This window comes from Rhodococcus triatomae, assembly GCF_014217785.1.
Lineage (GTDB): Bacteria > Actinomycetota > Actinomycetes > Mycobacteriales > Mycobacteriaceae > Rhodococcus_F > Rhodococcus_F triatomae.
In genome coordinates this window covers 1,312,990-1,369,426 of record NZ_CP048814.1, presented here as the reverse complement: position 1 = coordinate 1,369,426, position 56,437 = coordinate 1,312,990, and the positions used below count along the sequence as shown (strand labels likewise).

General features: G+C 68.6%; 51 protein-coding genes, 4 tRNA genes, 1 pseudogene and 2 riboswitches (1 of these 58 cut by a window edge). Of the genes and pseudogenes, 24 read left to right on the top strand and 32 right to left on the bottom strand.

Going from position 1 to position 56,437, the window contains the following annotated elements:
• The 5 genes from mshD to pstB all read left to right on the top strand — a co-directional run.
• Positions 1-547, top strand: the 3' portion of a protein-coding gene (mshD, locus tag G4H71_RS06440) for a mycothiol synthase (protein WP_072736130.1). 386 nt of this gene lie to the left of the window's left edge; 547 of the gene's 933 nt are visible here — the last part of the coding sequence; its start codon lies off the left edge, out of view; the stop codon is at positions 545-547.
• A 210-nt stretch (positions 548-757) separates the two neighbouring features.
• On the top strand, positions 758-1,876 hold the full coding sequence (gene pstS / locus G4H71_RS06435) for a phosphate ABC transporter substrate-binding protein PstS (RefSeq protein ID WP_072736129.1): 1,119 nt from the start codon (positions 758-760) through the stop codon (positions 1,874-1,876).
• 67 nt (positions 1,877-1,943) lie between these two features.
• On the top strand, positions 1,944-3,068 hold the full coding sequence (pstC, locus tag G4H71_RS06430; protein ID WP_072736128.1) for a phosphate ABC transporter permease subunit PstC: 1,125 nt from the start codon (positions 1,944-1,946) through the stop codon (positions 3,066-3,068).
• Between the two features lie 3 nt (positions 3,069-3,071).
• Entirely contained in the window at positions 3,072-3,980 is a 909-nt protein-coding gene (gene pstA, locus G4H71_RS06425; RefSeq protein ID WP_072736127.1) for a phosphate ABC transporter permease PstA, read from the top strand.
• Positions 3,981-4,044: 64 nt separating this feature from the next.
• A complete protein-coding gene (pstB, locus tag G4H71_RS06420; protein WP_072736126.1) occupies positions 4,045-4,821 on the top strand; it encodes a phosphate ABC transporter ATP-binding protein PstB in 777 nt (258 codons plus the stop codon).
• A 196-nt stretch (positions 4,822-5,017) separates the two neighbouring features.
• On the opposite strand, the gene phoU is transcribed toward pstB, so the two are convergent.
• The 4 genes from phoU to G4H71_RS06400 form a co-directional block, all read right to left on the bottom strand.
• Positions 5,018-5,716, bottom strand: a complete 699-nt coding sequence (gene phoU / locus G4H71_RS06415) for a phosphate signaling complex protein PhoU (protein WP_072736125.1) — start codon at positions 5,714-5,716, stop codon at positions 5,018-5,020.
• An 82-nt stretch (positions 5,717-5,798) separates the two neighbouring features.
• Positions 5,799-7,733: an LCP family protein gene (locus tag G4H71_RS06410; RefSeq protein WP_072736124.1), complete on the bottom strand. Its 1,935-nt coding sequence runs from the start codon at positions 7,731-7,733 to the stop codon at positions 5,799-5,801.
• 120 nt (positions 7,734-7,853) lie between these two features.
• On the bottom strand, positions 7,854-8,996 hold the full coding sequence (dusB, locus tag G4H71_RS06405) for a tRNA dihydrouridine synthase DusB (protein ID WP_072736123.1): 1,143 nt from the start codon (positions 8,994-8,996) through the stop codon (positions 7,854-7,856).
• A 124-nt stretch (positions 8,997-9,120) separates the two neighbouring features.
• Positions 9,121-10,086 (bottom strand): acyl-ACP desaturase, encoded by a 966-nt coding sequence (locus G4H71_RS06400; protein WP_072736122.1) that lies wholly within the window; start codon positions 10,084-10,086, stop codon positions 9,121-9,123.
• Positions 10,087-10,369: 283 nt separating this feature from the next.
• Here G4H71_RS06400 and G4H71_RS06395 point away from each other — a divergent pair, with 283 nt between their 5' ends.
• Positions 10,370-10,942, top strand: a complete 573-nt coding sequence (locus G4H71_RS06395; RefSeq protein WP_072736121.1) for a hypothetical protein — start codon at positions 10,370-10,372, stop codon at positions 10,940-10,942.
• A 147-nt stretch (positions 10,943-11,089) separates the two neighbouring features.
• Here the strand turns inward: G4H71_RS06395 and G4H71_RS06390 are convergent.
• Positions 11,090-11,165 (bottom strand) — tRNA-Lys (locus G4H71_RS06390).
• 299 nt (positions 11,166-11,464) lie between these two features.
• On the opposite strand from G4H71_RS06390, the pseudogene G4H71_RS06385 reads away from it, so the two are divergent.
• The 4 genes and pseudogenes from G4H71_RS06385 (at position 11,465) to G4H71_RS06370 (ending at position 12,624) form a co-directional block, all read left to right on the top strand.
• Positions 11,465-12,119 (top strand): annotated as a pseudogene (locus G4H71_RS06385) (TetR family transcriptional regulator).
• A gap of 156 nt (positions 12,120-12,275) precedes the next feature.
• Positions 12,276-12,348 (top strand) — tRNA-Glu (locus G4H71_RS06380).
• 73 nt (positions 12,349-12,421) lie between these two features.
• A tRNA-Asp gene (locus G4H71_RS06375) sits at positions 12,422-12,495 on the top strand.
• 52 nt (positions 12,496-12,547) lie between these two features.
• Positions 12,548-12,624: transfer RNA gene (locus G4H71_RS06370), tRNA-Phe, on the top strand.
• Between the two features lie 75 nt (positions 12,625-12,699).
• Here the strand turns inward: G4H71_RS06370 and G4H71_RS06365 are convergent.
• The 3 genes from G4H71_RS06365 to G4H71_RS22780 all read right to left on the bottom strand — a co-directional run bounded on the left by G4H71_RS06365 (position 12,700) and on the right by G4H71_RS22780 (position 15,870).
• Positions 12,700-13,578 (bottom strand): phosphosulfolactate synthase, encoded by an 879-nt coding sequence (locus tag G4H71_RS06365; RefSeq protein WP_246442518.1) that lies wholly within the window; start codon positions 13,576-13,578, stop codon positions 12,700-12,702.
• Positions 13,579-13,634: 56 nt separating this feature from the next.
• Complete coding sequence (locus tag G4H71_RS06360; protein ID WP_072736119.1) at positions 13,635-15,035, bottom strand: MmgE/PrpD family protein; 1,401 nt, start codon at positions 15,033-15,035, stop codon at positions 13,635-13,637.
• 211 nt (positions 15,036-15,246) lie between these two features.
• Positions 15,247-15,870, bottom strand: coding sequence for a TetR/AcrR family transcriptional regulator (locus G4H71_RS22780; RefSeq protein WP_072736118.1), 624 nt, complete (start codon positions 15,868-15,870; stop codon positions 15,247-15,249).
• A 166-nt stretch (positions 15,871-16,036) separates the two neighbouring features.
• Between G4H71_RS22780 and G4H71_RS06350 the strand changes: the two genes are divergently transcribed.
• Positions 16,037-18,193 (top strand): MMPL family transporter, encoded by a 2,157-nt coding sequence (locus G4H71_RS06350; RefSeq protein WP_072736117.1) that lies wholly within the window; start codon positions 16,037-16,039, stop codon positions 18,191-18,193.
• Positions 18,194-18,215: 22 nt separating this feature from the next.
• Positions 18,216-18,872 (top strand): TetR family transcriptional regulator, encoded by a 657-nt coding sequence (locus G4H71_RS06345; protein ID WP_072736116.1) that lies wholly within the window; start codon positions 18,216-18,218, stop codon positions 18,870-18,872.
• Between the two features lie 22 nt (positions 18,873-18,894).
• On the opposite strand, the gene G4H71_RS06340 is transcribed toward G4H71_RS06345, so the two are convergent.
• From G4H71_RS06340 to G4H71_RS06325, 4 genes are read right to left on the bottom strand one after another with little or no spacing between them, the layout of a single operon-like run.
• Positions 18,895-19,986 (bottom strand): lysylphosphatidylglycerol synthase transmembrane domain-containing protein, encoded by a 1,092-nt coding sequence (locus G4H71_RS06340; RefSeq protein ID WP_072736340.1) that lies wholly within the window; start codon positions 19,984-19,986, stop codon positions 18,895-18,897.
• 55 nt (positions 19,987-20,041) lie between these two features.
• Positions 20,042-20,932: a universal stress protein gene (locus G4H71_RS06335; RefSeq protein ID WP_072736115.1), complete on the bottom strand. Its 891-nt coding sequence runs from the start codon at positions 20,930-20,932 to the stop codon at positions 20,042-20,044.
• Positions 20,933-20,973: 41 nt separating this feature from the next.
• Entirely contained in the window at positions 20,974-22,518 is a 1,545-nt protein-coding gene (locus G4H71_RS06330) for a CYTH and CHAD domain-containing protein (RefSeq protein WP_072736114.1), read from the bottom strand.
• A 48-nt stretch (positions 22,519-22,566) separates the two neighbouring features.
• Positions 22,567-23,490, bottom strand: a complete 924-nt coding sequence (locus G4H71_RS06325) for a pseudouridine synthase (protein ID WP_072736113.1) — start codon at positions 23,488-23,490, stop codon at positions 22,567-22,569.
• Between the two features lie 171 nt (positions 23,491-23,661).
• On the opposite strand from G4H71_RS06325, the gene G4H71_RS06320 reads away from it, so the two are divergent.
• From G4H71_RS06320 to G4H71_RS06305, 4 genes are all read left to right on the top strand, one after another.
• On the top strand, positions 23,662-24,645 hold the full coding sequence (locus G4H71_RS06320; protein WP_072736112.1) for an alpha/beta hydrolase: 984 nt from the start codon (positions 23,662-23,664) through the stop codon (positions 24,643-24,645).
• Between the two features lie 40 nt (positions 24,646-24,685).
• The gene (locus G4H71_RS06315) at positions 24,686-25,564 is read left to right on the top strand and encodes an oxidoreductase (RefSeq protein ID WP_072736111.1); all 879 of its coding nucleotides are present in this window, start codon (positions 24,686-24,688) and stop codon (positions 25,562-25,564) included.
• Between the two features lie 30 nt (positions 25,565-25,594).
• Positions 25,595-25,690: riboswitch (TPP riboswitch) on the top strand.
• 62 nt (positions 25,691-25,752) lie between these two features.
• A complete protein-coding gene (locus G4H71_RS06310) occupies positions 25,753-26,517 on the top strand; it encodes a 3-oxoacyl-ACP reductase (protein ID WP_072736110.1) in 765 nt (254 codons plus the stop codon).
• 1 nt (position 26,518) lies between these two features.
• On the top strand, positions 26,519-27,799 hold the full coding sequence (locus G4H71_RS06305) for an LLM class flavin-dependent oxidoreductase (RefSeq protein WP_072736109.1): 1,281 nt from the start codon (positions 26,519-26,521) through the stop codon (positions 27,797-27,799).
• 90 nt (positions 27,800-27,889) lie between these two features.
• Here the strand turns inward: G4H71_RS06305 and G4H71_RS06300 are convergent, their stop codons facing one another.
• Together G4H71_RS06300 and G4H71_RS06295 are read right to left on the bottom strand one after the other, a co-directional pair.
• Positions 27,890-28,312, bottom strand: coding sequence for an organic hydroperoxide resistance protein (locus G4H71_RS06300; RefSeq protein WP_072736108.1), 423 nt, complete (start codon positions 28,310-28,312; stop codon positions 27,890-27,892).
• Positions 28,309-28,776, bottom strand: coding sequence for a MarR family winged helix-turn-helix transcriptional regulator (locus tag G4H71_RS06295; RefSeq protein ID WP_072736339.1), 468 nt, complete (start codon positions 28,774-28,776; stop codon positions 28,309-28,311). Before G4H71_RS06295 ends, G4H71_RS06300 begins: the two co-directional genes overlap by 4 nt.
• Positions 28,777-28,864: 88 nt before the next feature.
• Between G4H71_RS06295 and G4H71_RS06290 the strand changes: the two genes are divergently transcribed.
• Complete coding sequence (locus tag G4H71_RS06290; RefSeq protein ID WP_072736338.1) at positions 28,865-29,476, top strand: TMEM175 family protein; 612 nt, start codon at positions 28,865-28,867, stop codon at positions 29,474-29,476.
• 3 nt (positions 29,477-29,479) lie between these two features.
• Here the strand turns inward: G4H71_RS06290 and G4H71_RS06285 are convergent, their stop codons facing one another.
• From G4H71_RS06285 to G4H71_RS06275, 3 genes are all read right to left on the bottom strand, one after another.
• Positions 29,480-30,346, bottom strand: a complete 867-nt coding sequence (locus G4H71_RS06285) for an RNA polymerase sigma-70 factor (protein ID WP_072736107.1) — start codon at positions 30,344-30,346, stop codon at positions 29,480-29,482.
• The gene (locus G4H71_RS06280; protein WP_072736106.1) at positions 30,343-30,921 is read right to left on the bottom strand and encodes a carboxymuconolactone decarboxylase family protein; all 579 of its coding nucleotides are present in this window, start codon (positions 30,919-30,921) and stop codon (positions 30,343-30,345) included. Before G4H71_RS06280 ends, G4H71_RS06285 begins: the two co-directional genes overlap by 4 nt.
• 82 nt (positions 30,922-31,003) lie before the next feature.
• Positions 31,004-32,041, bottom strand: a complete 1,038-nt coding sequence (locus G4H71_RS06275; RefSeq protein WP_072736105.1) for a beta-ketoacyl-ACP synthase III — start codon at positions 32,039-32,041, stop codon at positions 31,004-31,006.
• Positions 32,042-32,127: 86 nt separating this feature from the next.
• Here G4H71_RS06275 and G4H71_RS06270 point away from each other — a divergent pair, with 86 nt between their 5' ends.
• Both G4H71_RS06270 and G4H71_RS06265 read left to right on the top strand, forming a co-directional pair.
• On the top strand, positions 32,128-32,706 hold the full coding sequence (locus G4H71_RS06270; protein ID WP_083342809.1) for a TetR/AcrR family transcriptional regulator: 579 nt from the start codon (positions 32,128-32,130) through the stop codon (positions 32,704-32,706).
• Between the two features lie 167 nt (positions 32,707-32,873).
• A complete protein-coding gene (locus tag G4H71_RS06265) occupies positions 32,874-35,303 on the top strand; it encodes an ATP-dependent Clp protease ATP-binding subunit (protein ID WP_072736103.1) in 2,430 nt (809 codons plus the stop codon).
• Positions 35,304-35,505: 202 nt separating this feature from the next.
• Here the strand turns inward: G4H71_RS06265 and metE are convergent, their stop codons facing one another.
• The 5 genes from metE to G4H71_RS06240 all read right to left on the bottom strand — a co-directional run bounded on the left by metE (position 35,506) and on the right by G4H71_RS06240 (position 41,683).
• A complete protein-coding gene (gene metE / locus G4H71_RS06260) occupies positions 35,506-37,770 on the bottom strand; it encodes a 5-methyltetrahydropteroyltriglutamate--homocysteine S-methyltransferase (protein WP_072736337.1) in 2,265 nt (754 codons plus the stop codon).
• A 126-nt stretch (positions 37,771-37,896) separates the two neighbouring features.
• Positions 37,897-38,107, bottom strand: a riboswitch (cobalamin riboswitch).
• 96 nt (positions 38,108-38,203) lie between these two features.
• On the bottom strand, positions 38,204-38,968 hold the full coding sequence (locus tag G4H71_RS06255; protein WP_072736102.1) for an ABC transporter ATP-binding protein: 765 nt from the start codon (positions 38,966-38,968) through the stop codon (positions 38,204-38,206).
• Positions 38,965-39,954 carry a FecCD family ABC transporter permease gene (locus G4H71_RS06250; RefSeq protein ID WP_072736101.1) on the bottom strand — a complete coding sequence of 330 codons (990 nt, stop codon included), beginning with the start codon at positions 39,952-39,954 and terminating at the stop codon, positions 38,965-38,967. The genes G4H71_RS06255 and G4H71_RS06250 overlap by 4 nt, the downstream gene beginning before the upstream one ends.
• Positions 39,955-40,019: 65 nt before the next feature.
• Positions 40,020-41,063 (bottom strand): ABC transporter substrate-binding protein, encoded by a 1,044-nt coding sequence (locus G4H71_RS06245; RefSeq protein WP_072736100.1) that lies wholly within the window; start codon positions 41,061-41,063, stop codon positions 40,020-40,022.
• A 209-nt stretch (positions 41,064-41,272) separates the two neighbouring features.
• Positions 41,273-41,683: a VOC family protein gene (locus G4H71_RS06240; protein WP_072736099.1), complete on the bottom strand. Its 411-nt coding sequence runs from the start codon at positions 41,681-41,683 to the stop codon at positions 41,273-41,275.
• Positions 41,684-41,991: 308 nt separating this feature from the next.
• On the opposite strand from G4H71_RS06240, the gene G4H71_RS06235 reads away from it, so the two are divergent.
• Complete coding sequence (locus G4H71_RS06235; RefSeq protein ID WP_072736098.1) at positions 41,992-43,089, top strand: 3-deoxy-7-phosphoheptulonate synthase; 1,098 nt, start codon at positions 41,992-41,994, stop codon at positions 43,087-43,089.
• Positions 43,090-43,463: 374 nt separating this feature from the next.
• Complete coding sequence (locus tag G4H71_RS06230; protein WP_217631287.1) at positions 43,464-44,507, top strand: purine-nucleoside phosphorylase; 1,044 nt, start codon at positions 43,464-43,466, stop codon at positions 44,505-44,507.
• 43 nt (positions 44,508-44,550) lie between these two features.
• On the opposite strand, the gene G4H71_RS06225 is transcribed toward G4H71_RS06230, so the two are convergent.
• The 5 genes from G4H71_RS06225 to thpD all read right to left on the bottom strand — a co-directional run bounded on the left by G4H71_RS06225 (position 44,551) and on the right by thpD (position 48,708).
• The gene (locus G4H71_RS06225) at positions 44,551-45,795 is read right to left on the bottom strand and encodes a Dyp-type peroxidase (RefSeq protein WP_072736097.1); all 1,245 of its coding nucleotides are present in this window, start codon (positions 45,793-45,795) and stop codon (positions 44,551-44,553) included.
• Positions 45,785-46,300, bottom strand: coding sequence for a copper chaperone PCu(A)C (locus tag G4H71_RS06220; protein WP_072736096.1), 516 nt, complete (start codon positions 46,298-46,300; stop codon positions 45,785-45,787). The genes G4H71_RS06225 and G4H71_RS06220 overlap by 11 nt, the downstream gene beginning before the upstream one ends.
• Before the next feature lie 89 nt (positions 46,301-46,389).
• Complete coding sequence (locus tag G4H71_RS06215) at positions 46,390-46,935, bottom strand: hypothetical protein (RefSeq protein WP_072736095.1); 546 nt, start codon at positions 46,933-46,935, stop codon at positions 46,390-46,392.
• A gap of 42 nt (positions 46,936-46,977) precedes the next feature.
• Positions 46,978-47,607: an alpha-ketoglutarate-dependent dioxygenase AlkB gene (locus G4H71_RS06210; protein WP_072736094.1), complete on the bottom strand. Its 630-nt coding sequence runs from the start codon at positions 47,605-47,607 to the stop codon at positions 46,978-46,980.
• A gap of 207 nt (positions 47,608-47,814) precedes the next feature.
• Complete coding sequence (gene thpD / locus G4H71_RS06205) at positions 47,815-48,708, bottom strand: ectoine hydroxylase (RefSeq protein ID WP_371842120.1); 894 nt, start codon at positions 48,706-48,708, stop codon at positions 47,815-47,817.
• 332 nt (positions 48,709-49,040) lie between these two features.
• Between thpD and G4H71_RS06200 the strand changes: the two genes are divergently transcribed.
• On the top strand, positions 49,041-49,670 hold the full coding sequence (locus G4H71_RS06200; protein WP_072736092.1) for a LysE family translocator: 630 nt from the start codon (positions 49,041-49,043) through the stop codon (positions 49,668-49,670).
• Between the two features lie 93 nt (positions 49,671-49,763).
• Here G4H71_RS06200 and G4H71_RS06195 read toward each other — a convergent pair whose 3' ends face one another.
• Both G4H71_RS06195 and G4H71_RS06190 read right to left on the bottom strand, forming a co-directional pair.
• Positions 49,764-51,200 (bottom strand): PepSY-associated TM helix domain-containing protein, encoded by a 1,437-nt coding sequence (locus tag G4H71_RS06195; protein ID WP_072736091.1) that lies wholly within the window; start codon positions 51,198-51,200, stop codon positions 49,764-49,766.
• A gap of 91 nt (positions 51,201-51,291) precedes the next feature.
• Positions 51,292-51,906, bottom strand: coding sequence for a hypothetical protein (locus G4H71_RS06190; protein WP_083342806.1), 615 nt, complete (start codon positions 51,904-51,906; stop codon positions 51,292-51,294).
• 115 nt (positions 51,907-52,021) lie between these two features.
• Between G4H71_RS06190 and G4H71_RS06185 the strand changes: the two genes are divergently transcribed.
• The gene (locus tag G4H71_RS06185; protein ID WP_072736090.1) at positions 52,022-52,447 is read left to right on the top strand and encodes a VOC family protein; all 426 of its coding nucleotides are present in this window, start codon (positions 52,022-52,024) and stop codon (positions 52,445-52,447) included.
• 56 nt (positions 52,448-52,503) lie between these two features.
• On the opposite strand, the gene G4H71_RS06180 is transcribed toward G4H71_RS06185, so the two are convergent.
• Together G4H71_RS06180 and G4H71_RS06175 are read right to left on the bottom strand one after the other, a co-directional pair.
• Entirely contained in the window at positions 52,504-53,514 is a 1,011-nt protein-coding gene (locus G4H71_RS06180) for an AraC family transcriptional regulator (protein ID WP_072736089.1), read from the bottom strand.
• Positions 53,511-54,701, bottom strand: a complete 1,191-nt coding sequence (locus G4H71_RS06175) for a pyridoxal phosphate-dependent aminotransferase (RefSeq protein WP_072736088.1) — start codon at positions 54,699-54,701, stop codon at positions 53,511-53,513. The genes G4H71_RS06180 and G4H71_RS06175 overlap by 4 nt, the downstream gene beginning before the upstream one ends.
• A 117-nt stretch (positions 54,702-54,818) precedes the next feature.
• Here G4H71_RS06175 and G4H71_RS06170 point away from each other — a divergent pair, with 117 nt between their 5' ends.
• Positions 54,819-55,439: a carboxymuconolactone decarboxylase family protein gene (locus G4H71_RS06170; RefSeq protein WP_072736334.1), complete on the top strand. Its 621-nt coding sequence runs from the start codon at positions 54,819-54,821 to the stop codon at positions 55,437-55,439.
• Here G4H71_RS06170 and G4H71_RS06165 read toward each other — a convergent pair.
• Complete coding sequence (locus G4H71_RS06165) at positions 55,415-56,350, bottom strand: sigma-70 family RNA polymerase sigma factor (protein WP_072736333.1); 936 nt, start codon at positions 56,348-56,350, stop codon at positions 55,415-55,417. The two genes, G4H71_RS06170 and G4H71_RS06165, sit on opposite strands and share 25 nt — an antisense overlap.
• Between the last annotated feature and the right edge of the window lie 87 nt (positions 56,351-56,437).

The window sequence follows — 56,437 nt, the reverse complement described above, 5'->3', positions numbered from 1 at the left end:
CGGCCTCGCCGGCCTGCGGGAACTGCTGCAACTACGCCGGACGGCGGATCGCGGGCGGCTACCGGATCTGGTGGTCCCGGACGACATCTCGCTCGGCGCCTATCGAGGGCCCGAGGACGACGCCGAGATCCTTGCCGTCAACGCTGCGGCGTTCTCCTGGCACCCGGAGCAGGGCTCCTGGACCGAGCGGGACATCGCCGAACGCCGCGGGGAACCGTGGTTCGACCCGGCCGGGCTGTTCCTCGCCCGCGCCGGTGAGGCCCCGCACGAGTTGCTGGGGTTCCACTGGACCAAGGTGCATCCGCCGCAGGGTTCCGAACCCGCGATGGGCGAGGTGTACGTGGTGGGCGTGTCTCCGAGCGCGCAGGGGCGCGGGCTCGGACGGGTACTCACCCTGGCCGGACTGCATCATCTGCACGAGCGTGGCCTCGACACCGTGCTGCTGTACGTCGAGGGTGACAACACCGCGGCACTGCACACCTACGAGCGCCTCGGATTCACCCGGTTCCACTCCGACATCGCGTACGGGGCGCCCGCGAACCGGTGAGATCGCGCACACCCGGCCGCCGGAACCAGGTGGTGAGCGACCAGTGTTCCGTCTGTTCACCCTCCGTTCACCATTCGTCGTGAATCTGGACATGCCGGACTCCTACGTTCTCCCTGGGCGCCAGGTGGTTGCCCGGTGCGGGGAGTCCTCCGCACCTCGTGTCGCCGCCCGAGACGGGGCCGCGTCGGTAGCGATTTCCGGAGGATTTAGGTGAATCTCAAGCGCAACGGGGCCCTGCTGGGAGCCTTGGCCGTAGGGGCCATGACCTTGGCGGCGTGTGGCAGCGACGACAACTCGGCCTCGGGTGGGGCCGACACCTCCGATTCGACCGCGACGTGCGAGGGCAAGGAGCGGCTCTCCGGCGCCGGCTCCTCGGCGCAGAAGAACGCGATGGACCAGTTCGTCGCCACCTACATCAGCGTCTGTCAGCAGCAGGGCACGAACGTGAACGTGGCCTACAACCCGACCGGGTCGGGCGACGGCCGGACGCAGTTCGTCGCCGGCCAGGTCGATTTCGCCGGCTCGGATTCCGCCATCACGGGTGAGCAGGCCGAGGAGGCCAAGACCCGCTGCGTCGGCGGCGAGGCATGGAACCTGCCGCTCGTCTTCGGGCCGGTGTCCATTGCCTACAACCTCGACGGTGTCGACGATCTCGTCCTCGACGCCCCCACCATCGCCAAGATCTTCAACGGCGGGATCAACCGCTGGAACGATCCGGCGATCGCGGCCCTCAACGAGGGGACGGACCTCCCCGACTCGGCGATCACCCCCATCTTCCGTTCGGACTCGTCGGGCACCACCGACAACGTCCAGCAGTACCTCGGTGTCGCGGCGCCGCAGGACTGGACGACGGGTGCCGGCTCGGACTTCACCGGCGGTGTCGGTGAAGGCGCGCGGGGATCGGCGGGCGTGGCCCAGGCCGTCGCCGGTTCCGCGGGAACCGTCACCTACGTCGAGAAGTCCTTCGCGGACCAGCAGGGCCTGAACTCGGCACGCATCGACACCGGTTCCGGCCCGGTCGAGCTGACCGAGGAGACCGCAGCCAAGGTGATCGACGGAGCCGAGTTCGTCGGCGAGGGTGTGGGTGACCTCACGCTGGATCTCACCTCGATCTTCGGTACCACCGAGGAGGATGCCTACCCGCTGGTGCTCGCCACCTACGAGATCGTCTGCTCGGCCGGGTACGACGCCGACACCAGCGCTGCGGTGAAGTCCTTCCTGACCAGCGCCGCGAACGAGGGACAGCAGGGCCTGACCGAACAGGGCTACGTCCCGCTGCCCGAGAGTTTCAAGGAAAAGCTGACCGCGTCTGTCGAAGCGATCAGCTGATCGCTTCCGATTCGTTCGGAACGCTACTGCCTCTATATTCGGAATCAGCAGGAGATAGCGAGCGCACATGAGCGACGCGCCCACCCGATCCACACCTCGCACCACCGGCCCCGCGCAGAGCGGGGCCGGGGTGGGCGGTCCGAACGGCACCTCGGAGGCCGACTTGAGTTCCACACAGGCCGACACGACGGCCGGAGCCGGTGACGACGCCGGAGCCGGCCCCGGCCCCGACGGCAACGACACCACCCCGAAGATCCCCGGACGGTCCAAGGTTCGCCCGGGAGACCGGATCTTCCAGAGCCTGTCCTCGGGCTCGGCGGTGTTCATCTCCATCCTCATCGCGGCGATCGGCGTGTTCCTGGTGTGGCGCGCCGTTCCCGCGCTCTCGCGGAACGAGGCCAACTTCCTCACCAGCCGCGAGTGGGTGACCGTCGACATCGAGCACATGTCGTTCGGCGTGCTCGACCTGCTCCAGGTGACGATCCTGGTCTCGCTGTTCGCCCTCGTGCTGGCGATGCCGGTCGCCCTGGGCATCGCGATCTTCCTCACCGAATACGCGCCGAGCTGGCTCAAGCGTCCACTCGCCTACGTCATCGACCTGCTCGCCGCCGTCCCCTCCGTCGTCTACGGCCTGTGGGGCCTGCTGGTGTTCGCACCGGCGATCCGGCCGTTCGCGTTGTGGCTCAACGAGAATCTGGGCTGGTTCCCGCTCTTCGCCACCGGAAGCGGCTCCATCATCGGCGGTGGCACGATCTTCACGGCAGGCATCGTCCTGGGCGTGATGATCCTCCCGGTGATCACGGCCGTCACCCGGGAAGTCTTCGTCCAGACCCCGACGGCGCAGATCGAGGCGGCACTCGCGCTCGGCGCCACCCGCTGGGAGGTGGTGCGCACCACCGTCATCCCGTTCGGCAAGTCCGGATACATCAGCGGTTCCATGCTGGGCCTGGGCCGTGCCCTCGGCGAGACGATGGCGCTGTATCTGATCCTGCGCACCACGTCCGAGGCGTTCTCGTGGTCGCTGTTCGACGGCGGCGCCACCATCGCGTCGAAGATCGCACTCGGTTACGCCGAGTTCAACAACAACATCCAGGCCGGCGCCTACATCGCGGCCGGACTCGTACTCTTCGTGCTCACCTTCGTGGTCAACGCCGCGGCTCGCATGGTGATCGCGGGCAAGACGAAGGACTGACCCATGGCGACACTCCTCGACAAGCCCGTCAAGGCGCCCACCTTCCAGGGCGTCAGCGCCCGGCGGCGGTTCACGGATCTCACGGCGACCGTCCTGGTGACCCTGGCGGTGCTGATCGCCCTCGTCCCCCTGGTCTGGGTGCTCGTCACCGTGGTGGCCAGGGGCCTGCCGGCGGTCACGAACTCCACCTGGTTCACCCACTCCCTGAGTGGACTCACCGCGTCCTCCGAGGGCGGCGGCGTCTACCACGCGATCATCGGAACGGTCCTGCAGGGCCTGGTGTGTGCGGTGCTGTCCGTCCCACTCGGAATCTTCGTCGCGATCTATCTGGTCGAGTACGCGGACCGGCGTTCGAAGCTCGCCCGCGTGACTACCTTCATGGTGGACATCCTCTCCGGCGTCCCCTCGATCGTGGCTGCACTGTTCATCTTCGCGCTGTGGATCGCCACCTTCGGCTTCCCCAAGTCCGGATTCGCGGTGGCGCTGGCCCTCGTCCTGCTGATGGTGCCCGTGGTGGTGCGCAGCACCGAGGAGATGCTCCGGATCGTCCCGCAGGATCTGCGCGAGGCGTCCTACGCCCTCGGTGTCCCGAAGTGGAAGACCATCGCGCGGATCGTCCTGCCTACCGCGGCCCCCGGTGTCATCACCGGCATCATGCTCGCGCTGGCTCGGGTGATGGGCGAGACGGCCCCGCTGCTGATCCTCGTGGGCTACGCACCCTTCATCAACTTCAACCTCTTCGGCGGCGAGATGGGCACCCTGCCCGGCGTCATGGTCGCCGAGATGAACAACCCCACCGATGCGGGCAGCATGCGCATCTGGGGCGCGGCGCTCACGCTGATCCTGCTCATCGCCATCCTCAACATCGGGGCCAAGGTCATCGGCCACTTCTCACAGGTCCGCACCAAGTGACTCCACTCCTCGGTGCTCACGAACACGTTCACGAACCGTCAGAACAATCAGTAGGGAGCCGGTAATGGCCAAGCGTCTGGATCTCAAGGACGTCAACATCTTCTACGGCAAGTTCCACGCCGTCGCCGATGTCGGTCTGTCCGTGCCCCCGCGGAACGTGACCGCCTTCATCGGGCCGTCCGGCTGCGGCAAGTCGACCGTCCTGCGGGCGCTGAACCGGATGCACGAGGTCACCCCGGGTGCCCGTGTCGAAGGTTCCATCCTGCTCGACGGCGAGGACATCTACGGCAGCGGCGTCGACCCGGTCGGGGTCCGCAAGACCATCGGCATGGTCTTCCAGCGGCCCAACCCGTTCCCCACCATGTCGATCCGCGACAACGTCGTGGCCGGCCTGAAGCTGCAGGGCGAGCGGAACAAGAAGAAGCTCGACGAGGTCGCCGAGCAGTCGTTGCGCGGTGCCAACCTCTGGACCGAGGTCAAGGACCGCCTCGACAAGCCCGGTGGCGGGCTGTCCGGTGGCCAGCAGCAGCGTCTGTGCATCGCGCGGGCGATCGCGGTGTCCCCGGACGTGCTGCTCATGGACGAGCCGTGTTCGGCACTCGACCCGATCTCCACTCTCGCGATCGAGGACCTGATCACCCAGCTGAAGAAGGACTTCACGATCGTCATCGTGACGCACAACATGCAGCAGGCCGCTCGGGTGAGCGACCAGACGGCGTTCTTCAATCTCGAGGCCACCGGGAAGCCCGGCAAGCTCGTCGAGATCGACGACACCGAGAAGATCTTCTCCAACCCGACGCAGAAGGCCACCGAGGACTACATCTCCGGCCGCTTCGGGTAGGCGGCCGGGGGCCTCGCCCCCATACCGAGCCCCCGCACACGGATGAATGGCACTTTCATCGCCTCAGAGGCGATGAAAGTGCCATTCATCTTTCGGGATCAGGGGAGCGCGCGCAGGGCGGGGGAGCAGCAGGGCCGGGGATGTACGAGGAGCCGGGGCCTGAGGCCCCGGCTCCCGACCGCGCTGGTCCGGCCGATCAGTCTTCCGGGTAGGTGGTGAGCTTGTCGGCCGTGGGCAGTGCCGCGTCGTTGTCCTCGGGGAGCCTGCCGGTGACGAGGAAGACGACCCGTCGGCCGACCTCGACGGCGTGGTCGGCGAATCGCTCGTAGAAGCGCCCGAGGAGGGTGACGTCGACGGCCGCCGCGACGCCGTGCTTCCATTCCCGATCCATGAGAACCGTGAAGAGGTGCCGGTGCAGGTCGTCCATCGCCTCGTCCTCCTCACGCAGCCGGGCGGCGCGCTCGGGGTCGCGGGTTTCCAGGACTTCCCTGGCGGCTGCGCCGATGGAGACCGCGATCCGGCCCATCTCGGCGAAGTAGCCGTTGACCTCCTCCGGAAGGACGTGGTTGGGATGGCGCCTGCGGGCGATCTTGGCGACGTGGAGGGCGAGGGCACCCATCCGGTCGATGTCGGCGACGATCTGGATGCCGCTCACGACGGAACGCAGGTCCCCGGCCACCGGTGCCTGCAGGGCCAGGAGCGCGAACGCGCGCTCCTCGGCGACCGCGCTGAGCTCGGTGATCCGATCGTGTTCGCTGATCACCTGCTCCGCGAGGGAGAGGTCGGCCTGGAGCAGGGCCTGCGTGGCCTTCTCCATGGCCATACCGGCCAATCCGGCCATCTCGCCGAGCATGTCTGCCAGCTCGGTCATCTGTTCGTTGTAAGCGACGCGCATGAGAACTCAGCCTACGGCGTGCTGGGGTACAAGTCACCATCGGAGCGTGAACGCGAGGTGAACGACTTCCCAGCTCAGCGCGCTATTCGCAGGTCGCGTCGCCGGCGTTGACGACCGCGAGGTCCGACGGGATCTCCACCGGCTCGGACTTTCCGATCCGGGCGGGTGTCGCATCGAGCGGAGCGCCCGGGTCGGCGGGTGCCACCACCGTGGTCGCCGTGCGTGAACCGATCACCACCTCGACGATGGCGCCCAGGCCGGACGTCTCCTCCAGGACGGCGCCCGGGATCGCCGAGGCGACGGTCGCGGCCTCGGCACCGTATCCGGGGCCGAAGCGGACCAGTGTGTCGGAGCTCGTCTCCGTGTAGTTGCCGACACTGTAGATCTGGAAGCCATAGGTGGAGAGGTTGTCCGCCGTGGTCGCGGCGGCACCCGAGATCCCGGAGGCGTTGGACACCTGCACCGACGCCTCGGACGGTGGGAGGGCGTCGACCATCGTGCTCTCCGACGGTTCGGTCGGCTCCGGGGCGCTCCCCGGTGCCGGAGTACTGCGCTCCTCACCGGGAAGTGGATCGTCGTCGATGATGGCGCGGAAGATCGAGGTGATGTCGTCGGTCCGGGGGATCTCGTTGCCCCACTCGTTCGTGCCCGCGGTGGGCACGGTGAGGAAGGTGACCGCGCCCGCGTCGACGTTCTGCATCGAGCGGCCGAGGGTCATCAGCGACTTGGTGTCGATGTTCTCGACGAACGTCTCCCGGGTGAACGCGTTGATGAAACCGTTGAGCTTGCCCGGGTTGAGGAGGACGTCGCCGGACAGTGCTCCGCGCAACAGGGCCGAGAGGAACTTCTGCTGCCTGGTGATCCGGCCGTAGTCGCCGTTGCCTTCGGAATCGACGTGGCGCGCGCGCACGTAGTTCAGCGCGGTCCGTCCGTCGAGATTGTGGTTGCCCGCCGCAGGGAGCACGGTGCCGAGGATGCCGTCCTCGAGTGGTCCGGTGGTGCAGATGTTCACCCCGCCGATCTCGTTGACCATGCTCTCGAAGCCGGCGAAGTCCATTCCCACGAAGTACCCGATCTTCAGACCGGACATCTTCTGAATGACCTTGACCAGGCATTTGGGGCCACCCAGGGCATAGGTGGCGTTGAGCTTGTCCCCGTAGGCCGACGGGTAGGTCTCGTCCGAGTAGGTGCCGGTGTCGTTGTCCCACGCCTCGCACTCGGGGCGTTCGACGTCGAGGTCGCGGGGAAAGGACACGGCGACGACGCGGCTGCGGTCGGCGGGAATGTTGACGAGCATGACGGTGTCGGCACGGGCGCCCTCGGCGTCGTCGATGGTGCCGGCACCGATCTCGCCACTCGCGCCGACCCGGGTGTCCGTTCCCACGATGAGGTAGGTCTCGTCACCGAGCTGCCCGTGGGCGTCGATGATGTCGTCGGATTCGATGTCCAGCGCGGCGATCTGCGAGAACTTGCCTTCGGTGGTGCGCAGGTAGCCCCAGACGAGACCTGTCGCGCCGAGGGCGACGACCGAGACGAGAGCGACGAGCGAGCGAGCCGCGATCCGCAGTCGCTTGCGGCGGCGATTGCGGCTCAGCGCGAGACGAGTGAGGGTTCCTGTTCCCACTGCCTGGGGGACGGCCGCGGTTTCGATCGTCTCGGCGGCCCAGTCCACCGCGGCCGGATCGGGGCGACCGGGCGGCGGGAGAGATGGCGGGGGAGCCGGATTGTCGGGGGGAACAGTGCCGCTGGGGGGAACAGAGCCGCCGGGCCGGGGAGCGTCGTCGGTGATCGGCGCGATGACCTCGGTGCGGTCCGGGTCGTAGGGCACGGGATCCTGCGGTTCGTCCTCGTCGGCGACCTTCTTGACGAGGTCCGCGACGGACAGCCCCTCGGTGGGGGGCTGTGCGCGTCGGCCGAGTCGGCCGGACGAGTGACTTTCGCGGTACCGGCGGTCGGCGAGCGCTCGCTCCCACGGCGGTAGGGGGCCGGGAGCGGGGGGATCGTGGTCGTCACCCACCGGCTCACCCCGCTCTCTCTCCGTCGACTGGCTACCCGCCTGTGGTGCGGGCTGCAGCCATAGTACTGATCGGTGGACGACGGACCACGTCTGCCGCGCGGGCGCCGACCACCGGGAACGTCATCCGCCGGAGTGCATCAGGTCCGCTCCGGCAGGAACGACCGGATCGTCGGGATCGTCGAGCCACCCGTCCGGAAGTGCGACCTTTCCGGGCGAGCCCTGGCGCCCACGGGGGCCTTCGGCGTCCTTCGGGAAGGGGATGGTCGGGTCCAGTTTCGTCAGCAGGTCGTCGAGTTCGGTGAGATTGCTCACCAGTGCCATGGCGACGCGGAGTTCCGACCCGGCCGGGAACCCCCGCAGATACCAGGAGACGTGCTTGCGGAGTTCACGCAGGCCCTTGTCCTCGCCGTGGTGCGCGGCGAGGAGTTCCGCATGGCGACGAATGATGGAGGCGACCTCGCCGAGCGTCGGCGGGGTCGGCTGTTCACGCCCATTCAGCGCGGCGCTGAGCTCGGCGAACAGCCACGGTCTCCCCAGGCAGCCACGCCCGACGACGACCCCGTCGCACCCGGTGTCCGCCATCATCCGGGCGGCGTCCTCGGCGGCGAAGATGTCGCCGTTGCCGAGGACCGGCACGTCGGTGACATGCTCCTTGAGTCGGGCGATCTCGCCCCAGTCCGCGGTACCGGAGTAGCGCTGGGAGGCGGTGCGTGCATGCAGGGCGACGGCTGCGGCCCCCTCCGCGGCGGCGATCCGGCCCGCATCCAGGTGGGTGTGGTGGTCCTCGTCGATCCCCACCCGGAACTTCACGGTGACCGGGATGTCGGTGCCTGCCGTGGCCTTGACGGCGGCCGCGACGATCCGCCCGAACAGGGTGCGCTTGTAGGGCAGGGCGGCACCGCCGCCCTTGCGGGTGACCTTCGGTACCGGGCAGCCGAAGTTCATGTCGATGTGGTCGGCGAGGTTCTCGTCGACGATCATCTTGGCGGCCGCATAGGTGGTGTCCGGATCGACCGTGTAGAGCTGCAGCGAGCGCGGTGTCTCGTCCGGACCGAAGGTCGTCATGTGCATGGTGGCGGGCTGCCGCTCCACCAGTGCCCGCGCGGTCACCATCTCGCAGACGTACAGACCCGAGGTGCTCCCGGCCCGCTCGATCTCGAGTTCCCTGCACAGGGTGCGGAACGCCACGTTCGTGATGCCCGCCATCGGCGCGAGGACGACGGGGCTCTTCAGTTCGAGCGAGCCGATGCGGAGGGGCGACACGACGGTGGACCTGCTGCTTTCTTCGAGAACGGGAAAAGACTGTGCCCGGTACCGAGGATCCGGTACCGGGCACAGGATATCTGTGGAACGGGGTGCGGCGCCGGTTCCGGTGCCGCGGGCTACCTCAGGAGGCGCGCTGTTCGCGCTTCTTGGCCTCGCGGGCGAGCATCCGGTCGCGCTGCTCCTCGAACTTCGTGGCCTGACCTTCGAGGTTCTCGAGGAAGGCTCCGAGGCTCTCCCGCACCGCTTCACCGCGCGCGGTGAAGTCGGTGCGCTCGAAGATGTTCCACTTGCGCAGAACGGGCATGACGACCTCTTCGAGGTGCTGGCGCAGGTCGTAGATGCCGTGCTTGGCCATGAGAACGCCGTTGCGGCGGAAGTTCGGCATGCCGGCGCCGGGCATCTGGAAGTTCTGGACGATGTTGTTGATCGCCTCGAGGGTCTGATCGGGCGCCAGGTCGAGCGCGGCACCGCACATGTTGCGGTAGAAGATCATGTGCAGGTTCTCGTCGGCCGCGATGCGCTGGAGCATCTTGTCCGCGATCGGATCCTTGCAAGCCTTGCCGGTGTTGCGGTGGCTCACGCGAGTGGCGAGCTCCTGGAACGTGACGTACGAGACCGAGTGCAGGAAGCCGGCACCGGACTCGTTGATCTCGTCCGGCGTCGCGAAGCCGTTGGTCATGTGTTCCATGCGGGCCCGCTCGAGCTCGACGGGGTCCACCGCGCGGGTCACGACCAGGTAGTCGCGCATCACGATGCCGTGGCGGTTCTCCTCCGCGGTCCACCGACCGACCCAGGTGCCCCAGGCGCCGTCGCGGGAGAAGTTCTCCGCGATCTCACGGTGGTAGGAGGGCAGGTTGTCCTCGGTGAGAAGGTTGGTGATCATCGCTGCCCGGGCGACCTCGTCCAACTGGGACTGCTCGATGTCCCAGTCCACCCCGCCCATCGCGGCGAAGTTGCGGCCTTCGTCCCACGGGACGTAGTCGTGCGGGTGCCATTCCTTGGCCATGGAGATGTGGCGGTTGACGTTCTCCTCGGCCACCGGCGCCAGCTCTTGCAGGAGCTCGAGTTGGGTCAGGTCCCTCGCCATCAAACATGCCTCCGTGTACGCGAATTGACTGTGGCCCACCCTACGGCACCGTAGGTGGTTGGTAAACGCCTTGTCGGCGGCGGGCCCAGGCGGGCTACTCGACCGTAACCTCCGTGCCCGAACCTCCGTGCCGGGACTACGTCGTCGAGACGCGGTGGCCCGTTACACAGTGTACTGGCCATATGTGACGTGGTCTGGTTTCCGCACCGCGCCGTCGTATTCCGGGGGACAATATTGGCCGGCCTCACAAACCTGCCACCGATTCGTTGGATGGAGTCAGTGAATGACCACACCGGAGAGTGCTCCACCACAGGAAGCGTCGACGCGAGCGGGAATGCCGCCCTGGCTGAAGAAGACGATCTGGATCGCGGTCCTGGTCGTCGTGCTCGTCATCACCTATTTCGTCCTGTCCGCATTTCTGCCGCGGTGGTGGGCGCAGCGTATGGGTGGACTCGCTTCGGCGAGCATGGGGCGGGGGGTCCTGTGGGGCCTGTTGTTCGGCACCCTCTGCACCTTCACGCCTCTGGTGATGTTCTGGTTCGCGTGGCGGATGCGCAGACGCCGCAAGGTCCGATGGCTGGCGATCACCGTCGCGGTACTCGGTCTCGTCGCGGCGATCCCGAACCTGCTCACGCTCACCGTCGTCCTGGGCGGTGGAAGTGGGGCGCACGCGGGGGAGCGGATCATGGACGTCGATGCGCCGGGATTCCGTGGCGCGAGTCTGGTCGGCGCGATCGCCGGGGCAGTGCTGTTCGCCGTCGTGGTCGCCTTGAACGTGATGTACCGGCGACGGGGGCGCGAGGTCGACGAACTGCGCACCGAGCGGCTGGCCGAGGGGCCGACGGATCCGGTGTGAGTAGCGCCCGAGTCCTGCGGGCGCCGGGGGTCGTGCCGCATCGGTGCGGAACACTCGACCAGGCCCACCAACCTCGACGGCCGGGCGGCGAGACACCTCGCCCGAGCTGCTCGTCGAGGGGAGGTGCCGGTGTGACAGGCAATGTTCTGGTGCCCCCACCAGGGCTCGAACCTGGGACCTGCGGATTAAAAGTCCGTAGCTCTACCAACTGAGCTATAGGGGCGCGGAGCCAGAGTCTAATGGGCGGTGCGGCCGAACGCGTAACCGTGTCCGAACCCCGGCCCGGGTGCGGGTGAGCTCGGGTGCGCACCCCCTGAGGCGCACCCGAGCCGATCGAAATTATACCACTTGGTGTGTTTTCAGCGAGTCGAGCGATTTCCCTGCGGGGCGCTGATCGCCGTGATAAAGGCCGTCGACGACGGACTGCTCACGGAGGGTGCCCTGTGGTAGTGAATACTGGGTGTCGAGGGTCTTCGGCCTACCAGGCGGAGGACTCGACACCCTGCTGGAGGGATCGACCGCATGGCACGTCAACAGGAGCGCGCGAAACGCACCCGTGCGGCGCTGGTGGAATCGGCGGCAGTCGAGTTCGCCAAACGCGGGTACGCGGCTGCGTCCGTGAACACGATCCTCGAGGGTTCGAACGCGACCAAGGGCGCGATGTACTTCCACTTCCAGTCGAAGGAAGACCTCGCCAAGGCCGTTCTCGCGGCGGGGGGTCGGCCGGTTCTCCGAACTCACCCGGCGCTGGACCGAGCGCACCGATGTCGGCGCGCTCGAGGCGCTGCACGGACTCGTCGTGGATCTGGCGAATCTCTTCCGGTCGAGTGTGATCGTGCGCGCCGAGTTCCGTCTCATCGTCGAGCCTGAGTTCTACCCCGACGTCCAGGAGGGCGGATCGAAGGTGTGGGGCGGCGCGGCGTACCAGCTGGCGATGCGCGCGGCGGACGAGGGCACGCTGCGGCCTGGAGCCACGCCGGAACGATTCATGCGAGTGCTGTCGTCGAGCCTGGCCGGGCAGCGGTTCCTGACGGACTTCACCAAGGAGGACGATCTGCTGGCGGAGCGGTTCGAGGAGGCGCTCGAAGTGATCCTCGAAGGAATCGCGGCGCCGGAGTGGCTCGAGAAGTTCCATCGCGACGGCTGGCCGCCGATCGTGTCCGAGGTGGTGGGGTAGCCGCGTTCGGAGTGGGCGTCCCGGGGTGCGGGCAATGCCTCGACCTGCCGCTCAGGGTCGTCGACCTGCTGATTTGGGAATTTCCTTCGCGGTGTCCTAAGCTATCGGAGCTCCCAACGGAAGCCGTTGAGAAACAGGTTCGGAGAGATCCGGCGGGCCCCCTTCGTCTAGCGGCCTAGGACGCCGCCCTTTCAAGGCGGTAGCGCGGGTTCGAATCCCGTAGGGGGTACGTTCGACTGTGTCGAGCGTGCAGTAAAGTGTGACGAGCAAGAATGTGACAAGCAGGAACGCAGTACAAGCAAGGCCCTGTGGCGCAGTTGGTTAGCGCGCCGCCCTGTCACGGCGGAGGTCGCGGGTTCGAGTCCCGTCAGGGTCGCAAGGACGTCGGAAACGGCGTCGTGCGTAGGCATTCGGTTCGGGTGCCGTCCGGCCAGGTAGCTCAGTTGGTACGAGCGTCCGCCTGAAAAGCGGAAGGTCGCCGGTTCGATCCCGGCCCTGGCCACCATTCGGTACACAACTTCACACGAATTCGCGGCCCTTCCCTGGTGGGAGGGCCGCGAACTCGTGTCACGGGTCGTGCTCAGTCACCGAACACCGGGTTGACGATGCGGCCCCACGTGCTCTTGTTGCCCCAGATGTTCTGGCGCAAGCCCTCGAGCTGCAGCACCTGGGAGTGGTCGACGAAGAGGTTGACCTCGTTGCCGTAGTTCTTGATGTACCACTCGAAGACGAGCGGATCGGCCGCCTCGAACATCACGTGCTCGAGCCCGACGCCGTTGATGATCTGCGCGACCGCGCCGGTGTTCCAGTCCGTCACGTTCTCGGTGATGCCCTCGGACTCGATCATGATGATGTCCGCCCCCGCGTCCAGGGCTCGTTTCGCCCGTTCGATGAGGTCACCGACGTCCTTCTTGCCCTCGGCGGCGAGTTCGGCCTCGGTGGAGTCGCCGCCCGAGCCGAACTGGATACCCAATTCCGGCTTGGCCTTCAGCCCGGCCTTCTTCACCTTCTCCACCAGGCGCAGCAGTCCCGACGTCGGGACGGAGATGAATCCGGTGGAGATCTCGATGACGTCGAACCCCACCTCCTTGGCCTCCTTCAGGTAGGCGTCGACATACTGCTCGCCGTAGCGCAGCACGGTCTCGATCCACCCGCCGGACGAGATGTAGGCGCCGTGTTCGTGGGCGACGTCGCTGAACGCGCGCACCTGCTCGCGGGGCAGGAGGGCGAACGAGCCGCCCGCCCACTTGACGCCGTCGACCCATTGGCCGGCGACCTCGAGGACGTCCTGCAGGTGGCGGGTGCCGTAGGTCGAGTAGTAGGGCCCACGTACCTCGGTGAGCCCGTAGGTCCGCGGCTTGGCCGGGCGGTGCGCCCGGGGGACGAAGTCGAAGGCCGTGGTCGGTGTCGTGGTGGTCGTGCCGATGGTGGTGGTCGGGCGATCGTCGAGTGTGGTCATGGTCGATCCTCCTGTCGGTCGATCCGGTGGTGGGGGTGTGCGCTCGGGACGTGTGCTCAGGTGGCCGATTCGGTCAGTTCCGCGACGGTGCGGGTGGTTCCGACCTCCGCGAGAAGGGCGGTGACGTCGGCGACCCGCCGGTTCTCGAGGTCGGCGACGGTGTCCGCGATGCGATCCCGGAGCTCCGAGGGAGCGAACGGCGCCGCGAGCGAGTCGAACTTCTCCCGTGCCACGGTCCAGTCGAGCGGGTCGGTGAAGAATCCCTCGTAGTCGTCGCGGCTCGCGGTGAACACGGTGCCGTCGGCGAGGACCACCCGCAGTTCCGCCGGCAGCAGCCCGGGGAACCGTGCGGTGAGCTCGGGATCCGGTTGTACGTGCACCTTCGCGAGCAGGTCCTGGACGTCGTCGGCGACGATGCGCTCGGGTTCGTACTGGTCGGGTGTCACGCGGCCGTCGAGCAGTGCGACGGCGAGCATGTACGGCAGGGAGTGGTCGGCTTCCTCCTTGGTCCGGATCGTGTGCTTGCCGCCCTCCTCGCCCCCGCCGATGATCGAGTACGCGACATCGAAGGTCTTCAGTTCCACCCGGTCGACGGCACGGACCGAGAAGCCGTCCTGGGCCCGGATGTCGAGGGCCGCGTCCAGTGCGGACTGGGAGTGGATCTCGGCATTGTGCTTCTTGACGATGGTGCGTAGCACCGACTCGAGATCCTCTGCGGACCAATCGATCTCGAACTCGCCTGCGATGGTGTGCTTGAACCCCTTGTTGCCCTCGAACACCTCCTCCGGTCCGGTGATGCCGCGCGCGGCGAGGAGCGCGGCGAAGACCCCTTCCTTGGCGGTGTTGGGGTAGGCCAGGCCCTTCCAGTGCGACAGGTTGCCGGTGCGGGTCACCCGCAGCGCGTTGTTGGCGGTACCCGCGATGGCGATCGCATTCGCGACCTGTTCCGTGTCGAGGCCGAGCGCCTTGGCCGCGGCCGCCGCGGCTGCGTAGGCGCCCTGGGTGGTGTGATCGAACCCCTTGTCGCGCACGGGCGCAACGTCCGACAGGCGGGTGTGGACCTGGTAGGCGACGGCGAGCGCGGTGAGGAACTCCCGGCCGTCGGCACCCACGCTCTCGGCGGATGCGAGCACGGCACCGAGGTTGTCGGACGGGTGGTTGGTTTCCTTCGGTGCGATGTAGGAGTCCATGTAGTCGAGGTAGCGGCTGAGTGCGCCGTTGTAGAACGCGGCGCGATCGGGTGCGGTTCGCCCGCCGCCGACGAGTGTGGCGGACGGTGTGCCGCCGAGGTCGTCGATCAGTTCCCTGATCGCGATCAGTGGTGGGGCGTCGAGGGCGCCGATGGCGACACCCAGCGTGTCGAGGACGCGAATCTTCAACTGCTGCAGCGCGGTGTCGCTGATCTGGTCGAATCGGGCGCGGGTGACGAACTCGGCGAGTCGGTGTACTTCCGTCATTCTCGTTCTCCTTCTGCGATGCGCCGCCTCGGCGCGAAGGCGTGATCCACTCGGCCGTGACGGCCGAGTCGGAGAGATCCGTAAGGCAAATGAGTAAGGATTGCCTTACTTCATTTACAGTACGCCTGTACTGCTACCTGTCAAGGTGCTCGTCTCGGACCTCGGCCGGGTGACGGATCGGGCGGTATCGCAGAAGGGGGGCGAGCGAGCCTCAGTTGCCGATGGCTGCCGAGAGGTAGGCGCGCAGTGCCCTCTTCAGCTCCGCGGTGAGCGGGCTGGCGAGGGGATCGTCGGCGCGGGCGACGACGGGCATGATTCCGCGCGCGATCTGCAGCGCGGTGAGCGCGATCAATGCGATGTCGGCGGAATCCCGGCCCGGGGCGTGGGTGGCGATCACCTCGTGGACGCGTGCGGCGAGGGCTTCCTGGAGTGGGGCAATCGCCGTGGTCAACGCCGTCGGCGCGTCCGCGCGCATGAACAGCGCCAGAAACACCGGGTGTTCGGCGTTGAACGCCACCATGCGATCGACCGCGCGGGTGACGAACACATCGAGCTCCTCCGCATCGTCACCGCGCGCGCCGACGGCTGCTTCCTGAGCCGTGGTCAGGGCGTTCGTGTAGCGCTCCGCGAGTGCGGCGGCGATCTCCTCCTTGTTCCGGAAGTACTGGTAGAGCGACCCCGGTGAGATCCGGGCCGCCTCGGCGATCGCGTTCGTCGTGGTTCGCTCGAATCCGCGATCCGCGAAGACCTGTTCGGCCGCGTCGAGGATCTCGGCGCTGCGTCGCCTGCCACGGGCCTGCCTGCGGGGCGTCTGCGTCTGGTCGGTGTCGGGCACGGCACTCCTCGTCGGTGGGCGTCTGGTCGGTGACGGCTGGTCGGTGGAAACAGTGTCGCAGTAGTCGGTGTGAGGTTCCGCTAGACAGTACGAGCATTTGCTCGTATTCTGGTCGAAACACGAGCAATTACTCGTGTTAATTCCTCGAGCCTCCCAGGGGGACGGTATGGTCGGCCGATTCGTCACCACGCGTCCGCGACGAGTCGTCGCGATCGCCCTGCTGCTCCTGCTGGTACTCGGCGGCGCGGCCGCCGGAACGATGAATGCGCTGTCGCTGAATCGGTTCGAGCCCACCGATGCGGAATCCACGGTGGCGGAGAGACTGGCGGAGGAGCGGTTCGGTGCGGCGACACCGAACATCGCCGTACATCTCACCCCGCGTGACGGCCGCACCGTGTCCGACCCTGCCGTCGAAAACGAGACCGTGACGGTGATGGACGTGCTGCGCGAACAGAACGGGGTCGACGCCGTCTGGTCGTACAGGGACCCGGATGCGTCGCCCACGCTCACGGCGGAGGACGGCACCTCCGCGTTGATCATGGCGTGGGCGCCCGGAGACGCGGACCAGGTGCGGCGCAACGTCCTCCCGGTGGTGGAGGAGCGCCTCGACGCGCTGTCGACGGACCTCGAGGCCATCGACATCGTGCTCGCCGGAGGCGATCAGGTGTTCCGGGCCGTCGCGGAACAGGCGCGCGCGGACTTCCTTCGTGCGGAACTGCTCATCGCCCCACTCGTCGTCGGCCTGCTCTGGATCGTCTTCCGCAGGCTCGGGCTGGCACTGGTCGTGTTCGGCATCGGAGTGTTCTCCGTCGTCGCGTCCCTGGCGATCCTGCGCGGCGTCACCCTCTTCACCGAAGTGTCGACATTCGCGGCGAACATCGTCCTGGTGATGGGCATCGCCCTCGGGGTCGATTACGGGCTGTTCCTCGTCTACCGCTTCCGCGAGGAACTGAGGGCCGGGCGAGAGGTGGCCGACGCCGTACGCACCTCGCTCGCCGCGGCCGGGCGCACGATCGTGTTCAGCGGAGCCACGGTCGCCGCATCGCTGTCGGTGCTGTTCGTCTTCCCGTTCCCGTTCCTCTCGTCCTTCGCCTACGCGGGAATTGCCGTGGTACTCACCGCAGTAGCCGGTGCCACCGTGATCCTTCCGGCCGCGTTGATGCTGCTCGGCCGCCGCGCGCTCGCGCGCCGTGACGGCCCGAGCGCTTCGGCTGCCCGCTGGGGCAGGCTCGCCGCCGCGATCACGAGGCGCCCGCTGGCGGGAGCGTTGGGCGGGGTGACCGTCCTCGTCCTGCTGGGCGCCCCTGCGCTCGGCGTGGTCTTCGGGCCTCCCGACGACCGGGTCCTGCCCGCCTCCCAGCCGGTGCGCGCGGTGTACGACACGATCCGCGCCGACTTCCTCACCGAGGATGCGGACGCCGTCACGGTGGTGCCCGTGGCCACCGGGCCGGTGGACCTCGCCGATCACGCGGCGCGAGTGGCGGAACTGCCCGGAGTGTTGCGGGTGGACACACTGACCTCCGTTACCGGCGACAGCGCACTACGGGTACTGCCCACTGCGGCCCAATTGGATCGGGGCGCGGACGAACTGGTGGACGACGTCCGGGCGATACCGAGCTCGCACGAGGTGGTGGTCGGAGGAGCACCTGCCCTGCTCGCCGACTACAACGACGGCGTCGTGTCGCGGTTGCCTCTGGCGGCGGCACTGATCGCGGTGGTGAGCTTCGGCGTCCTGTTCCTCATGACCGGCTCGGTGGTCGCGCCGCTGAAGGCGACCGTGCTCAACCTGCTGTCGCTGTCGGTGATGTTCGGCGTGCTGGTGTGGGGGTTCCAGGAAGGCAACCTGGCTTGGTTGTTGGGCTTCACACCGACGGGCTCGATCGAGTCGAGTATTCCGATCCTGATGTTCTGCATCGCCTACGGCCTGTCGATGGACTACGAGGTGTTCCTGCTCTCGCGTATCAAGGAGGAGTACGAGCGCACCGGGGACACGACACTGTCCGTCATCCGGGGAGTGTCCCGTTCGGCGCCCCTGGTGAGTGCGGCCGCGCTCGTCCTGGCGGCATCCTTCGCCCTGTACGCGACGAGCGGCATCACGTTCCTCCAGCAGCTCGGAATCGGCATGGCCCTGGCGGTGCTCGTCGACGCCACCGTGGTGCGGGGCGTCCTGGTGCCGGCGCTGATGACCTGGGCGGGGCCCTGGAACTGGTGGGCTCCCGCGCCGCTGCGTCGCCTGCACCGGCGGATCGGAATCGGCGAGGGGATCGCGCCGGAGACGGCGACACCGTCCACGGAGCGAACGGGCGCCGATGTGCCGGGGTAGTCGGACCGTATAGTGGGCGGCCATGGAGAGTGTCGAAGGAACACCGGCGGCAGTCGGCCGCGACGGTCTGTTGTCACTGCTCCGGGACGGTGAACTACCATCTCGCGACGCCAAGCCCTCGCAGCGCGAGCGCTATCGACGCATCGTCGATTCCGCGATGGAGCTGGCGAGTGAAGGCGGCTACGACGCCGTGCAGATGCGTGCGGTGGCCGACCGGGCCGGCGTCGCCCTCGGCACCGTGTACCGCTACTTCCCGTCGAAGAACCACCTGCTGGTGATGGGCATGCTCATCGCATTCGAGGGGATGCGGGCCAGGCTCGAGCAGGCCGAGATCCCGGGCGACACCCCGTCGGAGCGGATCCTGTTCATCCTGCAGAAGAACACGACGGTTCTCGAACGCGATCATCCGAGGTACGAGGCGATGGTGCGTGCCTACATGTTCGCCGATGCGTCGGCGTCCGCCGAACTGGATGCGATCGGTGCGCTGATGGGCCAGATGTTCGGAAAGGCGATCGGGGCCGCGGAGCTGTCGCCGGTGCAGCTCAACGCGGTGCGCGTCATCGGCGACGTCTGGATGTCGACGCTCGTGTCGTGGGTGGCCGGGCGGATGTCGGCGGAGGATGTCCTGGAGCACCTCGCCTCGGCGGTGCGCCTGGTGTTCCGCCGACTCGGGGGCTGATCTCGGGCCTGGGACGAGAGCCCTACTTTCCCCACAGCGGCTCGATGTCGGGTCCGTCGCCGTCCCGCATCGGGTCCTCCTCCTCGGAACCGCGGAATCTGACGGCGAAGACGATCCAGCCGATCACCGCCATGAGGAGGAAGCTGACCAGTCGGTAGATGACGACCGCCGAGACCGCCTGGGCGCCGGTCAGTCCCGCCGCGGTCAACGCCGGAACCAGAACCGCGTCCATCACGCCGAGACCGGCCGGGAGCAGGGGAATGGCCGAGCGTGCGGTGTTCCCCGCGGCATACGCGACGGCGAGGCCGGCGAGCGCAGGAAACCCACCGATCGCGTAGCACGCGAAAGCCAGGCAGCTGGCATCGGTGATCCAGTTCAACAGAGACCAGCCGAGCGACCGGGTGGCATCGGTGCGGTTCATTCGCACCGCCCCGATCTGGTCGACGATCCGCTTCCATCGCCGCACCCCGTTCAGCGGGGGCTTCTTCCGGATCCAGTTGAGCGCCTTGACGGCCGTGATCCCGATGCCCTCGAGCGCGTCGGGTCGGGAGGCGGCGTACTGCGCGAGGACGAGGAACGCGAACACCGCACCGACCGTGAAGATCAGCGAGAACGGATTGGTGCGCGCCCCGACGAGCAGGGCGCCCGAGACCCCGATCAGTGCCAGGCCGATCGCCTGCAGGGCGCCGGCCATGACCAGCTGCCAGGTCGCGACGACCGGGGTGGCGCCCCAGATCCGGGTGCGCCGGTAGGTGAACGTCGTCGCCAGTACCGGACCGCCCGGCAGGGTCACGCTCATCGAGTTGGCCGCGAACGCGACGGCCAGCGAATCGCGCTGACGGATGTGGACGCCGCCCACCCCGAGCAGCGTTCTCTGCACTCTCGCGAAGCTCCACATCGACGCCAGTGAGGCCAGTACCGCGGCGACCATCCACGGCCACGAGATGTGCCCGAGAGTGCGTACGCTGTCGGACAGTTCGGGCCAGATCAGTACGACCTCGACGGTGAGGACGACGACGAGCAGGACACCGAGGACGATTCGGGCCCGGCGCCACCGGCGCCGGGGAGCCGGAGGTTCGGGATCGGCCGGGTGCTCGGGATCGCTGTCCGTCATCGCACCCATTACACCAGCGGAGTGGCTCGCACTGCCGTGTTTCGGACCGGCGCGGTCAGTCCTGTTGTCGGCACACGGTGACCGAACAGCGGGCGTGGTGCAGGATGTTCTGGCTGGTGGATCCCATCATCGCACCGAGAAGCGGGCCGCGGCCGTGGCTGCCGACCACGATCAGCTGGGCGCCGGCCGCCTCGCGCAGGATCGTGTCGGCCGATCCGCCCTGTTCCGCGACCCGACGCACCGGAACGTCGGGGTACTGCTCGGCCGTCCCGGACAGTCGTTCACCGAGGAGGGCCTCCTCCTCCTGTGCGACGGTGTCCCAGTCCACGAGCAGGCCGGTGCCCCCGGCGCCGAGAGACGGCGAGCCCTGCCAGGTGTGCACGGCCACGATCGGGGCGTCGAAGAACGACGCGAACTCGAATGCGGAGTCGACGGCGGCGGAACTGAGGTCGCTGCCGTCGACGCCGACGACCACGGGGGACGAGTCCGGGTGGGTGTGGGTGCCGCGCCACACGGTGACGGGGCACGGCGCCCGGTTCGCGACGTGCAGTGCCGTGGAACCGAGCAGCAGCGAGCGGAAAGCGCCGGACCCGGTCGATCCGAGGACCACGGCCCGGGCGTGGGCGGCCGCATCCACGAGGAATGCTCCCGCGGGTCCGGCACCGACCGAATGCTGCACGTCCACGCTGGGATACGCCTCGCGTACGGCGGCGAGTGCGGCGTCGACGATCGCTTCCGCGTCCTCACGGAGTTGACTGATGAACTGGGACTCGGCCAGTACCGCCGCGGGACTGTAGCGGGTGCCGTCCTGGGGTATCGCATGGGCGACGACCAGGGTGCACCCCCAGGTGGACGCGAGCGCGGCAGCCCACAGTGCGGCTCCGGTCGAAGTATCGGATCCGTCGACGCCGACCACGACGTGGTGGCGATGAGCCGGAGCGTTCATGACCTCGGTTCCTTCCCGACGGGGGTGGCTGTCAGAGTGCCTCATCGCCAGATCTTGCGGGCCGCTTTGCGGGCGGTACGCCATTCGCTGCGCACTCGGCTCGACAGCTGATCGGTGAGGTCGAGTTCGCGCCGGTACACCATCCCGAGTCCGAAGCCGACGATCGTGGAATGGTCCTGGGAATCGGACATCACACGCAGATGCTCGGCGGCGACCACGGAGTCCTGGTGTTCGCCCAGGAGGTCCTGGAGGCCGGTGAGCTTGCGTACCGCGCGCTTGGCGTTCTTGCCGGTGTAGGGCCGGCTCAGTTCGAGGGCGTACCGGAGCTTCTTGGCGCCCTTGCGGACTCGGTGAATTCTCTCGTCCCGCTCGGTGCGGTCCGATGCTCGCCGGACGGCTCGGACCCGGGAATCGACCGAGTGGGTGAGGCGTCGGAGGTCCTTGCGCACCGACTTCGCGGGCCGCGTCCTCCCGATCACGCCGGTCGAGAGCTGGGCGGCGAAGGTGTCGAGGGCGTCGCGGAACTCGAGGTATCGGGCCGAGTCGAGGGTGTCCGCGATCTGTTCGCGGGCGGTCGCCTCCAGTGACGAGAAGTACTCGTCGATCCGGGCGCGCACGGCTTCGCGGTCCGGGACGTCGTCGAGGTCGTCGAGACGGTCCACCAGCCGCTTCCACTGCACCTCGATATCCCGTGCATCTCCGAGTTTCTGACCGGCCCAGCGGAGTTCGTCGACGAGTGGCCCGGCCGCCGCCTCGAGATCGAGACGCTTCGCGGAGGTCTGCAGGGCGCTGCGCACCCGCCGGGAGGCTACCCGGAAGGCATGTACCGAGGCCCGCGGGTCCGCCCGCAGTGCCAGATCCGCCGTCGACAGCGACTGCGCGTGGTCGGCGACATAGCGCCGCAACAGCTCCCGCGCGTCCGGTGTCCCGGAGCCCGGCGCGGCATCGGCTGTCGGGGCGGCGGCACCGACAGCCCGGCTGAGCTTCGAGGGGAAGGCGGAGCGGACGAATCCCGCCTCACACAGGCGGGCGTCGATCGCATCCGCGGTCTCGTGCCCGTCCGGGGCTTCCTCCACCTCGATCTCGCGCCACACCAGTTCCTCGTCGGCGCCGCTGCCGCCGGCGCTGACGACCACGTCGGAGACCACCTCCACCAACGGCGCGCCCTCGGTGTCGACGACGCGGTGCCGCTGCCGGTCGGTGGTGATCAGTGCGATCGGCACGATCGGGTGTCCACGGGTGACACCGCGGACGAGATGGACCAGCGCTTCCGGGACGTCGTCACCGTTGCCGGTCTCGTCCTCGGCGCCGGGGGAGTGCCATTCCGATCGGGTGTCGCCCCCGGCGGGGATCTTCAGGTGCCAGCCCGCGTCCTCGCCGCCCTCGCGGCGACGCAGCGTGATCCCCGCCGCCAGCAGGCGATGATCGGCGGTGTCGTAGTAGAGCGCGGACAGCTGCACGCTGTCGACGTGGGGATCGCCCGCGGCACCCGGCAACCCGGACAGGCTGGGGAGACTCTGTTCCGACGTCGCGTCGTACTTGCGTTCGGTTTCCCGCAGGACGGTGGGGGCGTCGGCTCGGCTCATGACCTCATCCTGCCCAGTTTCCGCACCGGGCGAAAGGGAACGAGGGCCCTAGCGTCGCGTTCGGCCCGGCTCCTCGTCCGGCCAGGCCAGGGTGCGCGTGCTGGTGAACTCGCGGCGGCGACCGGAGAGCGGGTCGGTGAACGACAGGGACCGCGACAGCAGCCGGAGCGGGCACGAATAGTCGTCCGGCGCAACGTCGTCGATCCGCGGGTAGAGCGGGTCACCGTGCAGGGCGATCCCGAGGGAGTTCATGTGCACGCGGAGCTGGTGGGTCTTCCCGGTTCTCGGTGTCAGGCGGTAGCGGGCGAATTCGCCCCGGACGTCGAGGCGTTCGATCAGGCTCTCGCTGTTGGGTTCGCGGTCCACCTCGAAGGCCTGGAGGGTGCCCGGTGTCTTGACGATGTGACTGCGGACGCCGGCGGGCAGCGTGAGATCGGGGTCGTGGCGCGCGATCGCCTCGTACGTCTTGTCCGTCCGGCGCTGCTCGAACAGCTGCTGATAGGCGCCGCGGACCGCGGGCCGGACGGTGAACAGGAGTACCCCTGCGGTGAGGCGGTCGAGCCGGTGTGCGGGACTCGCGTCCGGCAGGTCCCACTCCCGCCGTAGCCGTACCAGCACCGATTCCGCCACGAATCCGCCCCGCGGCATGGTGGCGAGGAAATGCGGCTTGTCGACGACGACGATGTCGTCGTCGCGGTACAGGATCTCGATCTCGAAGGGGATCCTCGTCTCCACCGGCGGGTCCCGGTGGAGGAACACCGCAGAACGGGGCCGGAACGCGGTGTCGGTGCCGATCGGCCGCCCGCTCTCGTCGACCACCTCTCCTGCGGCGACCTTCTCCCGCAATCGCTGCTCGTCCGCGGGGAATCGGTCCACCAGGTGTTCCAGGATCGTCTGCCACGTGCCCTCGTCGGGCAGGCGCACTCGGGACGGTCCGAGGCCGTCACGAAGCGGCAACGGCGCACGGGACATGGGGTCGACGGTACCCCGCCGCCGGTCAGGCGGAAATCGAGCCTCCGAAGGCCCTCCCGGACGTCGCCGAGTTGGTAACAATTCTGTGTGTGACCCGATGTGCTGACTGTGCCGGGATATACCGTGACGTGGCACACCCGGCTCGGGGACGTCTGTCAGGAGGCTGATCCAATGGGCACAGTTGCGAAGAAGCGTGGGAGTGCGCGGCTCCGCGTACTCGTGCAGCTACTCGTCGCGGTGCTGATCGCGCCGGCTGCGTTGATGCTCGCAGGTACCGCCACGGCCGCGGCTCACCCGTACGACCGTTTCCGTGAGGACTGGGTGCCCGCGCCCGGCGGTGTCGGGCACATCAAGGTGCGGATGTGGCTGGCGAACAACGGCAGCAACAAGGCCGTCTACCTGCTCGACGGACTTCGCGCCACCAACGACGTCAGCGGTTGGGAGCACGAGACCAACGCCGCGTGGCTCTCCGACCACGGAGTCAACGTGATCATGCCGGTCGGCGGCGAGTCCAGCTTCTATGCCGACTGGTACGCACCCAACAACTTCACCAACCAGCCGTACACGTACAAGTGGGAGTCGTTCCTCACCCAGAACCTGCCGAATCATCTGGCTGCCCGGTACGGGATCGACCGCAGCAGCAACGCCGTGGTCGGCCTGTCGATGGGCGGTAACGCGGCGTTGATCCTGGCGGCGCACCACCGGGACAAGTTCCGCTTCGCCGGGGCGATGTCGGGATACCTCAACCTCTCGGCGCCGGGTATGCGGGAGGCGATCCGCATCGCGATGCTCGACGCCGGACGTTTCAACGCCGACGCGATGTGGGGACCGCCGTGGGATCCGGCGTGGCTGCGCCACGACCCGCTGGTCCAGGCCGAGCGGTTGCGCGGTCTGCCGATGTGGATCTCCGCGGGCAGCGGTCTGCCGGGCCCGCACAACCAGCCGGTCACCCCGATCGACTACTTCAACACCGCCACCGGAATGGGCTTGGAAGCGTTGTCGCTGGCCAACACCCGCTCGTTCGAGGTCCAGCTCGCGATCATGGGTATCGGCGCCCACTACGACTACCCGCCGGTGGGCACGCACAGCTGGCCGTACTGGCAGGACCAGCTGTGGAGGATGTTGCCGATGCTGAAGGCCTCGATCGGCGCCTGAGCCCTGCCGCATCCGGGAAGACGTCCGTACGCTGGGGCGCATGACCCAGTGGACAGCCGCGGACATCGACGATCAGCAGGGCCGGACCTTCGTGGTCACCGGCGCCAACAGTGGGCTCGGCGAGGTCGCCGCCCGCGCTCTCGGGAAGGCGGGCGCGCACGTCGTGCTCGCCTGCCGGGACACCGAGAAGGGGGAGAGGGTCGCGCGCTCGATCGGTGACAACGCGGAGGTCCGCAAGCTCGACCTCGCGGACCTGGCGTCGATCCGGGAGTTCGCCGACGGAATCGACGAGGTCGACGTGCTGGTGAACAACGCCGGCGTGATGGCGCTGCCGCTGCGGCGCACGGTCGACGGTTTCGAGATGCAGATCGGCACCAACCATCTCGGCCATTTCGCGCTCACCGGCCACCTGATCGACAAGGTGACCGATCGGGTCGTGACGATGTCGAGTGGACTGCATCAGATCGGCAGCGTCGATCTCGACGACCTCAACTGGACTCGCCGGCGGTACTCGCGGTGGGCCGCCTACGGGCAGTCCAAGCTCGCCAATCTGCTCTTCGCCTACGAGTTGCAGCGTCGTCTGACCGCCTCGGGTTCCTCGGTGAAGTCGGTGGCCTCGCACCCCGGGTACGCCTCGACCAACCTCCAGGCGCACACCGAGTCGATCCAGGACCGGGTGATGGCACTCGGCAACCGTTTCCTGGCCCAGTCCGCCGAGATGGGTGCGCTGCCGTTGCTGTATGCGGCGACGGTGCCGAGCGTCGCGGGCGGTACCTATCTCGGACCGGATGGATTCATGGAGCAACGCGGCTACCCGCACGTCGTCTCCTCCAACAAGAAGTCGCACGACGTCGCGAAGGCCGCGGGGTTGTGGACGTTGTCGCAGCAGTTCACCGGGGTGGCGTTCCCCTTCGACTGAACGCGAACCGGTGCGCCTACACTGGGCGCCGAAAGTGACACGGGGTGCTGCCACCAGGCGGCTGAGAACACACCCGTCGAACCTGAACCGGGTAATTCCGGCGAAGGGATGTCGCGTGGTGCGGGCGATTTCCGGTAGCGGAGTTCGTGGGTGCCGATGTTCCTTCGCCCTTGTGAAAGAGGCGAGAGATGCGTATCGACGAACAAATCGTGCTGGTCACCGGTGGGGCCCGAGGCCTCGGCGCCGCGATCACCCGGGCCTTCGCCCGCGAGGGTGCCCGGGTGGTGGTGAACTGGTATCGCAGTGAGGACGCGGCGGCACGGTTGGTCGCGGAGATCGGTACCGACCGCGTCGTCGCGGTGCAGGGGGACGTGACGGACGCCGAGTCGGTGTCCGCACTGGTGGCCGCGGGGCAGGAGCGGTTCGGTGGCGCCGTCACCACCGTGGTCAACAACGCGCTGCCGGAGTTCTCGTTCAACGGTGATGCCAGGGAGAAGGCCGACAGCATCGGGTGGAACGCGTTCGAGGCGCAACTGCGCGGCAGCGTCCAGGGCATGCTCCACACGACGCAGGCGGCGCTGCCGGGCATGCGGTCCGCCGGCTTCGGGCGGATCGTCAACGTCGGTACCAATCTGTTCCAGAATCCCGTCGTGCCGTACCACGACTACACGGCCGCGAAGGCGGCGGCGCTGTCGTTGACCCGCACGCTCTCGAGCGAACTCGGGCCGGACGGGATCACCGTCAACATGGTCTCCGGGGGGCTGCTGCGCACGACCGATGCCAGCGCCGCCACGCCGGAGGAGGTGTTCGACCTCATCGCGACGAGCACCCCGCTGCGCAGTGTCACCACACCCGACGAGTTCGCGGACGCGGTGCTGTTCTTCGCCGCGCCGTGGTCGCGCGCGGTGACCGGCCAGAACCTGGTCGTCGACGGCGGCCTGGTGAAGGACTGAGATGCGGCAGTTGCACTTCAACGCGTTCCTGTGGGGATGCGGGCACCACGGGGCAGCGTGGCGGCACCCGGACTCGCCGGCCGAACGACTCGGCGACATCGGCTACTACGAGGAACTGGCCCGGACCGCGGAGCGGGGCCTGCTCGACGCGGTGTTCTTCGCGGACGGCCACGCGGTGCGCGATCCTGCCGCCGGTGCCTGGTGGTTTCTCGAACCGTTGACCGCGCTGTCGGCGATGGCCCGCGCGACCGAGCGGGTCGGGCTGGTCACCACCGTCTCGACGACGTTCTCCCAACCCTTCCCGGCCGCGCGGATGCTGGCCTCGCTCGATCACATCAGCGGCGGCAGGATCGGGTGGAACGTCGTGACGTCGATGTTCGATGCGGAGGCCCGCAACTACGGCCTCGAGTCCATGCCTGCCCACGAGGATCGCTACGCACGGGCCGGAGAGTTCGTCGATGTCGCTCTGGCCCTGTGGGATTCGTGGGGAGAACAGGCACTCGAGTTCGATCGGAACGGACGGTTCGCGGATCCGGACCAGGTGCGGTCGATCGATCACCGGGGCGCGCACTTCCGGGTCGACGGGCCCCTCACCGTCCCGCGCTCACCGCAGGGGCGGCCGGTGCTGTTCCAGGCAGGGGCGTCGGGTCCGGGACGGGATCTCGCCGCACGCTGCGCCGAGGGCATCTATTCGGTGGCCTACGACAAGGATTCGGCAATCGGGTACCGCCGCGACGTGAGGCGACGGGTGCGCGACGCCGGGCGTGATCCGGATGCGGTGACGGTGATGCCTGGCCTGGTGACGTACGTGGGTTCGACGGTCGAGGAGGCGCGGGCGAAGAAGGCCGAACTCGACGCGTTGCTGCCGACGGCCCAGTCGCTGGATCAGCTGTCGCTGTTCGTGCAGCAGGATGCACATGCGTGGGATCTCGATGCCCCGGTTCCTCCACTCCCGCCGCTGTCGGAGTTCACCGGTCCCCAGGGCAGGTACCAGACGATCCTCACGATCGTCGAGAAGGACCGCCCGACGGTGCGGGAGCTGTTGGGAACGCTCGCGGCCGGTGGCGGCCACGCCACCATGATCGGGACGCCCGAGTCGATCGCCGACGAGATCGAGGACTGGTTCCGCAGCGGTGCGGCGGACGGGTTCAACCTCATGCCTCCGCGGTACCCGGACCATCTGGAGGACTTCGTCGACGAGGTGATCCCGGTGCTCGCCCGTCGCGGCCTGTTCCGCACCGAGTACACCGCGGCCACGCTGCGCGGCCACCTCGCCGGCTGATCTCCTGGGTGAAGGTGGCCTTCGACCGGTCAGACCGGTCGAAGGCCACCTTCACCCGAGTAGGGGAGGGTAGGGGGAGGCAGGGGGCGGTCAGTCTTCGGTGACCTCGAGGGTCACGTCGATGTTGCCGCGGGTGGCGTTGGAGTAGGGGCACACCTGGTGGGCTTTCTGCGTCAGTGCCAGCGCCTCGTCGTGGGGGAGATTCGGGAGGGTGACTTCGAGGGTCACTGCCAGCCCGAATCCGCCGTCACCGTTCGGGCCGATACCGACCCGTGCCCCGACCGCGGAATCGGTGGCGTCCGCCTTCTCCTGGCGGGCGACGAGTTGCAGCGCGGAATGGAAGCAGGCGGCGTATCCGGCGGCGAACAGCTGTTCCGGGTTGGTGCCGTCCCCGGACCCGCCCATCTCGGTGGGTATCGCCAGTTCGAGGTCGAGCCGGCCGTCGGAGGTGCGGGCGTGCCCGTTGCGTCCCGCTCCGGTGGCGAGGGCCTCGGCGGTGTAGACGATGTTCATGCGTTCTCTTCTCCGTGTGTCGGGGTGGGGCGGGGTGTGTCTCGCAGGGAGCGGGTCAGCCGGGTCAGCAGCTCCCGCAGTGCGACGTGCTCGTCGGGTGACAGCCCGGTCGCGCACGCGAGTGTGGAGGGGAGGGGCGCCGCCTTCTCGCGCAGCGACGTCCCCGCCGATGTCAGCCGGATCTCGACGCGGCGCTCGTCGTCGGACTGCCGGGTGCGTTCGATCAGTTCCAGCTTCTCGAGCCTCTTGAGCAGTGGCGACAGGGTCCCGGTGTCGAGGTCCAGCGCCCGGCAGATCTCGCGAACGCCCCTGCCGTCGTGTTCCCAGAGCACCAGCATGACCAGGTACTGCGGATAGGTGAGCCCCAGGTTGTCGAGCATCGGCCGGTAGGCGGCGGTCGTGGCACGGGACGCCGAGTACAGGGCGAAGCACACCTGGCGTTCGAGGGCGAGGTCGTCGATCACGTCCATCAATGTAGTGCACAACCAAGTTGTGCACAATGTATCTGGATTCGATCTCGCGTCTCGGCTCCGCGTGGGATGCTCGGCACTCATGGAGCTGGAACGCTCACGGGACCTGGACCGCGTACTGACCTTCGTCGATGCGATCGTGGCCATCGCGATCACCTTGCTGATCCTGCCTCTGGTCGACATCGCCAACGACCACGACGGTGGGACGGCAGACCTTCTCCGCGATCATGCCGGCCAGCTCGGCGCCTTCGCGCTCAGCTTTCTCGTGATCCTCCGATTCTGGTGGGGCCAACACAGAATGCTGCGCAATGTCGTGAAGGACGATCGGCTGTTCGACGTCGCCCTCATCTTCTGGGCGTTCACCATCGTGTTCCTCCCCTTCCCGACCGCGCTGGCGGCAGACGGAGCCGACGACGTCGCGACCCGCGCGCTGTACATCGGAACGATGGCGGTCAGCGCGCTGGCCCTGACGGCGATCGCCTGGTCGCTGACGCGAAACCCGGAGCTGACCGGCGGGCTCGCCGCACCGTCCGTGGTGCCGGTGGCCGTCATCGCCGGCCTGTTCCTCGTCGCGCTCGTGCTCAGCGTGGCGGTCGATGCCGTCGGTTACCTGAGTCTGCTGCTGCTCTTCCTGGCCGGTCCGATGGAGTCGCTGCTGCAGCGCCGGGCCGGGAGCGGGGCCGCTGCGCGGTAGCGGTCACCGCCGTAGTTCCGTCACCGTGTCCAGTCCTCCGAGCTTGTGCGGGTTGCGCACGGCGTAGATGCGGGTGATCCGGCCGTCCTCGACGACCAGACTCACCGCGGTGGGGGTGGTGCCCGGGACGTCGATGCGAGCGGCCGGCATACCGTTCAACCAGGTGGCCGTCGCGACGAAGTTCGTGATCCCGGCCGACCTGGCCAGGAACGTCGCAACCCGGGTTGCTCCGACGATGGGCTTGCGGGCTGCCGTCGCGATGCCGCCGCCGTCGGCGATCACCACCACGTCCGGGGCGAGAACTTCCACCAGTGCCTGGACGTCGCCGTTCGAGACGGCGGCCAGGAACTTCTCGACCGCCGCCTGCTGTTGGTCTCGGTCGACCCGCATCCGCGGCCGGCGCGCGCCGACGTGTTCGCGGGCGCGGTGCGCGATCTGCCGGACCGCGGCCGGCGTCTTGCCCACCGCCTCGGCGATCTCCGGGTACGGCGTCTCGAACACCTCGTGCAGTACGAACACGGCCCGCTCGACCGGGCCGAGGGTCTCCAGGACGGTGAGCATCGCGATCGAGACGTTCTCCGCCAGTTCGATGTCCTCGGCCACGTCGGGAGCGGTGAGCAGCGGCTCTGGCAGCCATTCGCCGATGTACTCCTCCCGTCGGCGGGACACCGTGCGGAGCCGGTTCAGTGCCTGTCTGGTGACCACCCGGACCAGATAGGCGCGCGGGTCACGAATCTCGGACCGGTCGACGTCCGCCCACCGCAGCCAGGTCTCCTGGACGACGTCCTCGGCGTCGGCGGCGGAGCCGAGCATCTCGTAGGCGACGGTGAAGAGCAGGCCGCGGTGGGTGACGAACGGGTCGTCGCTCATGTGGTCGAGGGTACGGCGAGCGGCTCCAGGCCACACGCAGTCGAGAAGCCCTGCGATTCGATGCCGAAGGCGGTGTTGGTGCGGGTCATGAAGTTCGCCAACGCGATGTATGCCGTCAGCTCCACCAGCGCGGGTGCGCCGAGCTGTTCGAGCAGGCGCGCGGACATCTCGTCGGTGACGGTCGGCGGGGTCCGGGTCATCGCTTCGGCGTACCCCAGCACCTCGCGCTCCAGCGACGTGAACACGTCCGACTCGCGCCAGCGCGGCACCTCGCGGGCCTTGGTCAGGTCGAGCCCGTCGTTGCGGGCCTGGAAGTAGCCGAAGTCCAGGCAGAAGCTGCAGCCGACCAGGCCGGCCACCGCCATGTGGGCGAACGACTTCAGGTTCTCGTCGCACCGGTCCCACTTCTGCGCCTTGCGGCCGACGGTGAAGCTGAAGTTCAGCACCTTCCGGTTGTGCCACGCCACCTCGACCGGCTCGGCCACCTCGCCGAGCATCTTGCGGGACATCCGCTTGACCATCGCGCCGTAGACGCCGGTCAACTCTGCCTTCGGGATCCTGGTATTGCCGGTCATGATTCCTCCTGTCGAGTACGTGCTCTCGGCATGGAGACACCGGCGACGGCCCGGGTGTGACACCCGGGCCGGAAGTCCCGGGTCAGGCGATGGAGGGGAGCCGGACGACCTGCCCGGCATAGGCCAGCCCGGCACCGAAGCCGAGCAGCAACGCGGTGTCGCCGGGCCGGGCACCGCCGGAGCGGAGGAGCTGTTCCATGGCCATCGGGATCGACGCCGCACTGGTGTTGCCGGACTCGGCGATGTCGCGGGCGACGGCAACGGCGTCGGGCAGGCCCAGCGTCCTGATCAGCGCATCGGTGATGCGACTGTTCGCCTGGTGCGGCACGAACGCGTCCAGGTCCTCCGCCGTGACACCGGCCTTCTCCAGCGCGTCGCGGCAGGCCTTCTCCAGGAAGGTCACCGCCCAGCGGAATACCGCCTGGCCGTTCATCCGGATGTAGGGACGTTCCGTGGTGCCGCCGGTGGCCTCGGCCTCGGCGACCTCGGCGAAGTACTGGGCGAAGTCCTTGTCCTGCTTGATCGCCGCGGTCTGGGTCCCGTCCGAGCCCCACGCGACGGGGCCGATTCCCTCGGCGTCGGCGGGACCGACGACGACCGCGCCTGCCCCGTCGGCGAAGATGAACGCGCACGTCCGGTCGGCCGTGTCGAGCAGGTCGGACAGCCGCTCCACACCGATCACCAGGACGTGGCGTGCCTGGCCCGCGCGGACGAGGCTCGCGGCGTTGCCGAGCGCGTAGCAGAAGCCCGCGCAGCCGGCGGAGACGTCGTAGGCGGCGGTGTCGTGCATGCCGAGCTCGGTGGCGACCACCGCGCCCGCCGACGGCCCCAGCACCATCTGCGAGGACGTGGCCAGTACGACCGCGTCGATCTGGTCGGCCGCGAGACCCGACGCGGTGAGCGCGTCGCGGGCGGCCGCGACGCTCATGGAGACGATGGTCTCGTCGGGCTCGGCCCAGCGGCGAGCGGTGATACCGGAGCGGGTCTGGATCCACTCGTCGGAGGAGTCGATGCGGTCGACGATCTCGGCGTTGGGGACGACCCGTCGGGGCCGGTACACCCCGAGACCCAGGAGGGCCGTGTGGGCGACGGGATCGGCGGTGGCGATGTGGGTGGGCATGACATCCTCTCGATGTGAACCGATCGGTTCACGACTAGGTCTAACATGAACCGATCGATCCACACAAGCGCTTGGAGGGAGCACCCGTGACATCGGCACGACCGCGCGCTCGCCTGCTCGCGAGCACTATCCCGATGGTGCAGGAGTTCGGGGTGCACGCCGCCGGGCTGACCGAACTGCTCGCCCGCAGCAACACCTCGCGCAACTCTCTGTACCAGCACTTCCCCGCGGGTAAGGGCGAACTGGTGGAGACGGCGACCCGGATCGTGTCCCGGCTGGTGCAGTCGCACCTCGGTGTGATGGCGGAGAAGCTGCCGGGTACGCCGTCGGTGGAGCAGTGGCTGGACGAACTGTTCGCGTTCTGGCGTGAACCGCTCGAGTCCAGCGGCTACCGGCTGGGCTCGTTCATGATGGCGGCCGCGCTGGACGAGCCGGACCCAGCTGTGAAGTCCGCTGCCGGTCAGGCGTTCACCGACTGGACCACCCGGCTCGCCGACGGCTTGATCGCGGCCGGAGTCGAGCGAACGGCCGCGAACCCGATGGCGGGGCTGCTGCTCTCGGCGATCGAAGGCGCCATCGTGCAGAGCCGCGCACTCGAGTCGAGTCGGCCCTTCGACGATGCGCAGACCCAGCTGCGGGTCCTGTTGGCCCACCACCTCTCCTGACGTCGGGCCGACTCACCGGCCCGAGTGACGCGAATCACGGTGCCGAAAATGCCTTCTGAGCTGCAGTTCTGCTGCCGCGCGCGACATCGGTTCTTGACGGGGAATTGATGGACCGGTTAGCACGTTAGTTGAGTCAGTAACACTCAACTTCTTCAGGAGGCTTCGGAATGCCAGCATTCTTCGGGCCCGAGGGTCCCGGCCGCATCGACATCAGCCGGCTCATGAGCCGGTCCACCCAGGAGCTCATGGGCGCCGCCGCACGTTTCGCGGCGGGCCGTGGGGACTCCGAGCTCGATGCGCTGCACGTTCTCCGCGTCATGGCGGAGCAGGATCCGGTCTCGGGCCTGATGCGGCGCGCCGGTGCGGACCCCGCCGCGGTCGCAAACTCCGCGGAGTCGCGGCTGCCCCAGGGTCGCACCCCGACGGGATTCGCCACGCCCGCTCCCGCACTGAGCCCCGCACTCAAGACCGCGCTGCTGGAGGGACACCAGCTCGCGCGAGCACTCGGCTCCACCTACATCGACCCGGAACACCTGTTCCTGGCCTTCGCCTCCGACCAGGATCACGCCGTCGGGCGGCTGCTGGCCGAGAACGGCGTGACACCCGAATCGCTGCAGCGCGCCGTCCAGGCGGGCCCGGGTGAACCGGAGGCGGCCAGCGAGACGCCCACACTGGATCAGTACGGCGTCGATCTCACCGAGCGCGCCCGCGCCGGCGAGATCGACCCGGTGATCGGTCGTGCCCTCGAAATCGAGCAGACCGTCGAGATCCTCTCCCGCCGCACCAAGAACAACCCCGTTCTCATCGGTGAGGCCGGCGTCGGCAAGACGGCGATCGTCGAGGGCCTGGCCCAGCGCATCGTCGACGAGGACGTCCCGGAGCGTCTGATCGGCAAGCGCCTCGTCCAGCTGGAGATGTCGGCCATGGTCTCCGGCACCCGCTACCGCGGCGACTTCGAGGAGCGGCTGACCAAGCTGGTCGACGAGATCACCGCGCACAAGGGCGAACTCATCGTGTTCATCGACGAGATGCACACGATCGCCGGGGCCGGTGCGGGAGCGGAAGGTGCGATGGATGCCGGAAACATCCTCAAGCCGAAGCTCGCTCGTGGGGACCTGCACATCGTGGGTGCCACCACACTCGACGAGTACCGCAAGTACATCGAGAAGGACTCCGCCCTCGAGCGCCGGTTCCAGCCGGTGATGGTCGAGGAGCCCACGGTCGAGGATGCCGTGACCATCCTGTCCGGTCTGCGCGACCGGTACGAGGAGCATCACGGGGTCCGGTACACCGACGAGGCGATCGTCGCCGCCGTCGACCTGTCGCACCGCTACATCGGCGACCGGTTCCTGCCGGACAAGGCCATCGACCTCATCGACCAGGCGGGTGCCCGGCTGTCGCTGCGGTCCCCGAAGGTGGACACCGAGGCGTTGCGGGCCGAACTCGAGCAGCTCGAGAAGGACAAGGAGCAGGCGGTCGCCGACGAGGCCTACGAGCAGGCGTCGGAGTTGCGGGACCGAATCGGCAAGCTGCAGAAGCGAATCGACGGTGCCCCGGAATCCGTGTCCGTGGACACTCCCGAGGTGACCGCGGAGCTGATCGCCGAGGTCGTCGCGCGGGCCACCGGTATCCCGGCCAGCCAGATGACGCAGGAGGAGAAGGAACGCCTGCGCCTGCTCGAGGACGAACTGCACCGCCGCGTCGTCGGCCAGGACGATGCCGTCCGGGCCATTGCCCGCGCCGTGCGCCGTTCCCGAGTCGGCATGAGCGACCCGGATCGCCCGGTCGGCAGCTTCCTGTTCCTCGGCCCGACGGGTGTCGGCAAGACCGAGCTCGCGAAGTCGCTCGCGGCGGCGCTGTTCGGTGACGAGAACAAGATGATCCGCTTCGACATGAGTGAGTTCGGCGAACGCCACACCGTCTCACGGCTCGTCGGCGCCCCTCCGGGGTACGTCGGGTACGACGAGGCGGGCCAGCTCACCGAACAGGTGCGACGCAACCCCTACTCGGTGGTGCTGCTCGACGAGATCGAGAAGGCGCATCCGGACGTGTTCAACACCCTGCTCCAGGTGCTCGACGACGGGCGGCTGACGGACGGTCACGGCCGCACGGTGGACTTCAAGAACACCGTGCTGATCATGACCAGCAACCTGGGTTCGGACATCATCTCGAGCAAGGGCGGTGCCCTCGGCTTCACCACGGGCGATGAGGCCGCGGCCGAGAAGCCGCTGCGCGACCGGGTGATGGCCCGGCTGCGCGAGTCGATGCGGCCGGAGTTCCTGAACCGGATCGACGAGATCGTGATGTTCCGCAAGCTCGACACCGATCAGCTGCATCGCATCACCGACCTCATGCTCGAGGACAGCCGGAAGCGGCTCGGTGACAAGGGCATCGAGATCACGTTCAGTGACGCCGCGGTCGACTGGATCGCCGAGCACGGGCACCAGCCCGAGTTCGGGGCCCGTCCGCTCCGCCGGTCCATCCAGCGGGTGGTCGACGATCGGATCGCCGACATGCTGCTCGACGACCTGATCCTCGAGGGCGGCAAGGTCACCGTCGACGTCGAGGACGGGGAGCTCGACCTGCAGGTCGCATAGGCGCACTCGACCTGCAAGGTCGCATGGGCGCACGGGGCGTCAGCACACGGAGGAAGGCGCGGCACCGGTGAACCGGTGCCGCGCCTTCACCTGTAGTGGGCGGGCCCGACGTCCCCCTGTCACGTCCGGCCGAAACCCCTTTGGCGGCACGATGTCACATCGGTTCGATCTGAACGAACCGATGTGACATCGTGCCAGCAGCTCACAGTTCGGCGCGGACCCGTTCGGTGGCGGCGACGAGGTTGCGCAGGGACGCTTCCACCTCTTCGTTGCCACGCGTCTTCAGGCCGCAGTCGGGGTTGACCCACAGCCGCTGTGCCGGAACCGCCTTCAGAGCAGCGCGGAGCGACTCGGCGATCTCGTCGACGCTCGGGACCCGGGGGGAGTGGATGTCGTAGACACCGGGGCCCACACCGAGATCGAAACCGACGGCGTTGAGGTCGTCGAGCACCTCCATACGCGAGCGGGCCGCCTCGATGGACGTGACGTCGGCATCGAGGCCGGCGATGGCGTCGATGACCTCACCGAACTCCGAGTAGCACAGGTGGGTGTGGATCTGTGTCGCGTCGGTGACGCCCGAGGTCGCCAGGCGGAACGACCCGACCGACCACTTCAGGTACTCCTCCTGGTCCTTCTTGCGCAGCGGAAGCAGCTCGCGCAGGGCGGGTTCGTCGACCTGGACGACGCGAGCCCCGGCGGCCTCGAGATCGATCGTCTCGTCGCGGATCGCGAGCGCGACCTGGTCGGCCGAGTCGGCCAGCGGCTGGTCGTCCCGCACGAACGACCACGCGAGGATGGTGACCGGGCCGGTGAGCATGCCCTTGACCGGCTTGTCGGTGAGGGACTGCGCGTACCGGTACCACTCGACGGTCATCGGGTGCGGCCGCTGGACATCGCCGAACAGGATCGGCGGCCGCACGCAACGGCTGCCGTAGCTCTGCACCCAGCCGTTGGCGGTGGCGAAGAAACCGTCCAGCTGCTCGGCGAAGTACTGCACCATGTCGTTGCGCTCGGGTTCCCCGTGCACCAGCACGCCGAGCCCCAGCTTCTCCTGCAGAGCAACGACATCCGCGACTTCCTGCTGCATGCGGCGGATGTACTCGGCCTCGTCGATCTCGCCCTTGCGCAGCGCGGCGCGGGCCACTCGGATCGCGGTGGTCTGCGGGTAGGACCCGATCGTGGTGGTCGGCAGGACGGGCAGCCCGAGCTTGTCGGTCTGGATCTCGCGACGTGCGTCGGCGCTCGCGCGGCCGCCGTCCGAGGAGGAGATCTCGTTCAGCCGGGCCCGCAGCGCGGCGTCGTGCAGCCGTCCGTCGTTGGCGCGGGTGGACTGCGCGGCGCGCGCGAGCGCGAACTCGTCCTCCACCTCGTCACGTCGACCGGCGAGCGCGGTGGCGAGCGCGACCACCTCGCGGACCTTCTCGGAGCCGAATGCCAGCCACGACCGCAGTGCCTTGTCCAGGCCGCTCTCGGCGTCGAGCGTGTACGGCACGTGCAGCAGCGAGCAGGAGGTGGACACGGCGAGTGATCCGGCGGAACCGAGCTGCGTGCCCAGCTGCCCCAGCGCCTTCTCCAGGTCGGTGCGCCAGATGTTGCGGCCGTCGACGACGCCGGCGACGACGTGCTTGTGCGCCAGCGCCGGCACGCCCGCCAGGTTGTCGGACCCGGCGACCAGATCGACGGCGATGCCTTCCACCCCCGTCTCCGCGAGCGCGGGCAGCGCCTCACCGAGCGAGCCGAAGTACGAGGCCAGCAGGATCGCCGGACGGGTGTCGACACCGGACAGGTGGTCGTAGGCGCGCCGGGCCGCCGCGATCTCCTCCTCGCTCCGGTCGGCGACCAACGCGGGCTCGTCGAACTGCACCCACTCGGCGCCCGCTTCGGCGAGCCGACCCAGCAGATCCGCGTACAGCGGCAGGATTTCGCCGAGGCGGCCGAGTAGCGGCTCGTTCGTGTCGACCGGCTTGGACAGCAGCAGGAACGTCACCGGGCCGACGATCACCGGACGCGCGGGAATGCCCAGAGCGAGTGCCTCACGCAGTTCGCCGAGCACCTTCGAGGCGTCGAGCGCGAACGTGGTGGACGGAGCGATCTCCGGGACGATGTAGTGGTAGTTCGTGTCGAACCACTTGGTCATCTCGAGGGGGGCGATCGTGTCGTTGCCTCGGGCCGCGGCGAAGTAGCGGTCCAGCGGATCGGCGATCCCGGCAACGCGCTCGGGCAGGGCACCGAGCATGACGGCCGTGTCGAGGACGTGGTCGTAGTACGAGAACGTGTTGACGGGCACCGAGTCGATGCCGGCATCGCGCAGTTGCGTCCACGTCCGGCGGCGCAGGCCCTCGGCGACGGATTCGAGAGTGGCGGCATCCGAACGCCCCGCCCAGTAGGACTCGACGGCCCGCTTGAGTTCGCGCTGAGGACCGATGCGCGGGGAGCCCAGCACGGTTGCTGTGAAGGTGAGTGTCACGGTGTTTCTCCAGTTGCGTAACCGAAAGGCCACCACCGGCAGACGGGTATACCTGTCGAGCCCGAATTACCCAGCCGCGATCAGGTCTACACGCCCATTCCACGAGGCGGTGGACCGCCGGATGCGGCGCATCCGACACAGCCGGCAGGTCTTCGGACTCACAGGCACCCCGGGTGTTGCTCACACTCCGGACCTACTGGCCGTCGCTTCCCAGGCAGGTGGCCCAGTGCAGATGACGGCGGTCGTTCCTGCATACCGCTGCGGGACAGTCCCGGATTCTCACCGGGTTCCCTCTCACGCACGATCGCTCGTGCGCTTCGACGCCGACGCCGGTCTTCGGGGCTCCTCACGACCGCGCCGGGCGAACCAGCTGCGTGGCCCAGCATAGCGGTAGCGGGCCCCGGCCCGGGCATGCCGTCACTCGGGCAGGCTCTCACCTGGGCCGGTACCGGACGGTCGGATAGCCGTCGGTGGGATCGGCGGTGACCGTCGCCTTGACCTGGTACACCCTGGAGACGAGGCTCTCGTCGATCACCTCGGTCGGGGTCCCGGCCGCGACGACGGCCCCCTGCTCGAGCACGATCACGCGATCGCAGAACATCGCTGCCAGATTGAGATCGTGCAATGCGACGACACTCGTCAACGGCAACTCCCGGACCAGGGCGAGGATGTCGAGTTGGTGGGCGATGTCGAGATGATTGGTGGGCTCGTCGAGGAGCAGTTCGGTCGGCTGCTGGGCGAGTGCCCGCGCGATCTGGGTGCGCTGCCGTTCACCGCCGGACAGGGTGCTCCACCGGCGTCCCCGCAGTCCGTCGGTACCGGTTGCGAGGAGCGCGGCTTCCACCGCCTCGGCGTCTCCGGCCTCGTCCGATCCGAAGATCCCACGGTGCGGGATACGTCCGAGCCGCACCACGTCCTCGACGGTGACGTCGACCTCGGTGTCGGAGTGCTGGCTGACGACGGCGATGCGCCGGGCGATCCGCGCTCTGCGCATTCCCTGCACATCCTCTCCGTCGAGTTCCACCCGGCCGGAGTCGGGCCTGCGGATTCCGGCGAGGACACGCAGCAGCGTCGACTTGCCGGATCCGTTCGGGCCGAGCAGCCCGATCGTCTCGCCCGCACCGGCGGCGAAGGTCACCGAGTCGAGGATGCTGCGGCCACCGAGCGAGAGTGAGATCCGTTCCGCGGACAGCGTCATCGGCTGCTCCGCATCCGGAACAGGATCACCGCGAACGCGGGGACACCGATGAGGGCGGTGACCACGCCGACCGGGATCTCCTGCGGCTCGAAGACGGTTCGGGCGATCGCGTCCACCCACACCATGAAGATCGCGCCGGCCAGCACGGTCGCCGGGAGCAGCCGATGGTGGCTCGGCCCGACGAGGAAACGTGCGGCGTGTGGCAGCACGAGGCCGACGAACCCGATCGCCCCGGCGGCGCTGACGAGCACCGCGGTGATGAGCGCGGTGATCGTGAAGAGGACGGCACGCACCCTGGGGACCGAGACGCCGAGCGCTGCTGCGGCGTCGTTGCCGAAGGTGAATGCGTCCAGCGCGGACGCATGGAGGTAGCAGACCACCAGCCCGACGGCGAAGACGGATGCGCACAGCGCGACGTCGTCCCATCCGGCGCCGCTGAGCGATCCGAGCAGCCAGAACAGCACGCCCCGCGTCTGTTCGGCGTCGGCGGAGGAGATGACGATGAACGAGGTGAGCGCCGAGAACAACTGGGTGCCTGCGACGCCCGCCAGGATGACGCGTGAGGTGCCGCCGCCCGCGCCCGCGGCCAGCAGCATCACCAGGGTGAACGACACCGCGGCACCGAGGAAGGCGCCGGTCGACAGCGACAGGATTCCGCCGCCGAGCCCGAGTACGACGACGAGAACCGCGCCGGTGGACGCACCCGACGAGATGCCGAGGACGAACGGATCGGCGAGCGGGTTGCGCAGCAGCGACTGCATGATCGCCCCACACAGGGCCAGCCCGGCCCCGCACACGGCGGCCAGAAGCGTTCGGGGCAGCCGCAACTGCCAGACGATCGCGTCCTGCAGCCGGGTCACTCCGGCCTCCGCGAGCCCGAGGTGTTCGAGGATGACCGCATAGACGTCGCGCACCGAAAGATCCGCCGGTCCCAGGGTGACGGCGAGCGCCACGGACAGCACCAGGACGACGAGCCCGGCGGCCATTGCCGTCGCGAAGGCAGGTCGTGCCCGGCGCCGCGGGGCGACCGGAGTGGAGGTCGCCTGGTCGATCACCCGTCCATCTCCCAGTCACGCAGTGCTGCAGCAGTTTTCTCGATTCCGTCGACCGTACGGATCGACGGGTTGAGGTCGGCGCCGTGGATCACGATGTAGCGTCCTTCGCGGACCGCCGTCAGCTGTGAGGCGACCGGATCGGATTCGAGGAACGCGATCTTGCTCTCGAGCGCGTCGCCCTCGATGCTGCGGCGACTGAGGTCCGCGAGCACCAGTGCCGTGGGGTCGCGATCGAGGATGGTCTCCCAGGAGACCTGTGGCCATTCGTCGGTGGTGTCCGCGAAGACGTTGCTCGCGCCTACCGATTCGGTGATGATCCCGGACGAGCCGCAGCACTCCGCCATATAGGGGGTGCGCAGGTCGGCGAACCAGAAGCCCAGCGACGTCCCGGCGGCGGCGATCCCGCGTGCGGCGGCATCGAACCGCTCCCGCAGTTCGGCGACGAACTCCTCGCCGCGCTCACGGACGTCGAAGATCGCCGCCAGATCCCGGATCTCCCGATGGATGGTGTCCATCGTGAGTGGTTCCGTGCGGGCGCCGTCCGCGTTGACACTGTCCGACGTCTTGCCGTCGCAGTCCGTCGGCGACAGATAGGTGGGCACACCCAGCTGGTCGAACAGGTCACGGTCGGCCACACCGCCCGGACCGAGCGTGCCGCCGAACGAGGCGGACACGAAGTCCGGTTCGGTGTCGAGCACGACCTCGAGCGAGGGCTTGTCGTCGGCGAGACGCGGAACCGTCCGGTTGTCGGCGGCCAGGTTCTCGCGGACCGGGTCCGTCCAGGTGGCGGTGCCGACCATCCGGTCCGCCAGTCCGAGCGACAGCAGAATCTCCGTGGAGCCCTGGTTCAGGGACACCGCGCGCTCGGGGGGAGCATCGATCGTCACCTCGCGGCCGCAGTTCTCCAGGGTGAGGGGGAAGTGCGAGTGCGACCCGCCGGGTGAGCTCGGCTCGTCCACCTCCGAGGAACCGGTGGAGCAGCCGGCGACGGCCAGCAGGGCAGCGGTCGTCACGGCGGTGCGACGAAGGAAGGCGTGCATGGAGGAACTCTCCTCGCTCGGGGCTCGAACGCGGAGCCGACAGCATGGATACCGTCAGCGAGCATTCGGGCTCCGCCCGAGCGGGCGTCACCGTTGCGCGTCAGCCCCGGATTCGCACCGGATTCCCTCGCCGCAGGTAGACCGCCGAAGCGGTCATCGCAGCCTATCCGGCGGACACCGCGTCGTGGTGTCGAGGGCGGTCTCGTTCCTCAGGATGCGCCGATGTTCACCATCCACGGGATCCCGAACTTGTCGGTGAGCATGCCGAAGGAGTCGCCCCACGGCGCGGTGTCGAGCCCCATCACGTCCGTCGCGTCCTCGGCGAGTGCCGTCCAGTAGCCCCGCAGCGTCGGGTCGTCGTCGCCGCTGAGGGAGACCGCGAAGTTGGTGCCCGCGGTCTGTTCCATGACCTCGGGGGTGTCGGCGCCCATGAGGATCAGCCCCAGGTCCGTGGTGAGCATCGAGTGCATGACCTTGCCTTCCTCGCCGGGGTAGTCGGTGATCCCGGCCTCGCCGAAGGTGGTCAGCTCGAGGGTCCCGCCCAGAACGGACCGGTAGAACTCCATCGCTTCTCGTGCCGAGCTACGGAAGGACAGGTAGGGGTTGAGTCGCACGGTCATCGTCGTCTCCGTCGTCCGAGGGTGGGGCCCTCGGGTGGGTGCCCGAGGGGATCCGTCTGTCTATACGGACCTCGAATACCCCCGGAAGTCATCGCCCACGCGTAACGAGCCCACCGCCGTGGGCGAGCCCTCGTGTACAGTGGCCGACGTGTCAGCGACCTATTTCTGGTTTAGCAGGCCGGCCCCGGGTGGGTCGGTCGGCGTAACCACGCGCTGACTTCTTCCACCCCGAGCCGGACAGCCGGCTCGCTGGGTTTCCATCTCATGTCGGGTCGGACTGATACAGACCACGACACCGAGAGAGAATCATGACTGCCAGCCTCGATCACCATTCTCGCGCCGACGCTGCGCGCCTCGACGACCAGCGCACGGTGAGCATCAGCCCCCTCGTCGCCCCCTCCGTGGTGCGCACCGAGTTCGCGCCCGACGACGTCGCCTCCGCCACGGTGCGGACCGGTCGTGGCGCCGCCGTCGACGTCCTGAACGGGACCGACGATCGGCTGCTGGTCGTGGTCGGCCCGTGCTCGGTACACGATCCGGTGGCCGCGATGGACTACGCCCGGCGCCTCGCCGCGAAGGCCGACGAGGTCCGCGACGACCTGCTCGTGGTGATGCGCGTCTACTTCGAGAAGCCGCGCACCACCCTGGGGTGGAAGGGCCTCCTCAACGATCCCCACCTGGACGGCACGTTCGACATCAACACGGGCCTGCGGATCGGCCGCAAGCTCCTCCTCGACATCGCCGGGCTCGGCTTGCCGACCGCCTGCGAGTTCCTGGACCCGATCATCCCGCAGTACATCGCGGACCTCACGACGTACGGCGCGATCGGCGCGCGCACGGCGGCGAGCCAGGTGCACCGCCAGCTCTCGAGCGCGCTGTCCATGCCCGTCGGTATCAAGAACGGCACCGACGGAGACGTGCAGGTGGCTGTCGACGGCACTCGTGCGGCGGCCGCCAGCCACGTCTTCCCGGGCACCGACCTGGACGGCCAGGCAGCGCTGATCCGCACCACGGGCAACCCGGACTGCCACGTGATCCTCCGGGGTGGCACCGACGGCCCCAACTACGACGCCGGGACCGTCGCCGACACGAACGCACGGCTCGCGAAGGCCGGCCTGCCCGAGCGGGTCGTCATCGACGCCAGCCACGGCAACAGCCGTAAGGATCACAACAAGCAGGTGGACGTGGTCACCGACGTCGCCGCCCGGATCGAGGGTGGCGAAGAGGGCATCGTCGGGTTGATGCTCGAGAGCTTCCTCGAAGCCGGTCGTCAGAACCTGACCCTCGGACACTCGGACGAGCTGGAGTACGGCAAGTCCATCACCGACGCCTGCATCGACTGGGCCACCACGGAGGCCCAGCTGGATCGGCTCGCGGCGGCCGTCGTGAACCGGCGCGCCCGGTAGGGGTGGGTTCGGCGGCGGCCTCGCGCCGCCGCCGGACAGGTCGTGGTCCTTTACGTCGGCGCAACCTGCGTCCACACGTCGATAACCTCCCTCGGTTATCAATAGGGGCCGAGTCCGCCTCGCCGAGACGTGGACACCGACCTCGGAGGGGAACACGTGTTGTCACTCGCCGGGGCGTACCGGGCCGATCTCCGGTCCCACGCCCACGCGACGGCATGGCCGAAAGGCCAGATCGCTCACGGTCGCTAGCGGCTGCTCGGAATCGCAGCACAGCCGCGCGGACATCTCGTCCCGCGGTCCCTCCCGTGTACCCACGGGAGACATCCGAGCAGCACCTGCCGAATCGCACAGGAGAGTGCACAACCGTGTATCGCGTGAAGAAACCCCTCGCCCTCGTTGTCGGTGTCGTGGCCGGGACGAGCGTCGTCGCCTGCTCGTCGGGCGCCGCCGCGCCCGCCGACGCGCCGGACCGAATCAGCCCGAAAGTCCTGGCCGTCACGCTCTTCGGCGCCGAAGCTCAGCCGTGGCTCGACGATCGACCACTGACCACGGAGATCGCCGTTCCCGGGTTGTCGGCGGAATTTCCCACCGTCGCGTGCGACGGTGACGACCTGTGCATGGTCACCACCGCTATGGGCTACGCGAACGCCGCGAGTTCGGTGGCGGCACTGGTCGCCAGCGACCGATTCGACCTGACGAACACGTACTTCGTCGTTTCGGGGATCGCCGGCGTCGATCCCGAGCACGGAACCCTCGGATCCGCGCACTGGGCGGAGTACGTCGTCGACGCGGGTCTTCGCCACGAGATCGACCAGCGACAGAGCCCCGAGGACTGGGCGTCCAATGTCTTCGCGCTGGGGACATCGCAGCCGGGTGATTCGCCGGGGTGGGGTGCGGGAACGGAAGTCTACGAGCTGAATCCGGACCTGGTCGATGCCGCATTCGCGGCCACCCGGGACGTGGATCTCACCGACAACGAGACCGCGGCGGCCTATCGGGCGCACTACCCTCAGCAGGCGGCGTCGTCGGCACCGTTCGTGAGCGTGTGTGACACGCAGTCGGCTGACACCTACTGGCACGGTTCCCTCATGGCGCAGGACGTCGGCAACTGGGTCGGACTGCTCACCGAGGGCCGGGCTACCTACTGCACCACCCAGATGGAGGACAACGCCGTCCTCACCGCTCTGACCCGCGGGGCGGATGCGGGGTTGATCGACCTCGACCGAGTGGCCGTTCTGCGGGCGGGCTCCAACTTCGACAGGGAGTATCCGGGCCAGTCCGCCGTCGAGTCGATCGAGGCCGAGTCGGGTGGACTTCCGATAGCGACGCGGAACGCCTACCTCGTCTCGTCGACATTCGCCGACGAGATCATTTCGGCGTGGGATCAGTGGCGCGACGGGGTGCCGACCGCCGAGTGACGAACGTCCGGCCCGCCGGATATACCCGGCGGGCCGGACGCTCTCAGTTCTCGAGGAGCGTTCTTCCCAGGTAGTCACCCGCTGCGTAGTCACCCTCCGCGACGCCCGGTGGGATCGCGTACACGGCCGACCCGATCGGGGTCGTCCACTCGTTGAGGGCGTCGTGATCGGCCAGGCGCTGTTGCACCGGCAGATACTGACTGTCGATGTCCCGCTGGAACGCGGCGAAGATCAGTCCGCTGTTCGACAACTCGCCGGGAGTCGACGGGCCCGTGGGGGCGTCGTCGTAGTTGTACGCGCGACGGAAGAACCGTTCGCCCTCGTGGGTGAACCGGGACCGTGCCACATGGGATCCCGGCGGAATCACCGGGATCCCGAACTGATCCCTCGCCGTCAGGTCCGGGGTGTCGAACTCGTCGGTTCCGGTGAGCGGCGCCCCGTTGGCGAGGTTGCGGCCCATCGTGAGTTCTCTTCCCGGACGGTCGAGTTCGTCCCACGTGTCCAGTTCCATCCGGATCCGACGCAGCACCAGGGATGTGCCCCCGGCGAGCCAGGGGTGCGCTGCGCCGTCGTCCCAGACGAGCCGATCGAAATCGCCGTCGGGGCGCAAATTCTCGGTGCCGTCGACCTGTCCCATGAGATTACGCATGGTGTGTCCCGGGTTCTCGGTGCCGCGAGCGCGGCGGAACCCGCGCTGCACCCAGCGCACATGGACCAGGGTGCGTACGTTCTTCACCAACTCCCGCAGGGCGTGGGCGACCGTGACCGGATCGTCCGAGCAGATCTGCACCAACAGATCGGTCTGTCCCCAGGCGGGGTCGAGCCGGTCGATCGTCGGATAGGCCGGCAGCGGCCGCAACCACTCCGGCGCCCGATCCCGCCGTCCGACGGCGTCGAACACCCCCGGCCCGAACCCGACCGTGACCGTGAGCCGGGCCGGGAGACGGGCGAGTTCAGGTTCGGTGTCGGTGAGCGCCGGGCTGCCGCGGGTCAGCCGAACGGCGTCCTCGGTCCACACCTTCATGATCCCGGTGACGCGCTCGCGGTCCGCACCCTCGGCGAGGTCGAGGCCCACGAACGCGGCGTATGCCTGTGGTGCCGTGGCGATCCCCGCCTGGTGGATGCCGTGGAACGGCTCGGTCTGCGAACCCGCCGGCCCGTCCGTGCCGTGATTCGTCGCGGTCGCGGTGCCCCAGCCGAGGCCGGCCGCACCGAGTGCGACGGCACCACCTCCGAGAATCGTCCTTCTGCTGAATCCGGTACGTGCCGGCACGCCGTCAGTTCCCATGACCTGGTGCGTACTCCTCCCGATTGCCCGCGAAGTCGCGCACCTGGGCGGAGAAGGTGGTCGAGGAGCCGTCGTCGAACGTCACCGTGATGTCGGTGTCCGAACCGGCGATCAGGGGAGCCGTCAGTTCCATGAGCATGATGTGGTCGGCACCGGGCTCGAGGGACCGGGTGTCGCCGGTGGGTACGAGGAAGCCGTCTTCGACTTCCCGCATCACCGGTGTGCCTGCGTCGCCGGTGGCCATCTCGTGCAACTCACCGCGAGCAGAGGCCGGGCTGTCGACGGCCACGATGCGGATGTCCCGGTCACCGGTATTGGTGAAATCTGCGAATGCGCCGGTCATCCCGGTTTCGGCGGCCTTGACCCAGGGGGCCGCGACCGTGATCGCGTCGGCAGCGCGTGCGGTGTTCTCCTGGGGGTCGGAGTCGGTGCCGCATCCGGCGAGGGCGACACCGGCGAGGATCGCGACGCCCAGGGCGGACGTGCGGAAGTACTTGGAGGTCATCACATGGTCCTTCGTCGTACCGCTGCCGAATTCACGGCAGCGGGAACAGAACTCACCGGAGTGCCGGTGAGCCGGGGGAGTAGGTCTGTTCAGGCGAGGACGGGCGGGGCACGGGTCCCGCCGGTGGTGCGGACCAGTAGCCAGTGAGTGAGTCGCCGGTGGGCCGGTGTCGTCGGCGCGATGGCCGAGCACGTATCCACCGCGGGCAGGAAACGGGTGGGGAGCAGGCGCCGGAATCGGCGCACACCCAGCGTGTGCGACGCAGCACCGATCGCGACGGCACAGACGAGCGTGGCGGCGGCGTGTGCGGACAGCATCGCCGGGGTGAACGTCGCGGTCGCCCCGTGGGCGTGTCCGGCACTCAGCGTGAGCACGCCGTGTCCGAGGAACTGTCCACCGGCCAGTGCCGGGACGAGGAGTAGGGCATCGGAGTCCGTGCGCACCACCGAGAGCATCGCGCCGAACGCGGCGCAGGCGGCGACGAGCAACACGATCGAGGACTCGTCCGGAGCGGACCCACCGGCCGCGGTGTGCGCGGCGATACTCACCAGGCCGGAGAACGCCGCGACCGCGGCGCCCCGGAGACGGCCGACAGCCGCGCGCCTCTGCGCGATGCCCGACTGCCGTGAGCCCATGGCGTCACCCTACAACTACTACTTGCGATAGTAGATCCCGGGTCAGCGCACCCCGCGCGTGCGGAACTGCACGCTGATCCGTGGGCCGACCGGCCTGGTGGTCTTCGGGACGGCGTGCTCCCAGGTGCGCTGGCAGGAGCCTCCCATCACCAGGAGATCGCCGTGGCCGACGGTGTACCGGATCGACGGGCCGCCGCCCTTCGGTCGCAGCAGCAGCGGGCGCGCCGCCCCGAGCGAGAGGATCGCCACCATCGTGTCCTCCGTGCGACTGCGCCCGGTGTCGTCGCCGTGCCAGGCGACGCTGTCCTGCCCGTCCCGGTACCAGCAGAGCCCGGCCGTCGCGAAGTTCTCGCCGAGTTCGTGGCGATAGTGGCTGCTCAGCGCCTCACGTGTCGCCTCCAGTACCGAGTCCGGAAGCTCCGCGCCCTCGGGGTAGAAGCAGACCAGCCGGGGCACGTCCACCACCCGGTCGTACATCCGGCGGCGTTCGGATTGCCACGGCACCTCGCCGGCGAGCCGATCGAACAGTGCATCGGATCCCGTGAGCCAACCCGGGCGCACGTCCACCCAGGCGCCCGCCGTGAGCGCCCGGCGTCGCACCGTGGGGCCGAGCCGACCCAGCGTCGTGCCGTACGCCGCATCGTCGAACAGGGAGGCCTGCAATCCGTTCACGACCTCCAGGATACGCGATCATCGAACGTGTGTTCGCACTATTCCTGCAGTCGGCATGCCGTCCCGGTGGCCGCCCCCGGCACGATCGTCCCCGCGGGGAGACGAGCATCGGCGCCGCCCTCGCCGTGAGGCGGGGACGACGCCGATGCTCCACCGGGGCCGGGTGTTCGGTGATCCGGCGTGATGGTTCGGTTCAGGTGTGATCGTTCAGTTCACGGGCGTGAAATCGCGGCTGCCGAGGTAGGACGGACGCGGCGCCGGTGCCGCGAACGGCTCCTGGAGGGTGTTCTCCACGCTGTTGAACACGATGAACAGGTTCGAGCGGGAGAACGGGGTGATGTTGCCGTTCGATCCGTGCATGCAGTTGGAGTCGAACAGGGTTGCCGAGCCCGCATGCCCGGTCATCGTCTCGATGCCGTATTCGTTCGCCATCCGGGTGAGCATCGCGTGGTCCGGTGAGCCCGTGGGCGGTACGTCCACGACGAGCGATTCCTTGTAGTAGTTCTCCGGCGTCTCGCCCGGGCACGACACCCACGCCTTGTGCGAGCCCGGCATGATCATCAATCCGCCGTTGTAGCCGTAGTTTTCGGTGAGCGCTATCGAGATGCTCGCGGCCCGTGGGGTGGGCATCCCGTCCTCGGCGTGCCAGGTCTCGAAATCGGAGTGCCAGTAGAAGGGGCCACCGCTGAAACCGGGCTTGTAGTTGAGCCGGGACTGATGGATGTAGACGTCGGATCCCAGCACCTGGCGGGCCATTCCGACCACCTCGGGCCGACGCACGATCTCGTCCACGACCGGGCTGAGCTGGTGGACGTCGAACACGGAACGGACGTCACCGGTACCGTTCTCGCGGACGACCCTGTCGTCACCACGGAGTTCGTCGGCCCCTGCGAGCCTGTGCATCTCGTCGACCAGACGGAAGACGTCGTGTGGGGGGACGATGGTCTCCACGGAATGGAACCCGTTGCGCTCGTAGGCGGCAACCTCGTCCTTGTTCAGTGGCCCGTTCCTGGCATCGCCCCAGACGGTGGGATCCCGTCGGATCGTGCTGGTGCATTCGGAGCGGCCCCTGGTCGGGTAGTTGTCGGCTACGGCCGTCATACGCATATCTCGTGTTTCACCCTTTCGGACTCGACGACGTGTACGTACTTCGACGTTCTCACTGGTCGTCCCCGAATGCAAACCCTTCGACGGGCTCGATGCGGCGGGCTCTCCGGGTCCGAGCGGGGGACCAGCGGGGACGTGGACGGTGCGCGTGTCGAACATGTTTCCCCCTGGCGGAGAGAAGTGGGCCCCACGGCGCTGTCCGGGCACGACGGTTCGCAGATCGTAGCCGAGCGTGCGTGGGTGCGCCCGCCGCGCGAGGACCGGGTCCGTCCAGCCGTGCGCAACTGGACCGCGACGAACGCCGGATGTGCTGTGACGGTGGGGCAATGGTGGAAGTGACGGCGGTGTCCGCGGTGGCGGTGATCGCTCTGGGAATGGTGCTCACCCCGGGGCCGAACATGATCTATCTGATCTCACGGAGCCTGGCACACGGGCGCCGGGCCGGCCTCGTGTCGTTGGCCGGGGTCGCGGCGGGCTTCGCGTGCTATCTGTTGGCTGCCACCCTCGGTGTCTCGGCCGTGTTCGCGGCGGTACCGCAGCTGTACACGGCGGTGAAGACGGCCGGCGTCGCCTACCTCGCGTGGCTGGCGTGGCGGACGTTCCGTGGGGGATCGGCGTCGACTCTCACGCCGGCTCCCGGCGGCGAGTCCGATCGCAGGTTGTTCGCGATGGGCCTGGCGACGAACCTCGCGAACCCGAAGATCGCGCTCATGTACGTCGCCCTGATCCCGCAGTTCGTGACACCGGATTCCGGGGCGGTGTGGGTGCAGAGCCTGCTGCTCGGCGGCATCCAGATCGTGGTGGCGCTGACGGTCAACGCGATCGTCGTCCTCGCTGCCGGCTCGCTCTCCCGTGTCGTCGGCGGGGGTTCGGGTCGGGCGGCGCGTTGGACGACGGGATCGGCTCTGGGCGGTATGTCGGTGTGGCTTGCACTGGACCGATCCCGCCCGGTGTGATCCCCCCACTCTCCCTGGGTGAAAGGACCATTCGACCCGTCAGATCGGTCGAATGGTCCCTTCACCCAGAGGGGGAGCGGGCGGGATCGGGAGCTAAGGGGTGCGGGGGCGGCGGAGGACGCCGATCACCGTGTCGATCACCAGGAAGGCCGCGAGGCTGATACCCAGGAGCGGCACGAACCAGCCGACCAAGGCCGCAACGACGGCCGCGGACACGAGCGCGGCGGGATGCAGCCGCCGGAGTGTGCCGCGCCGCGGCGGCGAGCCGAACGGACGGGACCCGGTCCGGGTCGGTCGGCGGCGCCACCACAGCACGTAGCCGCGCACGACGACCGTGCCGAGCGCCACCGCCAGGGCCAGGAGAGCGAGTTGACTGACCAGGCCGAACAGCAAGCCCATGTGCAGCTGGATCGCCCAGGACGTCAACTGGGCCGCGAAGGGCCACTGCGCGAATCGTGAGACGTCCGTGACCTCGCCGGTTGCCCCGTCCACCGCCACCGAGTCGTTGGAGAACACCCACGGCTGCCGCACCTCGGACACGACGAAGGCCGCCTCCGACGTCGCCGGGAACGTGACCTCCACGGCGGAACGAAGGCCCTCCGCCCGGCCGGCATCGAGTACCCGGTCGACGGCAGCGGGATCGACGTCGGCCGTGACGGGCGCCGCGGTGCCGTGGCCGTCGTGGCCGCCGCCGCTGCCGTGATCCGCCGGCGCGTCCCCGAGCACAGTCGAGACGGACGGGGTGGTCCAGTTCAGTGACTGGCGGACCTCGCCGATGTTGTCGCCTGCATACTTCGACCAGGTCAGGCCGGTGGCGGAGAGGAACACCAGCCCCACCGCGATCCATGCGCCGACCGCGCCGTGCCAGCCGAGAGTGCGCCGACGCCCGGTGGCACCGCGATCCGGCGTCAGCAGGTGGGCACGTTCGGGATTGCGTGCCCGCGTCCGCAGGTACCGCCCGACCCACAGGTACAGGCCGCCGAGGGCGATCACCCACAACCAGGACGCGGCGAGTTCGCTGTAGATCCGGCCCGGCTCGCCCAGGTGCAGGTTGCGGTGCAACTGGCTGATCCACGTCCGCATCGGCAGTGCGCTGCTGCTGCCGTACACGGTGGATTCACCGAGTACCTCCGCGGTCGACGGGTCGACGAACACGGCGCGCTTCTCGGACTCGCCGAGAGCCGGATCGGCGAAGAGCACGCGGGTGGTGTCTCCGGGTTCGGGTGCAGGGCGCACACCGACGACGCCGAGGTCGGGCCTCGCCTGCTCGGCGGCGGTGATCTGGTCGGAAACCGGTAGGGCGCTTCCGGTGTGCGCGGTGGTGAGCAGATCGCGGTAGACGAACTGCTCGAGAGTGGGGGCGACGGCGTACAGGCCGCCGCTGATCGTCGCGATCAGCAGGAACGGGGCGACGAGCAGGCCGGCGTAGAAGTGCAACCGCAGCGCGAGCGGCCGCAGGCGAGCCGGTTCGGGGCGGGGAGGATCGGCATCTTCCGGGGGAAGTGCGCGGTCGAGCGCAGTCTGGGACATGGGGATCTCGATTCTGCTCACGAGGGAATGCCTCTGCACACCGTGAGGTGGGCACAGGAGAGGACGACGCAGCGGCGCGTCGTCCGCGTCGCTACGTGAGGGCGAGGGCCAGACGCGAGGGTGGGCCCCGGGTTCCGGCGCCCGAGCCGGCGAGCAGCCGGAGGACGACACGCGGGTGGTAGGTGAAATCCGGAGCGGAGCGCGGTGTCTCGTCCGGTGAGGCGACGACGAGGAGGGCCGGGCGGAGCCGGCGCAGGCGGGCGAGGGCGCGTCGTCCACCACGTTCGGCGGCCGCGATCGCGGCCGCTGCGACGACGGCGGCCAGCACGTGCGCGGTCGTCATTGCGGGAGTGAGGGAGGACAGTGGATCGTGCCCCGAGGTGAGCGACAGACTGACGTGGCCGGCACCTTGACCGGCGAGAAGCAGGGCTGCCATGTGCAGGAGCCGGTGCCCGGTGCGCGCCGACCCGGCGATCGCACCGACGGCGCCGCACGCGGCGACCAGCAGGGCCAGCGAGTTCGTGGACATGGCGGCGGCGTGCCCACCGCCGATGCCGTGGGCGGCGATGCTCAACGCGCCGGACACGGAGCCGACGAGGCCACCACGCAGCGGTGCCGTGCCGGAGGCGCGCGACTGCGCCGTGCCGGAGGCGTGCGACCGCGCCGTGCCCGAGGGGCGCGCGGTGCCCACCGAGCTCCGTTTCACCCGGCACACAGTACCGGCCCCCTGCCCGGGCGCCGCACCGAGCAGCATCCGGAGGAGGTGGGGGTGTTGCGGGAGAAGGGGGAGGGCTGTCGGGGGCCGGCGGTAGCGTCGGTGCATGGGATACGAATTTCAGGTCACGGTCGACGCGGCAGACCCCCATACGCAGGCGAAATGGTGGGCACGGGCGCTGGAGTGGGAAGTCGAGCCCAGCAACGAGGACTTCATCCGCGGTCTGGTCGAGGCGGGTCGGGCGCAGGAGTCCGACACGACGGTGTTCGACGGCGTGCTGGTGTGGAAGGTCGGTGCCGCCATCTCGGATCCGGTGCACCCCGGCCGGCCCCGCGTCCTGTTCCAGCTGGTGCCGGAGGGCAAGACGGTGAAGAACCGCATGCACCTCGACATCCGAGCGGGGGATCGGCGCGAGGAGGTGGCGCGCACGCTGGAGCAGGCCGGTGCCTCGGTGCTGTACCGGGACAGCCAGGGCCCGTTCGAATGGGTCACGATGGCCGATCCGGAGGGCAACGAGTTCTGCGTCACCTGAGCGTGGGTGTCACCCCCGCAGTGTCACGCCGCTGCAGTGTCGGCAGTGCCGCTGCGTCAGCGGTAGGTACTCGGCGTGCTGCCCGTCCACCGTTTGAAGGCGCGGCGGAACGCGCTCGGTTCCGAGAATCCGAGTCTGCCGGACAACTCGTCGACGCTCTCGCCACGGCGTAGTCCGGCGATCGCGGCGTCGCGCAGCACCTCCTCCCGCAACTGATTGAGTGACGTACCGTCCTGGCGGAGCAGTCGCCGCAGGTGCGGAACGCTGATCGAGAGCATGGACGCGATCTCCTCGGCGGTGGACGTACGGCCCTTCACCCCGAGCTCGAGAACGCGCCGGACCTGCGCCGACGCGGTGCTGTCGTAGTCCCGCTCGGACAGCAGCAGCGTCGGTGATTCGCGGAGATACTCCTCGAGGGACTCCTCGGTCTGGATGATCGGGGCACGCAACACCGCGTTGTCGATCTCGAGCGCGGGGACGTCGGCACCGAACGTCACCGGCACGCCGAAGATGTGGTCGTAGTTCTCGGCGAGCATCGCCTGTGACGGCTGGGGATAGGGGAGATCCACGGCCAGCAGGCGCACCCGCTTGCCCACCAGCCACGCGGCGAACCGGTGTAGCAGGATCAACAGGAAGTCCGTGATCACCCGCGTCTCGTCGCTGGGCCGTTCGCTCGCGTCGCGCAGTTCGATCGACACCCGGGTGGTGGCCGAACCGCGCTCGATCCGCAGCGGCGCGAGGGTCGGCAGTGCCCGCAGGACGTCGGACATCCGCTCGAGGGCCGAGCCGAGGTCGGGAGTGTGGATGAGCGTCAGGCAGACCATCCGGAACGTTCCGCGGGGCACCGGCGCGGGGGCCAGCCCGAACAGTTCGTCGTCGGTGATCTGCCAGGTGGCCTGGACGAATGCGGTCACCTGCGACGGAGTGAGCCGGTACAGGGGATCGGCCATCTCCTCCGGGGTGATACCCGCGGCGCGCACCGCGGGAGTCAGATCCACCGAGCCCTCGCGGTGCGACAGCTCCACCGAGCGACGTACGAAGTCCGACGGGATGATGCGGTCGGTCACGGCGCGGACGCCCCCAGGGTGCCGAGGCGACGGGCAGCTTCCGCGAGGATGTGGTCCTGTTTGCAGAATGCGAAGCGCACCAGGTGGTTCCAGTCCTCGGGGTGGTCGGTGAACACGCTGATCGGGACGGCGGCGACGCCGATGCGTGCGGGCAGTTCGCGGCAGAACTCGACGCCGTCGTGGGCGCCCAGCCCAGTGATGTCGGCGCAGAGGAAGTAGGTGCCCCCGCCGTGGCACACCGCGAACCCCGCGTCGGTGAGCGCGGTCCGCAACAGGTCGCGTTTGCGCTGCAGATCGTCCCGAAGGCCCAGCACCCACGCGGATTCGTGCTCGAGAGCGTGGGCGACGGCCGGTTGCAGCGGCGCACCCGCGGTGAAGGACAGGAACTGTTTCGCCGCCCGCACCCCCGCGATCAGTTCCGACGGGCCGCACGCCCAACCGATCTTCCACCCGGTGACGTTGAACATCTTTCCCGCGCTGGAGACCGTGACCGTGCGCTCGGCCATGCCGGGAAGGGTCGCGATCGGCGTGTGCACCCCGCCGTCGAAGACGAGATGTTCGTAGACCTCGTCACTGAGCACCAGCAGGTCGTGCTCGCGGGCGAGGTCGGCGACCGCGTGCAGTTCGGCGTCGGTGAGCACGGCTCCGGTGGGATTGTGCGGGGTGTTGAGCACGATCATCGACGTCCGGGGAGTGACCGCCGACCGCAGTCCGTCGAGGTCGAGGGCGAATCCGTCGCCGTCCACCCGCATCGATGCGGTGGTGCGCGTCGCGCCGGCCATCGCGACGGCCGCGGCGTAGGAATCGTAGTAGGGCTCGATCAGCAGGACTTCCTCGCCGGGTTCGACCAGACCGACGATCGCGGCGGTGATCGCTTCGGTGGCGCCCACGGTGACGAGGACCTCGCCCTCCGGGTCGTACTCGACGCCGTATCGCCGGGCACGGTCGGCCGCGACGGCCCGGCGCAGCTCGGGTGTGCCCGGGCCCGGGGCGTACTGGTTGACCCCGTCGGAGATGGCAGTCCGCGCGGCCTCGAGCATCGAGGCCGGGCCGTCGGTGTCGGGGAAGCCCTGCCCGAGGTTGATCGCGTCGTGTTCCGTCGCGAGCCCGGTCATCTCTGCGAAAATGGTGGACGTGAACGGGCGCAGGCGCGCGACCGTCGTCCGGTTTCGGCGCGTTGCGGGCATTACTGCAGCGTAGCGGGTGTGTGGGAGCCGGTGGGACTCGGCCGTGTCACGTTCGGTGGGGCTGTCTCGTCCACGAATCGTACGGCGAAGAAGTCGCCTCGACAGTGGGAGGACATCATGGCTCGCATCGCAGGAGTGCCACCGCAGGAAGCGAATCGGTTCGTCAGGCTCGCCTACAAGGCAGCAGCCCGTCGGTTCGGGGAGGTTCCGGAACCGTTTGCCGTGGTCGCGCACCATCCACGGCTCCTCGTCGCGTCGGCGGTGGCGGAGACGGCCGCGGAGAAGGCGTCGACGGTGCTTCCGGCGAACATCCGGGAGATCGCGGTGTACCGGGTCGCCTGGACCGTCGGCTGCTCGTGGTGCGTCGATTTCGGGACGATGTTGCAGCGCCTCGACGGCCTCGACATCGATCGGTTGAAGGACATCGGTGACTACGCGACCTCTCCGAGGTACAGCGACGACGAGCGTGCCGCCATCGCCTACGCCGACGCCATGACCGCGACGCCGATCGAGGTCACCGACGAGCAGGTGCAGGATCTGGTCGACCGGTTCGGACACGCGGGCGTGGTCGAGTTGAGCTTCCAGATCGGCCTCGAGAACCAGCGGGCCCGGACGAACTCGGCGCTCGGGATCACCGACCAGGGTTTCAGCACGGATTCCTGCCGGGTGCCGTGGGCTGTGGACGAGCCCGTCGAGACGGCGGCGGTGACAGGTCAGGACGCGTCGAACGGGCGCTGACCGCCGAGCACGATGCCGTGGAACTTGTCCGGGTTCGCGACGTCGTAGGCGGCGCACACCCGGCCGTCCCGAACGGCATAGGCACTCACCCGCGGCGCGACCGGCGGGTGGGTGCCGTCGCCGTCGGCCCTCTCTCCGTAGAAGCCGAGGCGACCGTTGACCAGGACCGGTGTGCGGGTGGCCAGTAGTGCCTCCCACCCGTAGCGGCGCACCAGTCCGAGGAAGAATCGTGCGAACTTCTCCGGTCCCCGGATCACGTTGATCGCCGTGCCGGTCTTTCCGTCCGCGTCTCCGACCATCACCACATCCGGATCGAGCGTGGCGACGATGCGGTCGATGTCGCCGGTGGCCATTGCCTCGACCAGGCGCAGGACCGCTTCGGCGTGCTGGTCCGCGGACACCGGTGGGGGTGCGGCCGCGGCGGCACGCCGGCCACGGGACGCGAGCTGGCGTGCCGTGGCCGTCTCCACGCCCAGGATCGCGGAGATCTCGTCGAAGGGCACGGAGAATCCGTCGTGGAGTACGAACGCGATGCGCTGCTGCGGGCTCATCGTGTCGAGCACGACCATGGCGGCCATCCGCGCGTCCTCGTCCTGGACGAGCGTCTCGAGCGGATCGGGGCGGGACGAGGGATTCACGTCGGTGACGATCGGCTCCGGAAGCCACTGCCCCACATAGCGTTCCCGGCGCACGGCGGCCGAGCGCAGGTGGTCGAGGCAGATTCGGCCCACCACGGTGGTCAGCCAGGCGCGCAGATCGCGGATCTCACGGACGTCGGCGTGATCGAGGCGCAGCCACGATTCCTGCACGGCGTCCTCGGCATCGGTCACGCTGCCGGTCAGGCGGTAGGCGACGGCGAGCAGATGCCTGCGGTGTGTCTCGAAGTCGTCGACGACGTCGGTGGAGGCCACGATCGGAGTGTACAAGCGAACGCGCGATGCGACATTCGCGTGCCGCGCCGTCAGCGTTCCGGTGTAGGTGTCCAGGACGGCGTCGGC

Coding starts and splice junctions, on each gene's coding strand:
- G4H71_RS06220 (WP_072736096.1), bottom strand. CDS start 46,300: ATGACCTCCAAGTACTTCCGCACGTCCGCCCTGGGCGTCGCGATCCTC.
- G4H71_RS06300 (WP_072736108.1), bottom strand. CDS start 28,312: ATGAACATCGTCTACACCGCCGAGGCCCTCGCCACCGGAGCGGGACGC.
- pstA (WP_072736127.1), top strand. CDS start 3,072: ATGGCGACACTCCTCGACAAGCCCGTCAAGGCGCCCACCTTCCAGGGC.
- G4H71_RS06215 (WP_072736095.1), bottom strand. CDS start 46,935: ATGGGCTCACGGCAGTCGGGCATCGCGCAGAGGCGCGCGGCTGTCGGC.
- thpD (WP_371842120.1), bottom strand. CDS start 48,708: ATGACGGCCGTAGCCGACAACTACCCGACCAGGGGCCGCTCCGAATGC.
- G4H71_RS06325 (WP_072736113.1), bottom strand. CDS start 23,490: ATGTCCCGTGCGCCGTTGCCGCTTCGTGACGGCCTCGGACCGTCCCGA.
- pstB (WP_072736126.1), top strand. CDS start 4,045: ATGGCCAAGCGTCTGGATCTCAAGGACGTCAACATCTTCTACGGCAAG.
- G4H71_RS06290 (WP_072736338.1), top strand. CDS start 28,865: ATGGAGCTGGAACGCTCACGGGACCTGGACCGCGTACTGACCTTCGTC.
- phoU (WP_072736125.1), bottom strand. CDS start 5,716: ATGCGCGTCGCTTACAACGAACAGATGACCGAGCTGGCAGACATGCTC.
- G4H71_RS06345 (WP_072736116.1), top strand. CDS start 18,216: ATGGAGAGTGTCGAAGGAACACCGGCGGCAGTCGGCCGCGACGGTCTG.
- G4H71_RS06360 (WP_072736119.1), bottom strand. CDS start 15,035: ATGACGGAAGTACACCGACTCGCCGAGTTCGTCACCCGCGCCCGATTC.
- G4H71_RS06240 (WP_072736099.1), bottom strand. CDS start 41,683: ATGACCGTGCGACTCAACCCCTACCTGTCCTTCCGTAGCTCGGCACGA.
- G4H71_RS06335 (WP_072736115.1), bottom strand. CDS start 20,932: ATGAACGCTCCGGCTCATCGCCACCACGTCGTGGTCGGCGTCGACGGA.
- G4H71_RS06310 (WP_072736110.1), top strand. CDS start 25,753: ATGCGTATCGACGAACAAATCGTGCTGGTCACCGGTGGGGCCCGAGGC.
- G4H71_RS06275 (WP_072736105.1), bottom strand. CDS start 32,041: ATGCCCACCCACATCGCCACCGCCGATCCCGTCGCCCACACGGCCCTC.
- G4H71_RS06340 (WP_072736340.1), bottom strand. CDS start 19,986: ATGACGGACAGCGATCCCGAGCACCCGGCCGATCCCGAACCTCCGGCT.
- G4H71_RS06265 (WP_072736103.1), top strand. CDS start 32,874: ATGCCAGCATTCTTCGGGCCCGAGGGTCCCGGCCGCATCGACATCAGC.
- G4H71_RS06200 (WP_072736092.1), top strand. CDS start 49,041: ATGGTGGAAGTGACGGCGGTGTCCGCGGTGGCGGTGATCGCTCTGGGA.
- G4H71_RS06285 (WP_072736107.1), bottom strand. CDS start 30,346: ATGAGCGACGACCCGTTCGTCACCCACCGCGGCCTGCTCTTCACCGTC.
- G4H71_RS06185 (WP_072736090.1), top strand. CDS start 52,022: ATGGGATACGAATTTCAGGTCACGGTCGACGCGGCAGACCCCCATACG.
- G4H71_RS06235 (WP_072736098.1), top strand. CDS start 41,992: ATGACTGCCAGCCTCGATCACCATTCTCGCGCCGACGCTGCGCGCCTC.
- G4H71_RS06315 (WP_072736111.1), top strand. CDS start 24,686: ATGACCCAGTGGACAGCCGCGGACATCGACGATCAGCAGGGCCGGACC.
- G4H71_RS06280 (WP_072736106.1), bottom strand. CDS start 30,921: ATGACCGGCAATACCAGGATCCCGAAGGCAGAGTTGACCGGCGTCTAC.
- G4H71_RS06175 (WP_072736088.1), bottom strand. CDS start 54,701: ATGCCCGCAACGCGCCGAAACCGGACGACGGTCGCGCGCCTGCGCCCG.
- G4H71_RS06245 (WP_072736100.1), bottom strand. CDS start 41,063: ATGCACGCCTTCCTTCGTCGCACCGCCGTGACGACCGCTGCCCTGCTG.
- G4H71_RS06320 (WP_072736112.1), top strand. CDS start 23,662: ATGGGCACAGTTGCGAAGAAGCGTGGGAGTGCGCGGCTCCGCGTACTC.
- G4H71_RS06400 (WP_072736122.1), bottom strand. CDS start 10,086: ATGGCGAGGGACCTGACCCAACTCGAGCTCCTGCAAGAGCTGGCGCCG.
- G4H71_RS06305 (WP_072736109.1), top strand. CDS start 26,519: ATGCGGCAGTTGCACTTCAACGCGTTCCTGTGGGGATGCGGGCACCAC.
- G4H71_RS06250 (WP_072736101.1), bottom strand. CDS start 39,954: ATGGCCGCCGGGCTCGTCGTCCTGGTGCTGTCCGTGGCGCTCGCCGTC.
- pstC (WP_072736128.1), top strand. CDS start 1,944: ATGAGCGACGCGCCCACCCGATCCACACCTCGCACCACCGGCCCCGCG.
- G4H71_RS06225 (WP_072736097.1), bottom strand. CDS start 45,795: ATGGGAACTGACGGCGTGCCGGCACGTACCGGATTCAGCAGAAGGACG.
- G4H71_RS06395 (WP_072736121.1), top strand. CDS start 10,370: ATGACCACACCGGAGAGTGCTCCACCACAGGAAGCGTCGACGCGAGCG.
- G4H71_RS06170 (WP_072736334.1), top strand. CDS start 54,819: ATGGCTCGCATCGCAGGAGTGCCACCGCAGGAAGCGAATCGGTTCGTC.
- G4H71_RS06255 (WP_072736102.1), bottom strand. CDS start 38,968: ATGACGCTGTCCGCGGAACGGATCTCACTCTCGCTCGGTGGCCGCAGC.
- G4H71_RS06330 (WP_072736114.1), bottom strand. CDS start 22,518: ATGAGCCGAGCCGACGCCCCCACCGTCCTGCGGGAAACCGAACGCAAG.
- G4H71_RS06350 (WP_072736117.1), top strand. CDS start 16,037: ATGGTCGGCCGATTCGTCACCACGCGTCCGCGACGAGTCGTCGCGATC.
- G4H71_RS06365 (WP_246442518.1), bottom strand. CDS start 13,578: ATGACCACACTCGACGATCGCCCGACCACCACCATCGGCACGACCACC.
- G4H71_RS06195 (WP_072736091.1), bottom strand. CDS start 51,200: ATGTCCCAGACTGCGCTCGACCGCGCACTTCCCCCGGAAGATGCCGAT.